At 39.5% G+C, this 57,671-nt stretch carries 50 protein-coding genes, 7 tRNA genes and 1 rRNA gene (1 of these 58 running past the window's edge); 5 read left to right on the top strand and 53 right to left on the bottom strand.

Going from position 1 to position 57,671, the window contains the following annotated elements; genetic code table 11:
* The 7 genes from EFT72_RS15880 to EFT72_RS15850 all read right to left on the bottom strand — a co-directional run.
* Window positions 1-1,628, bottom strand: partial view of an ABC transporter ATP-binding protein gene (locus tag EFT72_RS15880; protein WP_124067898.1) — the 5' portion only. Its footprint begins 199 nt before the window's first position; only the first 1,628 of its 1,827 coding nucleotides appear in the window; it begins with the start codon at window positions 1,626-1,628; its stop codon lies off the left edge, out of view.
* Window positions 1,621-4,704: a lantibiotic dehydratase gene (locus EFT72_RS15875; RefSeq protein ID WP_124067897.1), complete on the bottom strand. Its 3,084-nt coding sequence runs from the start codon at window positions 4,702-4,704 to the stop codon at window positions 1,621-1,623. Before EFT72_RS15875 ends, EFT72_RS15880 begins: the two co-directional genes overlap by 8 nt.
* A gap of 167 nt (window positions 4,705-4,871) precedes the next feature.
* Window positions 4,872-5,045: a gallidermin/nisin family lantibiotic gene (locus tag EFT72_RS15870; RefSeq protein ID WP_124067896.1), complete on the bottom strand. Its 174-nt coding sequence runs from the start codon at window positions 5,043-5,045 to the stop codon at window positions 4,872-4,874.
* 173 nt (window positions 5,046-5,218) lie between these two features.
* Window positions 5,219-6,574, bottom strand: coding sequence for a HAMP domain-containing sensor histidine kinase (locus EFT72_RS15865; protein WP_124067895.1), 1,356 nt, complete (start codon window positions 6,572-6,574; stop codon window positions 5,219-5,221).
* Window positions 6,553-7,233, bottom strand: coding sequence for a response regulator transcription factor (locus EFT72_RS15860; protein WP_124067894.1), 681 nt, complete (start codon window positions 7,231-7,233; stop codon window positions 6,553-6,555). The genes EFT72_RS15865 and EFT72_RS15860 overlap by 22 nt, the downstream gene beginning before the upstream one ends.
* A gap of 180 nt (window positions 7,234-7,413) precedes the next feature.
* A complete protein-coding gene (locus EFT72_RS15855) occupies window positions 7,414-9,282 on the bottom strand; it encodes a hypothetical protein (RefSeq protein ID WP_124067893.1) in 1,869 nt (622 codons plus the stop codon).
* A 2-nt stretch (window positions 9,283-9,284) separates the two neighbouring features.
* Window positions 9,285-11,273 carry a glycosyltransferase gene (locus EFT72_RS15850; RefSeq protein WP_124067892.1) on the bottom strand — a complete coding sequence of 663 codons (1,989 nt, stop codon included), beginning with the start codon at window positions 11,271-11,273 and terminating at the stop codon, window positions 9,285-9,287.
* Window positions 11,274-11,677: 404 nt separating this feature from the next.
* Here EFT72_RS15850 and EFT72_RS15845 point away from each other — a divergent pair, with 404 nt between their 5' ends.
* Entirely contained in the window at window positions 11,678-13,357 is a 1,680-nt protein-coding gene (locus EFT72_RS15845) for a methyl-accepting chemotaxis protein (protein WP_164473189.1), read from the top strand.
* Between the two features lie 61 nt (window positions 13,358-13,418).
* Here the strand turns inward: EFT72_RS15845 and EFT72_RS15840 are convergent, their stop codons facing one another.
* The 9 genes from EFT72_RS15840 to EFT72_RS15800 all read right to left on the bottom strand — a co-directional run bounded on the left by EFT72_RS15840 (window position 13,419) and on the right by EFT72_RS15800 (window position 24,017).
* The gene (locus tag EFT72_RS15840) at window positions 13,419-13,943 is read right to left on the bottom strand and encodes a shikimate kinase (protein ID WP_124067890.1); all 525 of its coding nucleotides are present in this window, start codon (window positions 13,941-13,943) and stop codon (window positions 13,419-13,421) included.
* Window positions 13,940-14,581, bottom strand: a complete 642-nt coding sequence (locus EFT72_RS15835) for a flavin reductase family protein (protein ID WP_124067889.1) — start codon at window positions 14,579-14,581, stop codon at window positions 13,940-13,942. The genes EFT72_RS15840 and EFT72_RS15835 overlap by 4 nt, the downstream gene beginning before the upstream one ends.
* 14 nt (window positions 14,582-14,595) lie before the next feature.
* Window positions 14,596-16,266: a putative manganese-dependent inorganic diphosphatase gene (locus EFT72_RS15830; protein WP_124067888.1), complete on the bottom strand. Its 1,671-nt coding sequence runs from the start codon at window positions 16,264-16,266 to the stop codon at window positions 14,596-14,598.
* A 312-nt stretch (window positions 16,267-16,578) separates the two neighbouring features.
* Window positions 16,579-17,523, bottom strand: coding sequence for an ROK family glucokinase (locus EFT72_RS15825; RefSeq protein ID WP_124067887.1), 945 nt, complete (start codon window positions 17,521-17,523; stop codon window positions 16,579-16,581).
* A gap of 45 nt (window positions 17,524-17,568) precedes the next feature.
* Entirely contained in the window at window positions 17,569-19,548 is a 1,980-nt protein-coding gene (tkt, locus tag EFT72_RS15820; RefSeq protein WP_124067886.1) for a transketolase, read from the bottom strand.
* Window positions 19,545-20,819 (bottom strand): DUF5711 family protein, encoded by a 1,275-nt coding sequence (locus tag EFT72_RS15815; protein WP_124067885.1) that lies wholly within the window; start codon window positions 20,817-20,819, stop codon window positions 19,545-19,547. Before EFT72_RS15815 ends, tkt begins: the two co-directional genes overlap by 4 nt.
* Window positions 20,820-20,890: 71 nt before the next feature.
* The gene (locus EFT72_RS15810) at window positions 20,891-22,114 is read right to left on the bottom strand and encodes a LysM domain-containing protein (RefSeq protein WP_124067884.1); all 1,224 of its coding nucleotides are present in this window, start codon (window positions 22,112-22,114) and stop codon (window positions 20,891-20,893) included.
* A 62-nt stretch (window positions 22,115-22,176) separates the two neighbouring features.
* Complete coding sequence (yyaC, locus tag EFT72_RS15805) at window positions 22,177-22,776, bottom strand: spore protease YyaC (protein ID WP_124067883.1); 600 nt, start codon at window positions 22,774-22,776, stop codon at window positions 22,177-22,179.
* 149 nt (window positions 22,777-22,925) lie between these two features.
* The gene (locus tag EFT72_RS15800; RefSeq protein ID WP_124067882.1) at window positions 22,926-24,017 is read right to left on the bottom strand and encodes a hypothetical protein; all 1,092 of its coding nucleotides are present in this window, start codon (window positions 24,015-24,017) and stop codon (window positions 22,926-22,928) included.
* A gap of 165 nt (window positions 24,018-24,182) precedes the next feature.
* On the opposite strand from EFT72_RS15800, the gene EFT72_RS15795 reads away from it, so the two are divergent.
* Window positions 24,183-24,449 carry a hypothetical protein gene (locus EFT72_RS15795; RefSeq protein ID WP_124067881.1) on the top strand — a complete coding sequence of 89 codons (267 nt, stop codon included), beginning with the start codon at window positions 24,183-24,185 and terminating at the stop codon, window positions 24,447-24,449.
* Between the two features lie 69 nt (window positions 24,450-24,518).
* Here the strand turns inward: EFT72_RS15795 and EFT72_RS15790 are convergent, their stop codons facing one another.
* The 6 genes from EFT72_RS15790 to EFT72_RS15765 form a co-directional block, all read right to left on the bottom strand.
* Window positions 24,519-25,286, bottom strand: coding sequence for a DUF6612 family protein (locus EFT72_RS15790; RefSeq protein ID WP_124067880.1), 768 nt, complete (start codon window positions 25,284-25,286; stop codon window positions 24,519-24,521).
* A 184-nt stretch (window positions 25,287-25,470) separates the two neighbouring features.
* A complete protein-coding gene (locus tag EFT72_RS15785; RefSeq protein WP_124067879.1) occupies window positions 25,471-26,820 on the bottom strand; it encodes a glucose-6-phosphate isomerase in 1,350 nt (449 codons plus the stop codon).
* Window positions 26,821-26,928: 108 nt separating this feature from the next.
* Window positions 26,929-27,849 carry a hypothetical protein gene (locus tag EFT72_RS15780; protein WP_124067878.1) on the bottom strand — a complete coding sequence of 307 codons (921 nt, stop codon included), beginning with the start codon at window positions 27,847-27,849 and terminating at the stop codon, window positions 26,929-26,931.
* 127 nt (window positions 27,850-27,976) lie between these two features.
* A complete protein-coding gene (locus tag EFT72_RS15775) occupies window positions 27,977-28,675 on the bottom strand; it encodes a 5'-methylthioadenosine/adenosylhomocysteine nucleosidase (protein ID WP_124067877.1) in 699 nt (232 codons plus the stop codon).
* Between the two features lie 114 nt (window positions 28,676-28,789).
* On the bottom strand, window positions 28,790-29,407 hold the full coding sequence (locus tag EFT72_RS15770) for an ABC-2 transporter permease (protein ID WP_164473188.1): 618 nt from the start codon (window positions 29,405-29,407) through the stop codon (window positions 28,790-28,792).
* Window positions 29,404-30,261 carry an ABC transporter ATP-binding protein gene (locus EFT72_RS15765; RefSeq protein ID WP_124067875.1) on the bottom strand — a complete coding sequence of 286 codons (858 nt, stop codon included), beginning with the start codon at window positions 30,259-30,261 and terminating at the stop codon, window positions 29,404-29,406. Before EFT72_RS15765 ends, EFT72_RS15770 begins: the two co-directional genes overlap by 4 nt.
* A gap of 242 nt (window positions 30,262-30,503) precedes the next feature.
* On the opposite strand from EFT72_RS15765, the gene EFT72_RS15760 reads away from it, so the two are divergent.
* Together EFT72_RS15760 and EFT72_RS15755 are read left to right on the top strand one after the other, a co-directional pair.
* On the top strand, window positions 30,504-30,752 hold the full coding sequence (locus tag EFT72_RS15760) for a TIGR03905 family TSCPD domain-containing protein (RefSeq protein WP_124067874.1): 249 nt from the start codon (window positions 30,504-30,506) through the stop codon (window positions 30,750-30,752).
* 297 nt (window positions 30,753-31,049) lie between these two features.
* Complete coding sequence (locus EFT72_RS15755; protein WP_124067873.1) at window positions 31,050-32,078, top strand: right-handed parallel beta-helix repeat-containing protein; 1,029 nt, start codon at window positions 31,050-31,052, stop codon at window positions 32,076-32,078.
* Window positions 32,079-32,173: 95 nt separating this feature from the next.
* On the opposite strand, the gene EFT72_RS15750 is transcribed toward EFT72_RS15755, so the two are convergent.
* The 23 genes from EFT72_RS15750 to EFT72_RS15640 form a co-directional block, all read right to left on the bottom strand.
* On the bottom strand, window positions 32,174-32,791 hold the full coding sequence (locus tag EFT72_RS15750; protein ID WP_124067872.1) for a nucleoside recognition protein: 618 nt from the start codon (window positions 32,789-32,791) through the stop codon (window positions 32,174-32,176).
* 161 nt (window positions 32,792-32,952) lie between these two features.
* On the bottom strand, window positions 32,953-34,068 hold the full coding sequence (locus EFT72_RS15745; RefSeq protein WP_124067871.1) for a nitronate monooxygenase family protein: 1,116 nt from the start codon (window positions 34,066-34,068) through the stop codon (window positions 32,953-32,955).
* Complete coding sequence (locus EFT72_RS15740) at window positions 34,068-35,792, bottom strand: acetyl-CoA carboxylase carboxyltransferase subunit alpha (protein ID WP_124067870.1); 1,725 nt, start codon at window positions 35,790-35,792, stop codon at window positions 34,068-34,070. Before EFT72_RS15740 ends, EFT72_RS15745 begins: the two co-directional genes overlap by 1 nt.
* Window positions 35,793-35,813: 21 nt before the next feature.
* Window positions 35,814-37,166: an acetyl-CoA carboxylase biotin carboxylase subunit gene (locus tag EFT72_RS15735; RefSeq protein WP_124067869.1), complete on the bottom strand. Its 1,353-nt coding sequence runs from the start codon at window positions 37,164-37,166 to the stop codon at window positions 35,814-35,816.
* A 10-nt stretch (window positions 37,167-37,176) separates the two neighbouring features.
* The gene (gene fabZ, locus EFT72_RS15730) at window positions 37,177-37,602 is read right to left on the bottom strand and encodes a 3-hydroxyacyl-ACP dehydratase FabZ (protein ID WP_206426666.1); all 426 of its coding nucleotides are present in this window, start codon (window positions 37,600-37,602) and stop codon (window positions 37,177-37,179) included.
* A gap of 60 nt (window positions 37,603-37,662) precedes the next feature.
* A complete protein-coding gene (gene accB, locus EFT72_RS15725) occupies window positions 37,663-38,118 on the bottom strand; it encodes an acetyl-CoA carboxylase biotin carboxyl carrier protein (RefSeq protein WP_124067868.1) in 456 nt (151 codons plus the stop codon).
* Window positions 38,119-38,127: 9 nt separating this feature from the next.
* On the bottom strand, window positions 38,128-39,366 hold the full coding sequence (gene fabF, locus EFT72_RS15720) for a beta-ketoacyl-ACP synthase II (RefSeq protein WP_124067867.1): 1,239 nt from the start codon (window positions 39,364-39,366) through the stop codon (window positions 38,128-38,130).
* A 30-nt stretch (window positions 39,367-39,396) separates the two neighbouring features.
* Window positions 39,397-40,137 (bottom strand): 3-oxoacyl-[acyl-carrier-protein] reductase, encoded by a 741-nt coding sequence (gene fabG, locus EFT72_RS15715; RefSeq protein ID WP_124067866.1) that lies wholly within the window; start codon window positions 40,135-40,137, stop codon window positions 39,397-39,399.
* A 17-nt stretch (window positions 40,138-40,154) separates the two neighbouring features.
* Entirely contained in the window at window positions 40,155-41,072 is a 918-nt protein-coding gene (gene fabD, locus EFT72_RS15710) for an ACP S-malonyltransferase (RefSeq protein ID WP_124067865.1), read from the bottom strand.
* Window positions 41,073-41,087: 15 nt separating this feature from the next.
* Entirely contained in the window at window positions 41,088-42,011 is a 924-nt protein-coding gene (gene fabK / locus EFT72_RS15705) for an enoyl-[acyl-carrier-protein] reductase FabK (RefSeq protein ID WP_124067864.1), read from the bottom strand.
* A complete protein-coding gene (acpP, locus tag EFT72_RS15700) occupies window positions 42,011-42,244 on the bottom strand; it encodes an acyl carrier protein (RefSeq protein ID WP_124067863.1) in 234 nt (77 codons plus the stop codon). Before acpP ends, fabK begins: the two co-directional genes overlap by 1 nt.
* Before the next feature lie 77 nt (window positions 42,245-42,321).
* On the bottom strand, window positions 42,322-43,287 hold the full coding sequence (locus EFT72_RS15695; RefSeq protein ID WP_124067862.1) for a beta-ketoacyl-ACP synthase III: 966 nt from the start codon (window positions 43,285-43,287) through the stop codon (window positions 42,322-42,324).
* Between the two features lie 137 nt (window positions 43,288-43,424).
* On the bottom strand, window positions 43,425-44,273 hold the full coding sequence (gene rsmI, locus EFT72_RS15690; protein ID WP_206426669.1) for a 16S rRNA (cytidine(1402)-2'-O)-methyltransferase: 849 nt from the start codon (window positions 44,271-44,273) through the stop codon (window positions 43,425-43,427).
* Window positions 44,274-44,327: 54 nt separating this feature from the next.
* On the bottom strand, window positions 44,328-45,065 hold the full coding sequence (locus EFT72_RS15685) for a tRNA1(Val) (adenine(37)-N6)-methyltransferase (protein ID WP_124067861.1): 738 nt from the start codon (window positions 45,063-45,065) through the stop codon (window positions 44,328-44,330).
* Entirely contained in the window at window positions 45,055-45,963 is a 909-nt protein-coding gene (locus EFT72_RS15680; protein ID WP_124067860.1) for a stage 0 sporulation family protein, read from the bottom strand. Before EFT72_RS15680 ends, EFT72_RS15685 begins: the two co-directional genes overlap by 11 nt.
* A 3-nt stretch (window positions 45,964-45,966) precedes the next feature.
* Window positions 45,967-46,956: a DNA polymerase III subunit delta' gene (gene holB, locus EFT72_RS15675; protein ID WP_124067859.1), complete on the bottom strand. Its 990-nt coding sequence runs from the start codon at window positions 46,954-46,956 to the stop codon at window positions 45,967-45,969.
* 93 nt (window positions 46,957-47,049) lie between these two features.
* A complete protein-coding gene (locus tag EFT72_RS15670; protein WP_243110037.1) occupies window positions 47,050-48,153 on the bottom strand; it encodes an alpha/beta hydrolase family protein in 1,104 nt (367 codons plus the stop codon).
* 93 nt (window positions 48,154-48,246) lie between these two features.
* On the bottom strand, window positions 48,247-49,842 hold the full coding sequence (locus EFT72_RS15665; protein ID WP_164473187.1) for an extracellular solute-binding protein: 1,596 nt from the start codon (window positions 49,840-49,842) through the stop codon (window positions 48,247-48,249).
* Between the two features lie 37 nt (window positions 49,843-49,879).
* Window positions 49,880-50,791 carry a carbohydrate ABC transporter permease gene (locus EFT72_RS15660; RefSeq protein ID WP_124067858.1) on the bottom strand — a complete coding sequence of 304 codons (912 nt, stop codon included), beginning with the start codon at window positions 50,789-50,791 and terminating at the stop codon, window positions 49,880-49,882.
* Between the two features lie 11 nt (window positions 50,792-50,802).
* Window positions 50,803-51,780 carry an ABC transporter permease subunit gene (locus EFT72_RS15655; protein WP_124067857.1) on the bottom strand — a complete coding sequence of 326 codons (978 nt, stop codon included), beginning with the start codon at window positions 51,778-51,780 and terminating at the stop codon, window positions 50,803-50,805.
* Window positions 51,781-51,964: 184 nt separating this feature from the next.
* Window positions 51,965-54,163, bottom strand: a complete 2,199-nt coding sequence (locus EFT72_RS15650) for an AraC family transcriptional regulator (protein ID WP_124067856.1) — start codon at window positions 54,161-54,163, stop codon at window positions 51,965-51,967.
* Window positions 54,164-54,210: 47 nt separating this feature from the next.
* Window positions 54,211-54,795, bottom strand: a complete 585-nt coding sequence (locus EFT72_RS15645) for a guanylate kinase (RefSeq protein ID WP_124067855.1) — start codon at window positions 54,793-54,795, stop codon at window positions 54,211-54,213.
* Window positions 54,796-54,886: 91 nt separating this feature from the next.
* The gene (locus tag EFT72_RS15640) at window positions 54,887-56,344 is read right to left on the bottom strand and encodes an aminotransferase class I/II-fold pyridoxal phosphate-dependent enzyme (protein WP_124067854.1); all 1,458 of its coding nucleotides are present in this window, start codon (window positions 56,342-56,344) and stop codon (window positions 54,887-54,889) included.
* Window positions 56,345-56,508: 164 nt separating this feature from the next.
* On the opposite strand from EFT72_RS15640, the gene EFT72_RS15635 reads away from it, so the two are divergent.
* Window positions 56,509-56,739, top strand: coding sequence for a hypothetical protein (locus EFT72_RS15635; RefSeq protein ID WP_124067853.1), 231 nt, complete (start codon window positions 56,509-56,511; stop codon window positions 56,737-56,739).
* Between the two features lie 53 nt (window positions 56,740-56,792).
* On the opposite strand, the gene EFT72_RS15630 is transcribed toward EFT72_RS15635, so the two are convergent.
* The 8 genes from EFT72_RS15630 to EFT72_RS15595 form a co-directional block, all read right to left on the bottom strand.
* A tRNA-Lys gene (locus EFT72_RS15630) sits at window positions 56,793-56,865 on the bottom strand.
* A 3-nt stretch (window positions 56,866-56,868) separates the two neighbouring features.
* Window positions 56,869-56,941 (bottom strand) — tRNA-Phe (locus tag EFT72_RS15625).
* Between the two features lie 45 nt (window positions 56,942-56,986).
* Window positions 56,987-57,060, bottom strand: a tRNA-Met gene (locus EFT72_RS15620).
* A 41-nt stretch (window positions 57,061-57,101) separates the two neighbouring features.
* A tRNA-Tyr gene (locus EFT72_RS15615) sits at window positions 57,102-57,183 on the bottom strand.
* 18 nt (window positions 57,184-57,201) lie between these two features.
* Window positions 57,202-57,274, bottom strand: a tRNA-Thr gene (locus tag EFT72_RS15610).
* Between the two features lie 35 nt (window positions 57,275-57,309).
* A tRNA-Val gene (locus EFT72_RS15605) sits at window positions 57,310-57,382 on the bottom strand.
* 22 nt (window positions 57,383-57,404) lie between these two features.
* Window positions 57,405-57,478, bottom strand: a tRNA-Asp gene (locus EFT72_RS15600).
* Window positions 57,479-57,562: 84 nt separating this feature from the next.
* A 23S ribosomal RNA gene (locus EFT72_RS15595) occupies window positions 57,563-57,671 on the bottom strand; the annotation flags it as partial.

The raw sequence follows: 57,671 nt of genomic DNA, 5'->3' as shown, positions 1-57,671 counted from the left end.
AAAAAGAAGAGATCCAGTATAATCTTTTCCGAAACCGGATCAAGAGCGGAGTTCGGTTCATCTAGAATGTATACAGACGCATCACGGAAAAAGGTTCTGCAAAGAGCAACCTTCTGCCATTGTCCCTGCGATAACTGCCTGCCTTCGTCAAACCAACTGCCTAGCTGCATCGAAAGGTTAAGGGTTCCATCTGTTTCCAAGAAATCAAGCCCCACCTGACTGGCAATCTGGCGCATTTTATCTAGATTTTCCAAGTCTTCTACTTTACTCAATCCTATGTTTTCCCTTACAGGCATTTCGTATTTTACAAAATCCTGAAACAGTACCGATATCTTTTGTTTGTACTGATCAATGTCAAGATCTGTAATATCTATTTGATTGATAAAAAACTGACCTTTCGATACTGGATAAAGACCTGCTATCATTTTTGCTATGGTACTTTTTCCAGAACCATTCTTTCCTACAATTGCGATGTGATCTCCTTTTTTAATCTGTAAACTAACCCCTTTTAATGCGTCGTCCGTTTTGCTGCTCTTATACCGGAATGTAAGATTCTCAAGGCGAATCTCTTTTACCTCTCCCTTAAGACTGGTAAGTAATTCCTCTCTTTTCATCGGCTTCTTTTCCTCTAAAAAAGCATAGAGCTGTTCCATGTAAAGAGTGCAATTATAAGCAATATAAATACATTCCATGATAGATTGGGAATTATTCTGTATCAAGGAAACACCTCGAATATAACTAAGCACATTACCAACCTGTATTTTTTTATAAAAAGCTTCCATCACCGATACCCCGATGATAAAGACGCTGATCCCCTGCAATACAATCTCATATATAACATTAAAAACTGTCTTTCTTTTCAAAATCTGTTTATTTTGAAGAATAAACTTCTCACTGATTTTCCAGTACTGTTCCATAAAATACGGTTTCGTACCAAATAGATTCATTTCCTTAAAAGAAAAATCATGGGTTGTCAAATAACTGAGATACCAAGATTTTCGTTCGTCCTTCGCTCTGTCCCACATCATAATAAACTCGGACTGACCAATTCTTAGAAAGTATAGAATGGAGGCCAGGGGGGTAAACAAAAGAAACACAGCAAAAATGGGATGCCAGGAAAAGATCAAAATGATAGACGATACCATCGTAATGGATGAACTAATGATTCCAATGATTGCCGTAAACATCTGATAAGGCTTATAAGTAACTTCTCCCATCAATTTTTCCACCGAATCATAGGTTTGTGGATCTTCAAAGTCTTCTAAGCTTAAGAGGGCACATTGTTCCATCATCTTATATTTTAGCTTATACTGAATATCAAACTGAAACAAATTTTGAAAGTATCCCGAAAATTGAGCAAATAGCTCAGATAAAAGCGTAGCCACCATATAAGTCAAAAAAACAGCTAATACTATATTTAAACTCGCCCCTTCTTTCACCAGATTATTAATAAGAGCCTGAGATAAAAGAACCGTTAGGATTGGAAAAATACCTATGATTACATGAAATCCCACTATGATTACCGTGTCTTTAGGGTCTATCGACCATAACAATCTTAGGGTCTTTGGAATCTTTTTTAATGTTATAATAATTCCTTGAAATGTAAGGGTCTTATTCTCTTTATCCATGTGAATCCACCAATCCTTTTTGCTTCATCCGGTAGCTTTTTGCATACATTATTTTTTCACAATAAGCCATTATCTTTTCTTCCTGCATCTGGTCCGTCGATAGCATTCGGTTGCAATGCATATGCAATAGACTGCTTAATATACCTGGCAACGTGTTGGTAGTGTCTTCTGACTTATGGTAACATGATATCAGTTCGCGAATCGGTTTTCTATACTGATTCAGAAGATTTAACATGCTGCTGTTTTTTTCCGTTTTAAGACTGGCAAAGTCCTGTTCCATATCACAGATTTTTAAGTATTTATCTTTCTCTTTTTTAAAATCATGGTTCCATTCTTTGGATTCATACCGGTCTGTCATAAATTCCATCGCATCCGTATAGTTCTCATACCAATCAATCACAAGAAACAAAAGAGAGAGGACACAAAGCTCCTCCAATGAAGATTCCGTCGTTCCCATTCGAATTGATTGAAGAAATGAGGACACCACAAAACTATCCACGATAAAAAAGTCTTCCGCCCTGCCAATTAAGGAGCAACCACCATACCGTTCTACCTCTCTTTCATAAGGTAACATAGAAAACCGGGAAATTAGCTGATTTTCTAGAAGCTTATCAATCCAGAAAAACAAATCTGGAGACAGTCTGTTTAGGCAGTCTCTTTTCCCACGAATCCGTAGGCGGATATGAGCATCCGGATCCTGATAACGTATGAAAAAGTAAGCTACCTCTTCCGCCAATGCCTTTGTTTCAAAAAATTCCGGGATTTCTATGGCTATCATTTCTTCTTCCCTGTTTCTTGTGGTATAAAGATTTATATAGAGCCAGCCATCATAGGGGAGAATCAATCGATCTGAATCCTCTATCTTTCTATAGGGAGAAACTCGGTCTACCTCTGGATATTCGAAGGTTTGATTTACAAACGGCACGACCACCTCGCAGCAGTGGGAATGTCCCTCCCCATCCACAAGTAAGTTTTCCCCCTCCTCCACCTCTTCCAATATTAAATATCCCGTTTTACTTTTCTTCATTTCCATGTAGAGAACCTGCAGATCTTCGGATTGATTCAGATGGATTTTAAGTCGATTGTCCTCATAACTTATGTATATTTCATCTGGTAAATTACAGGTTTTTCGAACGCTTTGAAAGGCCTGAGTAAACGCGGAGAGAGACGCTTCCTTTTTCAGTTTCAATCGTTCCATGGTCAGTTTCCATCTGGCACCAGATAGAACAAAGTTTTCGTAAGAAATTCTTGGCACATCATCAAACTTCTGATACACTTCCAACCATGGAAAGCAGCCAAAAGAAACGGTATGATCGTTTGAAATATCCATTATAAGTCTTAATACATTGGGTTGAAGCAATGGGTTAAACATATGAAAGGAATATGCTTTCAAAAACTTTTGACTGCTCAAATCAACCAGATAAAAATTATTCTTTAAATCAATACCAACCACCACCTGATCTAGGTCAAGCTGTTGATTTGGCATAGATGGCGTTGTGTAAAACGAGATCTCTGTATCTGTATCGTTTATTTCCCGGGTTACATTGCCGTAACGTTTCTTGGAAGGCAGATATTGAAAGGAGCAGGTTAAAATGGAATCTTTTTTTCGTTTCGCTATGTCCTTACAAATCCCTCGAATTACAGTCTCACATTCATTGCCTTCACCTGCAAATCGTCCAAACGTCTTCCCTGCCTGATCCGATCCAACCAGTGGACTGACATACCAACACAACTTATGATTTCGCTTTTTGGGAAATAAATATAGTTCCAGAGAATAAGGATCCAGACTGCTTAAAGATTCTTTGCTTAGAAACGGAGCCAGTTCCTCCTTTGTTAATTGGATGCCACTGTTGTTTTTTTGTGCTTCTAAGAACTTTTGAAGGAAATAAGCAGAAAGCTCTCCTTGGGTGTTTGTTCGTGTACTGGATATTTGTTTTCTGGCATTGGGTGGTTGTTCATAGCTATCTGGCGCACCAATCCCTTTGATGGGATCCAGTAACTCTAAGATAGGAATCTCCCGTTCATACCCATATCGTTCTAAGAATCGGTCGCGATATTCATCCAGATACGTTTTTTGTGAAGATTCTTTTCTGCATAATGCCACAAATAGACCCACTGCTTCTTCCAACTGATGAACCGCCTCCTGATCAAACAAGGAAATCTCTTTTTTTAGATGAAGATCTACCTGCAAATAAGACTTCGCTGGCAGTAACCCTTTCATCGTTTGCTCTATTTGTTTATAAATTTTAATTCCTTCCCCTATTGGCACCATACTATATTGTTTGATCTTTGTTCGAACCAGAGCAAGGCTTGAAACAAGGGAATCTGTATTATTATACTCCCATAGTTTACCAATCAGATAATCCAAAGAATTGAACTGATTGCGAACTGGAGGCCGTAAATCAGATATGAGATACCCTTTTTTCATCAATTTCGTTAAATAAGTAACCATCTTCTCCTCTGGTGCATCCGGATGGGCGTTACGTATCTGATTTATAATCTCTTTGAATGAAAGGTATGTATCACACGTTTTTTGAACAAGAAGAAACAAGGGGGATATTCGTACGCTGATTTCTTCCTCTTTTCCATCTGTGGTATACAGAAGAAACGCTCTATTTCCCCTTGCCACGCAGGCAGGATTGATCACAAATCGAATCTGATCCTGATAAGTATTCTCTAACTCTTCTATGAGCGTAAAAATCCATTCCGTATCCAGTCGAACCGATTTTATCACTTGACCCAACTTCTGATTAAAAGTAACTTCCTCTAAAACCTTCCCAACCCCTACAGCAGAAAAAAGTCCAAATGGAGTAGTTCTGGTAACGCTGCGAATCATATATTTGCGAATGGAATATAGGAAATCACGGGATTGTTTTGCAGAAAGTGCGTCTGGATGCGTAAGAAATGTCATCATTGTTTCATATAGATTCTGGCTGGCGATCAGTATTTGCTCTTGAAAAACAGGATCCTTGCAGAATTTAAGAACCGATTCTTCTCCTAAGTCAACCTGCTCTTCCTGTTTATAAGGGACCCGTATCATATAGGTACCGATCGTCTCAAATGTATTGTTTTTCATCGCAATTGCCCCTTTTTAATTATCGTAACTATCAATCTGTAAGACGCATCCTTTTATTTTTTCCATGAAATAATAAAATAGATGGTATTGGGTTAAAACTCAATACCATCCATCCCCAGATTGAGCGTATCGTCTGGTCATTTGGAATTTGTGAAAGCAATCTGTAATTACTTTCCAGCGACGTGGCAGCCGCAAGTAGCCGTCTTGATCGTACAGGTCATTATGACTCCAGTAATGCAGCCTGGCGTACAAAGACTTACACTTGTAACCATTGGTGATATTCCACCACTCTTTGTGCTTGTAGCTTTTAAGTCCAAATCGAAATCATCAAACTTTGCCATAATTCACACCCCCTTCTTGAAAATTATGGATCAGAAAAGCCAGCTGGTTGGATAAAAAAACCGGTTCGCTAATCGCTATATTTAGTGTACAAGCTATTTGTCAGCGAACTATCAATGAATTGTTAATTGTTTCTATAATTTTCCATTTATTTCATCTTATTATACGTTTTTATTTATCCTATACTGATAGGTAGTCTTACTGTCACACACCCATGAGAGTCCCTGGTATTGAAAATTGTCAAAGTTCCCCTGTGAGCGGCAATGATCTGATTTGCCATTGTCATACCAATTCCATAGTGATTCCAGTTCCCTCTGCTTTTATCCTCCATATAAAACAAGGTTGTCGCATTTTTTCTAGCTTCCTCGGAAAACCCAGGTCCACTGTCTCTTATTTTTAACACAAATTCCCCATCCACTTTTCCATCTAGAAAAACAGAGCTTTTTTCTGGAGAATGCTCGCAAGCATTCATAATAATATTTAACATAGCGCTTGTAAGAAAGGCCGGATCCATATATAAATTAAACTCTGTTTCTGGAGATGAATATTCTATGTTCAAATCATAGACTTTTGCAAGTCCTTTTGCATCTCGGACAAGGGAACAGAACCATCCACCCGCACTGACTTCTTTTTTATTAAATTTAGATAATTGGTCCAGACGGCTGAGTTTTAAAATATGTTCTATATAGTGTTCAATCCGGCTCTCTCCCATCAATATACTTTGGGTATATTCCTGTCTTTCCTTTTCCGTATCTGCAAGTTTTAATAGCTCTGCATTCCCTTTGATAATGGTCAATGGAATTTTCACATCATGGGCAAGAGATGCAATCTGTTGATTTCTGGTCTGCTCCATAGTCCATTGATTCTGGAGGGAATCCTTTAGGCATCTTGACATGTCTTGCATGGAATGAATCACCTGATCGAACTCTTTGATATTTGTTTTGGCACACGTAAGTTCTAGTTCTTTATTGCGAATCGTTTCAGTCAGATTCTCAATAGAATGAAAACAATAAAACCATTGTTTTGTCATTCGGTTTAATTCATATAGATAAGAAATGGTACAAAAGGATAAAATAAATCCCATGGAAAGCAGGTTATAATGGAAAAACTCAAACTTTCCGAAGAGTAAGATCGGTTTATATCCATATTTAATGACGCACATATCTTGCTCCCGATTGATCAGATAGTACATATTGTCACCCATTAGATTGGAATACCGTTTTGTAACCACTGTGGAAGCTAGTTCTCTCTCTTCTTTCTCCATATTCCCATACAGATACCGATTCTCATACGAATACACACCAAAGGATACCCCAGGGGGAAGAATGGATTCCGAGATCTCATTGACATTCATTAAATTTTTGGTATTATACTTAATATAAGTTTCCGCATAATTGGGAGGTATTAAAACTCCAATGGCAGCAAGAATCTGTGTTACGATAAACCAAAACACTATTACTGCTGCCATACTGAGCCCAGTGCGAACCAAGAATACCGTAATCTGACGTTTTATGGTTGTTGGTTTACCCATTTGTAACCTACCCCCCAGATTGTCTTGATTGGTTCTATCTTATGTATTGAAAATTTCTTTCGCACTTGATAAATGAACTCTGTAATGGTTCGAATCTGCGCATCCGACTCACTGTTCTCTTCATAAATCCGGTTGTATAACTCTTCCTTGGTAAATACACGATTTCTGTTTTGCGCCAGAAGTTCACAGATTCTATATTCGTAGTTGGTTAAAGGAATGTTTTTCCCATTCACATATATTTCTCTAGATTCTAAGTAAAAGGTCACCCCATCCACGTCCAATGTTTTCGGTGCGGCAGCCCTTTTCTCTCTTCGCAGATGAGCCTTTACCCTTGCTGTTAATTCATCTAAACTAAATGGTTTTGCAATATAATCATCGGCACCCGCTAGAAGCCCTTTGATTTTTTCATGTTCTTTTGAGAGTGCAGATAAAAAGATAATGGGGCAGGAAACCTTCTCTCTGATCTCTGATAACACCTCATACCCATCCTTTTCAGGCATCATAATATCAAGTAAAATCATATCATAACCCTTAAAATCTTCTACGCAATGGTGATAGGCTTTATCCATAGTATAAACCAAGTACCCCTGTTTGTTCAAACAAGCTTTCATAAGCTTTAAAATCTCATCATCATCGTCAATTACAAGTATCTTTTCCATATTCACCACCCTATACGCATACAAAGCCTCCCCTTGTACTTATATCTCCTTTCAAATAATTTGTCTTTATTGTTATTATTATATCAAAGTTGGCGGTAATTTTCTATATTATTTTATATATACTTCCTCAAATATGGATAAAATCTTGACTATTAACGTTTATAATGGACTAGATATTGGTTATAAATCTATTTTTTCTAAGGCGACTTTATCCCCTGATATGTGAATCTGGTAGACACCAGTTTCCCCTGTTACAGAGAAATGTTTCTTAAGAAGATATTTTTCCTGTACATCGCTTTCTACAATCACGAGATACTCATACCTGTGTAACAGATGAATCAAATTATCCTCATAAAATGCACAGATTCCGTCTACCTGGGAGGCATAAAGCATATATTTTCCAATGTATTGCAGGTAATAATTGGTCACCTGGCTATTTTCATCAGAGGCATAAAATAGATACCGGTTCTTATCTACCAACCCATTTCGATACCACCGATCCCCTGTTATCTTGCAAACCTTGTAAGGCAATGTGTTCTGGGTTCCTTTCCGAATAATATCCATTCCATTGTATTCGGACAAAAGTAAGATAACTGCAACCGCAAGGCATACAATTACCCCCTTTTGATACCAACCTTTACTTTCGACCGATTTAAATGCACGGTAAGCCGGCATCTGATTCTCTTGATAGTAAAAAGAATGTTCAATATCTACTGTTCCACAAAGGATAAGTCCTCCCGCAAACAAAATCACAATACTAGAAGCATAACGATCAAACCCAGCCAGCCTTATGGCTTCGTCTAGTGGCATAGAATAAAGATAAAGAGCTAAAATTCCAAGATAATAAATCACCAAAACCCCATCTAGAGCAATCAACACTTTCCATATATTCCACTTTTTCTTTAAAACGACCCCTCCAATTAAAGTGGCGGCTAAGACTGCCAAGTGAAATCCCAGTATCCCCATAAATGGACGACTATGAATATCAAACACAGACTGAAAAAACAAGGTTGAGATCTGCCTGATCTCATCTGAATTCTTCCCACCGCCGCTTAAAGCAATCTGGTTTAATGAAGTTTCAAATTTATTTTCTACTCCCCGGAATTTAACCGTTGTGTGGTGACTCCATAAGAGAAAAGGCACGAGGGAAGCGGCTATGGTGAGACCAACGGCAAGACCCCTTTTCAAGAAATTTTTATCTCTGTTTTTGATCCATTGAAACACCAGATACATAAGCCCCATTCCAGCATAAATCACTCCTGTATTCTTAATTATCATTAAAAATCCAGCAATGGGAACCACAACCACACAAGCCTGATTTAATTTATTTTTACAACGATAGATGATTGCAAATAGAACTAACGTAACAATAGGAAGTAGAAAATCAACCAAAAGATTATTAATCCGAATGGTAATATTAAAAATGGAAAGTACCAAAAGACCTGCGGCAAGAAAACCATAAAGTAAAAAACGCTGTTTTTGCCTGATGATACCAAACAATGCATAAAAACACGAAAAAATCATGATCCCTTGTCCAGCCAGCATAATCCCTTGATCCTCCCCGGCAAAACGGCAGACATAATATAGGAAAGAAGTCGTTCCAAGAGGATAATTTTTAAAGTCAATGAGTTCAGAGGCTGCATCTGGAAATGCATTGGTGCTTAAGATCTGTTTTAATACGATCGCCCAATGGGAGAAATTATCGTAATGAATCAGAGTGCTGTGTAAAAGTTGATAAAAAAAAGGCAGACTCCCTACTACAAATAAAGTCAGAAACAAGGGAGCCTGAATGAAAAAAACAAGTTTTCTTTTAAATAGAAGGACTACCCAAAGGAAGAAGAAGACCAGTCCCAGCAAAAATACGATCAAAGATCCAATCCATAAAATATCAGCCAGACCAAAAAAATACACAACACAGGCAATTGTCGTAAAAACAAAAACGGGCACAAATTCAGTTTGAATCTTACCTTTTTTCCATACGACTCCCAAATATCCGGATAACGAGCAAATAAGCAATAGTATTCGGGCTGCCTGTATCATCGTGTGCATTGTTACCCCCCTTGTTTTTGAAACTTCATAATAACCTGACTGCGTTGAATCCGTTTCTTTATGTTTCTAAGTAAATCATCATAAGCCGTAATCCATAAATCCATCTGCTTTGGAAGTGTATGCGTTCTGTCATAAATAATCTGCATATATTGACGCTTGTCTTTTACTCCCTCAACCTCTGCAGAATACTGCCAGCCCCCAGACTGCTCCCGTTTATGAATAATTTTCCCTTGCAGTTCTGCCTCATAATTCGGGGTTGTGATTGTAAAATGAATGGGATGATCTTTCGGAAAACATATCGACTCATCCATAAAAAAAGCGATTCCTGTTTCTGACAAATCCACTGTCTCTGCAACATAAGAGCCTTCTTCCCACTTCATTTGAATCCTTTCCCTTGCTCGTATCCTTTCGCTTCTGCGAAAAGCAGGGCGGCCAAGCATAAAAAAGACTGCATAGCACAAAGCGACCATGTTATAGGCCAGCCAAAAGAATATAATGCTGCTATAGAATAAGGCCCATCCATATTTATTATCCACAAATCGGATCATTGCTATAACAGAAAGTAACAATAAGGCAAGATGAGGAATTGCATAGAGCAAATCTTTGAATTTATGTCCATTTCCTTCTTTTTTCTTATTCGTAACCCGAAACGTTCTCTGGTGAATGTGAAATGTCTCAAGCAATACAGGTACAATCATATAAGGCATAAAAATTGTATCAATAACCTGACTCCATCTTTGGTTCCGTATGTTGCTAGATAAATACCGCATCGATATGCTGTATAAAAAATATGCTGGCAGCCAGAACACAATCACATCCCAGAAATCACTGTTTACAATTTTAAAATCAAACAATGCAAACAGTATAGGAGCAAGAACAAAAATCAGCCGATTAAAAAAGGACCACCAGTATAAAAAGCTATTTAAATACGTGATTCTTGCAAGTATGGAAAGTTTTTTAGAAAAAATAGCATTGGTATTTTGAAGACTCTGAATCACCCCACTTGCCCAACGAACCCGTTGCTTAAGCATACTTTTCACAGTCGTAGTTGTTAAACCCGCCGACAAGATTTCATCTGTTGCATAGGTAATGTAACCAGCTTTCTGTATCCTTATACTTGTCTCAAAATCTTCCGTAATGGTCTTTAAAGGAAACCCTCCAATGTCTGTTAACGCTTTTCTTAAAATCACAGTATTACTTCCGGTATACGCAACCGCATTGGAAGCATTTCTCATAATATTAACTTCCTTGGAAAAAAAATCCTGTTCATTGGGAATATTGTTTTCTGCATACAAATTAAACTGAAACAAATCTGGATTGTAGAAACTCTGAGGGGTCTGCACCAGTCCAAGGCGGAATTGCTCTTGTTGTTCCTCTTCCTTCTTAAGCCTCCATACACCACTTTCTTTTTTAAATTCAGATAAAAGAAAATAAGGAACTGTTTTCATAAGAAATGATCGCTGAGGTATCATATCCGCATCAAATGTCGCAATAAGCGGCGAATTCGTCTTTTCTAACGCATTGTTTAGATTGCCAGACTTCGCATGTTTATTCTCCAATAATCCAAGATAACCCACTTCAAAATCTTTGGCAAGTTTTGCAATTTCTTCTCTGTTTCCATCATCGCATAGATAGATATGAACCTTACTTTTATCTGGATAATCTAGAAACGTACAGGCATTTACTGTTTTATATAAAAGCTCTGCTGACTCATTATGTGTCGCAATCAAGACATCCACATCGGGATAAGCTTCATTTGGAATCGCAGGACACTCTAAATGAAATCGATTCATCCTCATTTTCTGAAAAAACAATTCAAACGTTGTAAATACAGTCACAATCTCTGCCGTTATCAAAAGGATTCCAAATAGCAAATTCCATCCGCCCTCATGAATCGGCAGGGTGAAAAAGATCCGCCATCCCAAATAAGCGGTCATCAAAATAGTTGTCAAGATAAAAATTATATTTCTTTTTTTCTCTTCCCAGCTCATGATAACTCCTCCTGATTTTCAATTTACATAACCGATTGATATTGCGTCATATGTTTCATTTTAAACATTATGTCAACTTTTGTCGATCCCGTAATCTATGGATGGGAACAGTAAGACAAGGTTGGGAAAGAATAACTTTATTCCCAATACGCAAAACCCCCTCCCTGTGGGGGGAGGGGGTACATTGATCTCAATTATTTTTTTGTTCTTGACTAATGTCAAAAATAAAATTATAATGAGCATTATCCATAATTTGGATAGTTATTTTATGATGAGATATATTATAATATTTTACATATATACCATTATTTACAGAAAGATAAAGAGTGTACTAAGAATAACGCAAAGAGAAGGCTTAAACTGTAACTAAATTAATTACATCTATGCTCAGAAAGGGGAACAATATGCTAAAAAAATTAAAGGTAAAAAACAGGTTACTAATTACCTTCCTTATTGTTGTATTATTTGCAGGCCTGTCTGGAACCATTGGCATCCTACTAATTGGAACCGTGAATAAGGAATACCAGAGAGAACTGAATGATTACGGATTTGCCCAAGGCGATATTGGCAGTCTGGGACAGGCATTTCAAGCACACAGGGCTACAGTTCTATACATAATATTTGCAGAAAATTCTGAAGAAACAAAACATCAGAAAGAAGTTCTTAACACCCAGATCAATGTGATTCATCAAAAGATGGAACAGGTTAAAACCCGAATGGTGACTCCAGAAGAACAGGATCTTTATCAACAGCTTTCCAAGAAAATGACCACTTACGATGGCATCCGGGATCAAACCCTTAATCTGACGAGTCAGTCCTCGGAAAAATCCATGGCATTCTTTCGAAGCGAAGCGGCTCCATTGGCTGCCGACATTTCCGATACGATAAACACCATACTGACTGATAAATCCAATAATGGAACATTAAAATCAAGCAAGCTTGCCATACAGACTAATATCTTTATCGGAATCATGATCCTCATTATATTATCTTCTATTGTTATTTCTGTCTTAATTGCTCTTGCAATTACCATTGGAATCACCAAACCACTTGATGAAATAAGACTCGTAGCGGATCGAATGGCAGAAGGAGATTTAAACTGCAAACTGACTTACCGTTCATCCGATGAACTGGGACTGCTTGCGGACAGTATGAGAACGATGATGCAACGAGTTTCGTATTATATGGAACACATTTCATCTACCACCAAGGAACTTTCCCAGGGCAACTTTAACATTCCACTGGATCAGGACGAGTTCAAAGGAGAATTCCGACCTGTACAAGTTTCCATACAAAATCTTACAAGCTCCTTAAACCAGGTAATGACCCAGATTACCCAAGCTTCAGACCAGGTCGCCTCTGGATCCGATCAGGTCGCAGACAGTGCCCAGGCTTTGAGTCAGGGAGCAACCGAGCAGGCATCCGCTATTCAGGAACTAGCTGCCACCATCAATGATATCTCTAGCAATGTTAATCAAAATGCAGACAATGCAAAAGAAACAAACGACCAGGTAGAAACCACGACCAGGGAATTGAATTTTGGGAAAGAACAGATGGAGAATTTAACAGATGCTATGACAAACATTAAAGATGCATCTGCTGAGATCAGCAAAGTAATTAAGACCATTGAAGATATTGCATTCCAAACTAACATCTTGGCTTTGAATGCAGCCGTAGAGGCTGCAAGAGCCGGAGAAGCCGGAAAAGGATTTGCAGTGGTTGCGGATGAAGTCAGAAATCTTGCAAATAAAAGTTCAGAAGCTTCTAAAAACACAGCCGAACTCATCGAATGCGCACTCACTTCCATTGAATCTGGAAACCAGATTGCCAACGAGACAGCCCAATCCATGGACCGTATAGTCGCGTCCGCTAATACCGTTGCTGAACTCGTTTATCAGATTTCCATTGCGTCGGAGAAACAAGCTTATTCCGTATCAGAAGTCACTCAGGGAATTGATCAGATTGCCAGTGTGGTTCAGACCAATTCTGCTACTTCTGAAGAAAGCGCAGCTGCAAGTGAGGAAATGGCAGGACAGGCACAGATGTTAAAAGCACTTATGACACGATTTCAATTAAAAATATAAGAATTTTACAAATTTAGTCATTAGAAAGGGCAGGAAACCAAAGTTTTCTGCCCTTTCTCTCTTAAGTCGTTAGTCCAAATTGTTCTTCCAATATGGATCTTAACTCATCCACGATGACGCCTGCCTCTACGTCAGTCTCATCTATGGTGATATCTGCATATTTCTCATAATATGGAATCCGTTCTTCATAAAGATCCATTAGCGTCATCCCATCTTTTAATGCAACACCACGGTCCGTTAAATTTTCTAGTCGCTCTTTCAAGTTTTCATAGCTGATTTTTAAATACACCAAGGTGCTAATGAACTTTAAATGTTCCATCGCTTCCTCCCCATAAATCACGCTTCCCCCAGGAGCAATGACACTTTTTACAACATCAAGGTCTGCATTTACTCTATTTTCTAAGTCTAGAAATCCAGCCAAGCCTTCGTCTTTTATAATATCCTTTAAAAGTCTCTGCTCTTTTTCCTGAATGAGAATGTCCACATCTACAAAAGAAAATCCCAGGCGTTTTGCTAACAGCACTCCAATGGTACTTTTCCCAGAAGCGGGCATCCCAATCAGTGTAATGTTGTCAAGTTTTTTCATCCTCTTTTTTTCCTCCTGGCCGATGATTTTTTATCCGTTTTTCTTACCGAGTAACCAAAACTCCCAAGTCTTTTCCCAAGTTCAAAATATTCTCCATGGGAATAAGTGACAAGACCAGCCTGATTAAGATGAAACTTGTTTTTTTCATCCATATAGCTTCCGTCAACTGTAACCCCAACCACCTCTGCCAGAAACAGATCATGGCTTCCTAAGTGCTTTATCTCAGTGACTTTACATGCAATATTCACTGGACATTCTTTAATTCCAGGGACATTGCTATTTTTCAAAGGGAATGGTGTCAGCTTCATCTGTTGGAATTTATCCACATCCCTACCTGATTTTACGCCGCAATAATCAGTGGCACGAACCTGATCCCGGGTCACCAAATTTACAACGAATTCCCCTGTTTCCTTTATCATATCATAGGAATACCGTTCTGGACGAATGGAGATTGAGAGCATAGCGGGCGTTGAGCAGATGGTTCCTGCCCAGGCAACGGTGATTATATTGGGTTTTTCCCCATCCCGTTTGCAGCTTACCATAACCACCGGTACCGGATAAAGCATGTTTCCAGGTTTCCAATCTATTTTTTCTGCCCCATCTGACTTCTTTTTTTCACTATATTTCGGTTGTTTCATGGAACGGTATCCTCCTATTCCTGCACCGCCAGCATAACACTGGGGATTAACTGTTTTTTACGCGATACCACACCCGGTAATTTCACACTGTGTTCATCCTCTTTGGAGATATCCTCATCCTGACGGAACGCTCCACCAATCAGTTGCTTTGCCCCTTGCCCTTCGCACAAAAGTTCTGTGGATTCAGTCAGTATATTGGTAAGCATAAAAAACATCATATCCACGCCATGCTGTTCTCTTGCCCTTTTGATATAAGGAAGAAGACGCTCTTTTAAATCATCAAGTTCGCTTGGATTTAAGGAACTAATTTGTCCCACTCCAATGGAAACCTTTCCAAAGTTAAATTTTTTAAAATCCTGATAGAATATTTCTTCAACCGTCTTTCCTTTTAAATTACTACCCGCAGCAAACATCGATGATGCGTAATCGTGGATCTGAATTCCTGCAATTTCCGCCAGCTTTAATGCCGCCTTCTGATCCGAATCCGTACAAGTCGGGGAACGGAACAGCAGAGTATCCGATATAATGGCACTGCATAATAATCCTGCTATCTTTGGCTTTATCTCAATCCCGTTCTCTTGATACATTTGAAATATAATGGTAGCGGTACAGCCCACCGGCTGATTCCGGAAAAATACAGGAGCGATGGTTTCAACCGTCCCCAGTCTGTGGTGGTCTATGATTTCTAAAACCTCAGCACTTTCCATGCCTTCCACTGCCTGGGTTCTTTCGTTGTGATCCACCAATATTAAGCGTTTCCCCTTTGCACCGAGCAGATTACGGCGGGAAATCATCCCTTTATACTTTCCATTTTTATCCAGTATAGGGAAATCTCGGTGGCGCTTACTTGCCATTACATCTTTTATTTCATCGATATAATCTTCAACCTCAAAGGTAATTAGCCCTTCCGTCTTCATAAAATAACTAATGGGCATGCTCTGGTTCACCAGTCTTGCCGCCGTATAGGTATCATAAGGCGTTGTTATCACTGCACACCCTCGTTCCTGTGCCAGTTTTTTAATGGTCATGGAGACTGCTGCACCCTCACAAACGACGATACAGGCAGCTTCCATCTCAATCGCACAAAGCTGTGACTCATAACGATTTCCTAAGATCACCAGATCTCCCTTTGCGATATAATATTCCATCATATCCGGGTTTGCTGCTGCGATTAGAACTTTTCCATGATTGAAATAATCGGTCGATTCCCCAATCACCAATTCTCCCTCTACGGTTTCCATAATATTACTGTACTGGGTATTGGCTTTTGAAAGAATACTGCTGTCATATACATTCATATAAGACTTTGCAATGTCACCTACCGTAATTAAGCCTTCCAGCATACCGTCTTCTGTGATTGCCGGTATGGTCACTACATTGGCTTCCTGCATCAAATTCCAAGCCTTTTTTAATGAGAGATTTTTTTGAACCCCTTTGATCTCTCGGATCTCAATATCAAGAACCTGAGTTCTAACATTCTGAATCAGTTCCGGTGCTTCCACATCAAAATATTTGAGAACAAATTGGGTTTCTTCATTGACTTGACCCGCTCTCCCTGGTAGATATTCCTCACCAGTCACGAGATTTTTTAGATTCGCATAACAGATTGCGGAACATATGGAATCTGTATCCGGATTTTTATGACCAATCACAATTGTCTTTCTGTTTTTTCTGCTGCTTCCCATGTCTTCCTCCCTCTTTTCATAATCTATTTACACAGGGTTCACATTCTGTTCATATGTGTTTTTTATACTAAATGTATAGAAATTATTATTATTAATTTGTTTTAATCATCAATTTGCACATAGATTTTTCATAATTGCCTCGGTTGTCTGTCAACCGAGGTCTCCTCATCCCCAAAGATCCATTCCACGTGAAGTATTCCCATTATATCATAATTTAGTAAATTGTAAATAAGTGGTTCTATATATCACCATTCGGAAAAGGGAGCGTCTTTTGAAAGTTATACCTTTCAGACGCTCCCTTTTTATTTAGAATCAATCAAGAATCATTCTAGCTGCCCCATAGATTCCTGCATCATTGCCCAGAGTCGCAAGCACAATCTGGCTTTTACTTTTTGAAATAGGCGTAAATTTATCATAGTGTCGGTAAATTTCATCAATTAGATATGTACCGGCTCTTGAAACACCTCCACCGATCACAAAGACCTCTGGGTCCATGATCATTGAGGTCTGAGCCAGTGCAATCCCCATATAGTGACCAAAACGTTCCACCACTTTACGTGCCAGTTCATCTCCTGCTTTCGCTGCATCAAAGACCTCTTTTGCTGTGATCTGATCTCCGAACGCTCTTAAAGAAGATGGGGTCTCTACCATAGACATCTGTCTCCTGGCTTCCCTGGCAATTCCGGTAGCACTTGCAATCTGTTCTAAACAACCAACGCCTCCACAGTTACATCGTTCCGTCTCGTCTTCCCGAACATGCATATGACCGATCTCTCCTGCCAGTCCATGCTTTCCGGATACGATCTTCTGATCTCTGATTACGCCACCTCCCACACCCGTTCCAAGAGTTACCATAACCAGATCATCAAATCCTTTGCCACCGCCTTGCCACATCTCACCAAGAGCCGCCACATTGGCATCGTTTTCACATATTACTGGAATTCCCTGTAGCATTGCACTCAAATCTCTGCCTGGATACTGGTCTTTCCAGCCTAGATTAACGCAGACCTCCACATATCCATCCGGCATAACAGGACCTGGAACACCCAAACCCACTCCCTTAACTTCGTCAAGAGGAATGCTAAGATCCTCCAGATTCTTTAAGATAGAGGAGGAGACATCCGTTAGGATATGGCTTCCAGAATTCTCTTTTCTAGTGACCACTTCCCACTTTTTCAGCAATTCACCACTATGTTCAAATATACCGATCTTTACGGTTGTTCCCCCAACATCAATCCCAATACATTTCGTTCCCATTGCCCTAAACTCCTTTATGCTTTCGTATTCAGTCAGTCAAAGAGATTATAAAGATTTAGCTGTCTCTGCCACACATTCTGGAGTAAATCCAAAGTGCTCAAATAACTGATTGGCAGGACCACTGGCTCCAAAACCCTTCATGGTTACATAGGCTCCGTCAAGGCCCACATATTTGCCCCAACCGAAATCACTCAGTGCTTCCACTGCTACCCGCTTTCTGACTGCCTTAGGCAGTACGGATTCCTTATAATCGTCTGACTGTTCTTCAAATAGATCCATACAAGGCATAGAAACCACACGAACCTTTTTATCGGTAAGAAGCTTCTTTGCATTCACTGACAGCTCTACTTCTGATCCACTGGCAATTAAAATAATCTCAGGCGTTCCTTCACAGTCATCAATGACATAAGCGCCCTTTAATGCCTCTTTGCTGCTCCCTGGCATTGGTGTTAAATTCTGCCTGGTAAGAACGAGAGCTGTTGGAGTTCTTTTCGATGTCAATGCATGATACCAAGCTGCTTCTGTCTCCATCTCGTCACAAGGGCGGAACACATGGAAGTTTGGAAGTGACCGCAACATAGCAAGCTGTTCAATGGGTTCATGGGTTGGACCATCTTCTCCGACTCCAATGCTGTCATGAGTAAATACGAACGTTAACGGTACCCCCATCAGTGCAGACAAACGTGCCATTGGCTTTGTATAATCACTAAATACAAAGAAAGTAGCGATGTAAGTACGAAGACCACCATGAAGCATCATACCATTCCCAATGGCTGTCATACTAAGTTCCCGAACTCCAAAGTGCATATTTCTTCCACTTCGGTTATTCTTACTGTAATCGCCTACTTCAGACATGTTTGTCTTATTTGAAGGAGCAAGATCCGCAGATCCACCAATTAAGTTTGGCATACAGTTCTTAATCCTGTTTAATACCTGACCAGATAAGTTTCTGGTTGCATCCGCTTTTTCCGGCTTTTTCCAGAAATCTTCACATGCTTTGATTGCATTCTCTCCTGCATCCGGATCATAATAAGCTGCCCAGAGTGTTTCCATCTCCGGATATTCCTGGCAGTATGCAGCAAACATAACCTTCCATGCCGCTTCGATCTCTGCTTTTTCTTCTGCAAGCTTTTTATAGTGGCTGTAAACTTCATCTGGAACATAGAATGGTTCCATGGATGGCCAGCCTAAATTCTCTTTTAAAGCAGTAATATTATCGGCTCCCAACGGTTCTCCATGGGCACTGGCTTTGCCCTGTTTTGCAGGACAGCCATAACCGATCTGTGTTTTAATCGTAATGAAGGAAGGATGCTCTGTATCTGCTTTCGCTTCCTCAATAGCACGTCCTATGGCTGTGATGTCATTTCCATCCTCCACCGTTATGGTCTGGAAATGGAAGGCTTCCATACGTTTTTGTACATCCTCAGTAAATGCAATCTCTGTGCTTCCTTCAATGGAGATCTGATTGGAATCATAAAATACAATTAATTTTCCAAGTCCAAGCGTACCGGCCAAAGAAAAGGACTCGGAAGAAATCCCCTCCATCATACAGCCATCTCCGCCCAGAACATAAGTATAATGATCCACCACTGGGTAATCTTCCTTGTTAAAAACAGCAGCAAGATGGCTCTCTGCGATTGCCATACCAACAGCCATACCCATACCGGCACCAAGAGGGCCTGTGGTTGCTTCCACTCCGACGGTATGTCTATATTCCGGATGACCTGGTGTCATAGAGTCCTTTTGACGGAAGTTCATAATATCCTCTTTGGATAAATCTCCATAACCAAATAAGTGAAGCAGAGAATACAAGAGCATAGATCCATGACCACCGGATAACACAAAACGATCCCGGTTTGCCCAATCTGGATCTGCAGGATTATGGTTCATATGGTTCGCCCATAACTCATATGCGGCTGAAGCGCAGCCTAAGGGAAGTCCCGGATGACCGGAGTTGGCTTTCTGGATTGCATCTGCGGAAAGGATGCGAATTGCATTGATTGACAAAGTATCGACATTGCTCATTGGTACTGTCCTCCTAATTGTAATTTTATTTCTTTCATATTTTGAGGACCCGTAACGATCAAAGTATTTGGAAACCTGCCGTTTCGGATCTTAGAAATCGGAAAATCAAATGTTCCGGAAAATTTTAGTCTGCCGGACATGTTATAGACTCTGCAAGAATCTTCATTATACAAAATTACATGGTCACCGTCAATATCACCTTGCTTATACGGATATTTAAATGCCTTTGTAAAAGCCAAACTTCCATTGGATTTGTAAACATCAAGACGGTATGGATTCTCACCTTCTGGGTGATTGACTATAATACCTGCATATTGACTGGAACAGAACACACTTTTCATCTCATCTTCAACTTTTATCTGCTTTAGAAGCTCCGGAGAGAGTGCATTCTTGGTGGAATAAAATGAGATTCCGTTATCCCCAAACGCACAGGAATGCGTATCATCAAAGAAATGAACCTGTGCAACTAAAGATGCCTCATAAGGTTCATCAAATCCCCCCACAAGCCTGTCTGGTATGCTCTTTCCAATCTCTGCGAAATTATGAAATGCAACTCTTCCATTCAAAGCACCATTTTTTAAATAGGCATAAGCTCCCATCAGCTGAGTTCCATCCGGAGATAAACTGACATCCACTGGATAACCAGAACTCCCACCAAGCAATGCCTTGATCTGTACATCAATGCCACTCCCATCCCGCTTAAAAAAATAAATATAATTAGAGGTGGAATCTTCTAGTATGGCAGCAACGACCCCATGGGCAGATACCGTGACTTTTACAACCGGCAGTACGGTTGAGGCAACTCCAGTATTCCCATGTTTATCAAAGATATAGATCTGATTCCCTTCCTGATCTGCAATGGCTGCATAATCCCCATTCACAGAAGCAATTGGAGTTTTCATCTCATAACTCTGAATCCAGACTTCCTTTCCCTGAGAATCCAGATAGGAGGCCCCGTCTTTGCTGTATTTTAATACATTGGTGCCAAAATCTAGATAACCGACGTAACTGCCTTGGTCTAGCTTCTTGTCCCATACTACGCCATAACGGATATAAGTATAATATGTAAAATAGGTATACACTCCAATCCCACCGGCAGCAAGTATTAAAAACAACACCAGAAAAATCTTTATTCTTTTTTTTCTTACCTTTACGCGGGCTCTTTTTATGATTTCTTCGCTGTCTTGCTGATTTGATTCGGAAGATGGAACAATCTGTCGCCGCAGCTGGTTCTTTTTTATCTCTCTATTCATAGAGTTCATATCACTCATGCAGTTTTCTCCCAAAATTGCCCATATATTGATAGTATACCTCAAAATGAGAAAAAACGCATTCTTTTTTTCTATGGAAGAATTAATTTTTGACCTGCAACAATTTTATTTTCATCTTCCAAATCATTAAGTTCACATATTTCCTTTAACATATTTGCATTCTGATATTCTTTTATACAAATACCAAACAACGTCTCACCTTCCTCAACAACATAAACCTTCTGATTGCCCACTGCCGCGGCTTCCGTTTCTTTAACCGTCTCTTGCGGGGATTCAGTTGCCGGATCCTCAGACTTTGCTGCCTCGGTGATATCGGAGGCGTTCGCATTCACATCCGGTACCTCTGTTTCCGATTGAATTGTATTATCTCCTTGTGAAATGGTTTCAGACATTGTCTCTTTATTTACCGCAGTGGTAGGAGAAACCTCACCCTCTGCTTCCTCAATTAGCACCCCTGTTTTTTCCTTGCTATCTTGTTTTTCTTTCTTTTGTCCGATCAGGATTTTTTCTGCTTTTGCCGGAATGGCTGAAACAATCACACTCTCCATATCCCTCATTTTTTCATAATTGTTAAACATAACAATTCCGCCAGCTAATATGACGATTGACATGGCCATACACATGCCACGGAGAAGCCCGGTGGTCTGATGCCTGTCCGTCGCTTCTTCCTTATGATCGTCCATCCGCTTGCGGAATTCTTCAATTACCTTATCATTTGTATCGGTTTCGATACGTTTTATATCTTTTCTCTGAACCATGTAGTCCTGCATCATCTGATTTCGTTCATAATAAATGCTATAGCCCAAGAGCTTATAAAATCCATCCTCTGAGGTTACGTAAATCGCCTCATCCCCATCAGTCCCATTGCTTAAATACATCAGCTTGTTGGGTCCTCCAAAATACTGAATATGCTGTTTCCAGTAATTAAGAGGACTTAGATCCTCCCCAGGACGGCCACATAAAAACCAACCCTGGATAGAACGCTTCGGAAAATTATGGTCCATATTCTGAGAGGCTCTCTTCCAAGAGACTTCAGTAAATGTCACTCGTTTTCCTGGTTCTGTTACCTCCTCCATCTCCAAAGCTCCGTCAATGAAAATATATGGCGTTCCATCGTTTATCTCGATATTACCTAACAAAAGACCAACACGAAGCTGTTGTCCACCCGAAGGATACAGATGTTTTAGATACGTATTTACATAATCTTCCACGTACAGTTTTACAATCTGATCCCGTTCCCCAATCTGTCGAATATTTTTCGGCAGTTTCGGATAGGGATCGTATAATTCACCCATTGGCTCACCCCGCTATTCTTATTAATCCAATGAATCATAGCATACCAAAATTGCAAATCGTGTCAAAGAAAGTACGAGTTATCCCATAACTTTTCGACAAGACAAATACTGCGGCTAATGCAGTCTGCCATTCTCATAACAATTGACAGCCGAATGCTCTGAAGCATAAGCGGATCATAATTACTCAAACTACCAACAATTCCGGTAATAAAAATATCCCCTACCGCACGCAATTCTTTGCTTACACCAAGTCCTGGTTTTAATGCCCCCCTTCCTAATGTCACGTATCCGATGTGCTCCATATTCCCCACAGAAGCATCCACAGCGACTACCACATAATTCGGGTATCTGATTTTTAATATCGTTTGATAAGTCTCTAAATTCATTGCATGGACCGGACGTTCCAAGGTTCCAATCACCTCCAAATGTTCCAATCCTTCCTCATTTAATTTGTACCCAATCAAGGGGCCAAGGCTGTCTCCTGTGGAACGGTCCGTTCCAATGCATAAAAAAAGTACGCCTGCTGTTTTTCCATTTCTTCCCTCTAACCCAATCATTTCGTATAATCTTGTAGCAAACTCTTCTTCCTGAAAGGATTGCTTGGTATCATAATAAAAAACGTCCCGGTTTCCCCGGATCGAAATTTTTTCCCATAATTTCATAATATCCTGCCCTTGCTGTCCTTATTTTCTCTGTTCTATTATAAGCCGGCATTTATGGAATTATTCACCACATCGTCCTTAAAATTCTATCACTCAAACAAGAAAATGCAGGAAGTGGGCATTGCATGCCCGCTTCCTGCACTTTCTAATTATTCGCTCAGATTATTATAAAAATTTTTGGCTTGACTAATTGTTTCCGCTTTTCCCATTCGTATAATATCCGCCAGCTTATCTAAAATTTCCGGAGTCATAAATTCTTTCCCAATATAGGATGCGTAGTTATCATTGATAAAAAGAGTCTGTTCCTTTACCCTGATTTGTGCTTCCTTATTATTCTCCACTGCAGTCTCATACTCGTTCTCAAGCTGCATAATCTTTTCCTTCTTTGCATCTGCAATCTCATCTGAGATGATGGTGCGGGTTACCTTGTCAAATGTATTTAATGCTTCCATCTTATGATCCCCTATATCAGCAAGGTCATGTTCAACCTGAGCAATCTCATCATCATACTTTTCCAAATTATAAAAAGTTTCGTTCCGATCCTTTCGAATGGACCGAACAATCAAGCGAATCATTCGCTTATTATCCTTCACCTGATTTTTTATCATACGCCCTTTTGTCAATGCCCTTTGATGTTTCACCTTTGTTTTATTGTTAATCAAAATATAAATACCACCAAAAAATAAGATAGCAGCAAAATAAATCATGACCAGGTGCAAAACCGTAGGTTTCGGAATCAGATAATAGACCCCATAAGGAATTACTAAAAAGCAAAGCATTAAAGTCACAAATAAGGTCGTAAATTCTCCAAACCCTTTTGGTAAATAAAGCGAATAAAACCAATTAGAGCGGCAGAAAACAGGCACTTGTTCCTGTTTAAAAAAATTCTTCATCTCCAAAAGCAGGTCCTTATTTTTACTTTTCAGTTCTGATGTTTCCTCCTGAATTCGCTCTTTTATTCCTTGATTTTTTGCTTTTTCCCGCTGAGCCCTTACCCTCTTTAGGTGTTCTTGTTCCTTGGCAATCTCCCTGTCATACGTTTCACTGATCTCTTCCATTCGTTTCTTTACCGTAAGGCTAATGGCATCGGTCACAGCCTTTCTTTCTGTTTCTAGTTCTTTTGAAAGACTCTTTTCTTCCAGACGAAACTTTTCCAACAAACTCCTGCTAACCGATAATTCCTGAACTGCCCTGCAGGCCTCTCCAAGAAAACCAACCTGATCCGTTATAGGCTGTGTCATCTTTTGTCTTCCTCCTTCGGTTTTTCCTAGGATAATTTTACCATAACTTTTTCTGTTTTACAATCTCATCGCATTTTCATCCTTGCCAATTTCCTAAAGATAATGCTATAATCGTTCCATTAGGCAACTATATGATATCCGATTACTTCAGAAGGGAAATCAATTATGTTTCGTATGTGGGCAAAAATAATAAAAGACAACCGAATCCTTAAAGATACTGTAATTTGTATCTCCGATTACAGTCTTTCAAGAACCAGTATGGTTTTTCAATCCTTAGAGGATATCTGCTATCAGTTTGATCTTGGCAAGCCTATCTGGCTTGATGCCACAATCAAAGAATTTAAAAGACATGACAAAGCACGCTTTTACCAGGATAATTTTATTGAGTCAATGGAATTTGATTTTCTTGAGATTCAGGTAATTGAAGAATAGATTGAAAGAAAGACCAGCCTTTAACAGAACGTTAAGACCGGTCTTTCTTATAATGAAAAACGTCTCTCCTTACTGGCCTACAGCATTCATATCAATCTCGGTATACCCATCAAGGTTCGGAGCGGTAATTTCCAGAGATTGACCTGGATTTACATAATTAATATCGGAATCAATTATCATGGAAATTGTTTCTCCCTGCACCGTCATATCCATGGTCATTTTCATCTTCTGCTTAGAAAAATACCCCTCCTTATTAATGGTCGCTTCCCCGCTGGCATCTTTAATATCATAAGAAATACCCTCAACTTCAGTTCCAAGTTGTGAAATAAGGTTGTTCACATATGTGCTTAATTTATCTCCATCTAACGTATAGGTAAATACGTAATTATCCCCATCTTTTTTATTACTTAAGTCCGACATGTAGGAAGAATCCATATTCCCACCATCTACGGATTGTCTGACCTTTTTCATCAACTCCTCAATATCCATAGCATACTTTATCTTCTGTCCCATGGTATCCGTATAATAATAACCATTCTCATAATACATGCTAATGGCTAAATCCTGTCCCATGACGGAAGTTGTTCCCTCTGCTAAATACTTCATCGCATCCGAATTTACATCTGTCATCTTCAACTTCAAATCCATCTTAATCTCTGATTTTTCCTCTCCCTGAGACATGGTAAGATTTGTAAGAGAATCTGCTTCAATATCAGAAAGTTCCGATGTTTTTTTCAAGGCATCGTCATAAATCAACTTTGGATCTTTTGGTCCTTTGCATGCCGTGACAGACAAAGCCGTAACCACTGCCATTAAAATCATAATATACTTTTTCATAATATCCTCCTTCACACATTTACAGTTACACATTAGAGTATACTATAGATAGTAAATTATAAAAAATTACAATTTTCTTAACATTAATGATATAAACAAGCACCATCACCATTCCATTAAAAAACGGCATCCCAGTACAGACTATTCACTAGTTTGTACCAGAACACCGGTATCATGCATGATTTTACTTTAATCGTTCTAAAAGCACTTCTCTTTCCTTCTCATATCCAGGTTTTCCAAGAAGAGCAAACATATTCTTCTTATAACTTTCTACCCCCGGCTGATTAAAGGGGTTTACTCCCAGAATATAACCGCTGATTCCACATGCGTATTCAAAGAAATAAAACAGCTGACCTAAGCTGAACTCGTCTTGCTTTGGAATCTTAACCATAAGATTGGGGACATTCCCATCTGTATGGGCTAGAATGGTTCCGTTCATGGCATTCTTGTTTACGAAATCAACACTTTTGCCAGCCAGATAATTCATTCCATCCGTATCCTCTTTCTCTTCTTTTAAAAGAATCTCTGCAGAAGACTCTTCTAAATTCAATACGGTTTCAAACATAATTCTTGCACCATCCTGAATATACTGTCCCATGGAGTGGAGATCTGTAGTCAAATCTACGGCAGCCGGTAAGATTCCTCTCTGATCTTTTCCTTCACTCTCTCCAAAGAGCTGCTTCCACCACTCTGAGACATAGTGAAGGCTCGGCTCATAATTTGCCACCATCTCAACTGTCTTGCCTTTTCTTAAAAGGATATTGCGAACCGCCGCGTAACGCAGTGCACCGTTTGTCTCATAAGGTGCGTTCTGTGCTTCCTCTCTGGCCGCTGCTGCACCAGACATCAATTGATCAATATCAGCACCGGATACTGCAATTGGAAGTAAACCAACGGCTGTAAGCACGGAAAAACGTCCGCCTACGTCATCTGGAACCACAAAGGACTCGTATCCTTCCTGATCCGCCAGGTTTTTAAGCGCTCCTTTGGCCCGATCCGTAGTGGCATAAATTCTTTTATTTGCTTCATCCCGACCATACTTTTCTACCAGCATGTCCTTAAATACACGGAAAGCAATTGCCGGTTCTGTGGTGGTACCGGATTTGGATATAATATTAACGGAGAAATCTTTCCCAGCCAGCACATCTTTTAGATCACTGATGTATTTGCTGCTAATGCTGTTTCCAACAAAGTAAATCTCCGGAGTTTTGCGTTTCCCTTTTGGTAATTCATTATAAAAGCTGTGGGTTAAAAATTCGATCGCTGCTCTTGCACCAAGATAAGAACCTCCAATTCCCACAACGAGCAATACCTCTGAATCTTTTTGAATCTTCTCTGCTGCCAGCTTGATTCTCCGGAACTCTTCTTTCTCATAATCCACCGGAAGATCAATCCATCCAAGGAACTCATTCCCTGCGCCAGATTTATTCTCCAACACTTCTTTGGCGCACATCACAGTGGATTTCATATGATCCATCTCTTCTGCTGATACAAAGTCTGTTACCCTGGAATCATCAAAAACTAAATTACCCATTGCCCATATTCTCCTTTTCCTTTTTCAGGTTCTTCTCTGCCTGTTTAGGAAAATTATATCATAGAACGCATTGAAATGCGACTTTATTTTCTGATTCTATCCAAACGCTTACGTCAAATATTCTTGTAGAATTTCTCCAATAAGCTTTAATTCATCCGGATTTAATTCCTTAAGCCAATCTTCTCCCTGACGGTTTTCCCTCCCTTTTTCACGACTTACTGCAATTTGTTCTAGACTATGTTTTAGATAATCAGTATCCCGAATGGAACGTTTCTTTTCTGGGATTTCCTCCACTTCATTGTGGATAGGTACTTGCTCTGGTTCTTCCTTATACTCCTCCATCACAGATTGTTGTGACCGATTTTTGGCTCTCAGTCTTCCATTTCTACGTTCCGCCTTTTTATCGGCATTTGTTTCATGCTCCGTATCATTTCTGGAATTCGAAGAATAAAGGGTCCGGATATTTTCCCGAGGCTCCAAACGAGGACCTCGTATCAAATGAGAATCTTTTCTCTCCTGATCAAGCCGGTAAATCAACGTATTTTCCAAATAGTTGTCAAGTGCGGCAAACAACTGCTGCCTTTTTTCTGCTACACCTGTCCCATGTTCTACCAATATGGTGAAAAGTCCTGCCATTATACCTACGGAACCATATAATACGATATAATAAGGATCCGTCCGGTACCAATATGCCCCAAAGGCCGCCGCACCTCCTCCTAAAAAACACCACAGTGTCATTTGACTGGAGAATAAATTCCAGCCGTGAAGCGTAACTCCCATATATTTAAAATCATACATCTGCCTTTCCAAATAAGGCTTTACCTTGGGAATCCCCTGATTGATCTGATAAGTATTCTCCGTCTTCTGTTTAAACGACCGAAGGTTTTTGTTTTTGGTAAGTGTTAAGTTGTCCGATTCTTTTATCAATCTTTTGTAGAGGTTACGTGTCAGCCATCTGGTTATAACACCAATGCCGCAAAAAGCTGCCAGCACGTATAATGCTTTGCCTGTCTGTAAAAATTCCAGCATAATAATAGCTCCCCTTTCTTCCCGGCATCTCCGGGTGATAGGTCTATTATAAACACCCGGACCGTCTTTGGGAAGATGAGAGAGCCTAGAATCGTTCGTCAAATGGTTACACAATTCGATTCTTAACTTAATATGAATCCCCTTCTGCCATTGCTAGAATTAGCTTCACCGAATGCTTTACTGCCAGCTTCTCAAACTCGCTATAGTCCATACCAGCACTGTTATCCGCCTTATCTGAAATAGCTCGAATAATAAGGAACGGAATGTGGTTTAAGTATGCGGTTTGTGCAATCGCTGCGCCTTCCATCTCCGTACAAGCGCCCTGAAAAGTTTTAAAAATCCAGTCTTTCTTAACCTGATCGGAAATAAACTGATCCCCTGATACCACTCTTCCTGTAAATACTTCAATCTCAGGATTCACTTTTTTACAGCATTCATATGCCAGATTACGGAGCGATTCATCTGCCGGGAAGGAGAATTCTTTCATCTGTGGAATCTGTCCTACCGGATATCCAAATCCAGTGGCATCCATATCGTGGTGTACCACATCGGTGGACAGAACCACGTCCGCAATATTGATTTCATTTTTTAGAGAACCTGCAATTCCTGTATTGATCACAGCATTCACATGATAATGGTCCACCAAAATCTGTGTGCAAATGGCTGCATTCACTTTTCCGATACCGGAACGAACCACGACTGCTTCCTTTCCTCTTAACAATCCTTTATAAAACTCCATTGCTGCTATGGTTTCTACATTGACGTCTGTCATTGTTTTTTTTATTTCAGCAACTTCAACGTCCATTGCTCCTATGATTCCTAACATATCGTTCCTCCTTGTTGATTCTTTCTATTTAAATAACTATTTTTAATTATAACGGAAAGTGTACCTTGAGGGAAGAACTTTTTCAGCTTGCTAATTTAACCATGCACTTTTATATTATTCTTTCTTATTTAATGCCTTTATGGACACCGCAATTGATACACAAACAAATACGATTAATACACAAAAAGAAAAAATGTAAATTCTCCCGGTTTTGAAACTCATTAAATATTTACTTATATTGATATTTAATTTTTTAAATAGATATGCAAGGAAAGTGGGGATTGTAACAAAGATGATTAAAAAATATTTGCTTTTGTTTGTACCAAATGCAAAAGATACGGGAATGATTAAAGCATTGTAAATTATAATGACAACAAAGGCCATTACAATATAAAAAGCACTTAATTTTTTTAGAATAATTATGGACACGATCCCATGAACGACTCCAGCAAAGGATGCCAATACAAAGGCTAAAAGATATTTACTGAATGCTGCAGCTTCCGCACGAATCGGCATAGACATTAATGTGTTTTTCCAGTGAGTTCTTTCATCCCATTCCATGGTGGTCTGAATTTGCATCGCAACTAAAAAATCGAATACTGTTAAAATTATAAAGATAGAATAATTAGGATTATTTAAGGATACCATTAGAGGGGGCATAATTGCAATAAAATAAATGGGAGATAAACTTTTTACGATTAATAACATATCTTTTTTTAATAATCCAATCATAAACATGCCTCACCTTCAATATAAAAATGCATAATATCATCAATCAATGGAACTCTCTTCTCTCTAAAAAATTCTTTTTTTTCATAATCGCTCTTTACCAATAAAACACACTTGTGATCAAACTTTAAAATTCTTTCCATTCCTTTTTTAGGTAAACTGTTATAATTCTGTAGATCACACTCATAGATAACATAGTTCCTGTGTAAATCATCTACTGATTTACGAAAAGCTATTTTCCCTTCATGTAAAACAAGAAACTCATCTGCTATATCCTCTAAGTCACTCGTTATATGGGTCGAGAAAAAAACAGTAGCACAATTTGACTTTACATAATCTTTTAAGATTTGAAGAATTGTATTCCGAACAATAGGATCTAAACCAGAAGTTATTTCATCAAATATTAATAAAGAAGGAGAATAGGATAATGAAATTGCAATCATTAATTTGCTCTTCGTCCCTTTCGACATGTCTTTTATTTTTTTATTCAATGGAACTTTAAATTGTTTTAAATAGTCTAAATATTTTGTTTTATTCCATTTTTTATAAATTGATTTCATAATACTATTTATATTCTTAGCCGTAAAGCAAGAATGAAAAAAAGATTCGTCATTATAAAATCCAATATTTTGTTTTATATCATTCTCATACTCAATGTTGTCTTTTCCGAATATTTCTATTTGTCCATCCTCTCTTCGTCTTTGATTTAGGATCAGACTTAGCAAGGTTGTTTTACCTGCACCATTTTCTCCTACCAAACCAACAATGCTCCCCTGACGGATTTCAAAATTAATATTTGACAAACTAAAATCATTATACCTTTTTAGCAGATTCGTGATTTTTAATACTGGCTCCATACTTCATTCTCCTATCCTGATAAGATCAGAACAAATCATCCATTGTTACTTAATGATGTTATTTTAAATTTTGATTGTTTTTATTATTAATGCTTTGTCATTAATAATATATAAAGATTAAAGCACAAACAAAATATATTGTCAATGCCACTCTCCCCCTATTGACACTGCCTTTTATTTTCGTTATAATTTCTTCTAGTTTCTAACCTAACTAGAAGTCTTGACAAACGGAGGGATCTTGCATGAATTTTAAAACAAATGGAGTATGTTCCAAAGAAATTAAATTTGAAGTAGATGGTAATAAAGTAACTAACGTTCAGTTTGTAGGCGGATGCTCCGGAAACACACAGGGAGTATCCCGTCTGGTTGAAGGAATGGATGTGAATGAGGCAATCACACGTCTGGAAGGAATCAAATGTGGATTTCGTCCATCTTCATGCCCCGATCAGCTTTCCCAGGCCTTAAGAGAATATCAAAAAAATGTAGATTAACGCAATTACTTACTAATATTATGAAAAACACGAAAACAGACTGATCCTAGTTTGTTCTCGTGTTTTTTATTTGTAATCCCCTTTCTTCATTCATTTTAGTTACATGTTTTTAACTTATTTCAAATAACCTTGAAAAACATTGACAAGTTGTATTAATTATTTTACTATGTATTTACAAATAGTGCAGTCAATATGGAATGTACCAAAATTCTAGCGTTCTGTAAATTTGTTTTTTCTTTGCTGGTAAACCTAGACCAATCACGGTTTGGGTATCTAGATAGAAAGAAAGGGGTTAATATGAGAAAAGAAAGAGTAAGAAGTATCAATTGGATCATTGCCACATGCTTTATGATTGCAGCCTTTTGCTGTTTTCATCCGATACCTGCCGATGCGGCAACTACCTATTATTACGTATCGACAAACGGAAATGATTCCAATCACGGACAATCAAAAGACAGACCATTTAAAACTCTAGACAAGGCACTTAGCAAAGCCAATGCAGGAACTACAATCTTTTTAATGAATGGTACCTATTCATCTTCTTCCACTTATAAGTTGAAGAAAAACGGTACCAGTAACTCTCCGATTAAAATCTTAAATTACAGCGGACATAAGCCTGTTGTGGATTTTTCCAAGCAGCCATACGCAGACAGTTCGAGAGGGTTCCAAATTACAGGTAACTACTGGATCATCTCCGGTCTAACAATTCAAAACGCAGGAGATAACGGAATCCATATCAGCGGTAATTATAACCGGATACAGGATTGCTTTATTACCAAATGTGGTGATACTGGGTTACAGATGAGCAACGGTGCCTCTTACAACCGGGTCATACGAGTAACTTCAACCTATAATTTTGATAAAAAAACCAACGGTGAAAATGCCGACGGGTTTGCCGCCAAATTGAAAATCGGACCTGGAAACCAATTTGAGAATTGTAACGCATATCATAACTCTGATGATGGGTTTGATTTTTATGACGCAGGCAACGCAGTAAGAATTTATAACAGTGAAGCCTCATATAACGGCAAAGGGGACGGCAATGGACAGGGCTTTAAAGTCGGTGGAAACTTTACCAGTGACAACCATTATTTAGAAGGCTGTGTTTCGACTGGGAACCGGAAAAGAGGATACGATCAGAATAATAACAGAGGTAGCATCACACTGAAAAACTGTACTGGTACCAACAACGGAGTAAACTTCTATTTTCCCAAAGCACCAGCCTCCGGAAAACATACGTTCACGGGCTGTATCTCCAAAGGGGGAAAGAATAAGGATGTCATTGTAGGAGCTAACATATCTGGCTGTTCCTTTCAGACAAGATAACATCTGAAGATTTATTAAAAAAGCATGCTGCAAACGATTATAACAGTTTACAGCATGCCTTTTTTTTACCTTACAGCCACAATTACCCCACCCAATTACCGATCCATCATCTTAGCAAATGCCACTCCCACCAGGGTGGAAATCAACGTCGCTATGAGTGCAGGTCCAACCACTGCCGCAGGATTTGGGCTTCCGTACTGGCTTCTATAAGCAATTATATTGACAGGAATTAGCTGCAGAGAAGATATATTAATGATTAGAAACGTACACATTTCATTATTGGCACTTCCTTTTGGTACCGGCTTTCTTTTTTTTAAGGAAGCAGACGAAGTCTTTCTCCGCTCTTCCTCTAACTCCTTTAATGATTCCATTGCTTTTAATCCGGCAGGAGTAGCCGCCCAGCCCAGCCCTAAAATGTTGGCGATAATATTCGTGGAGATATACTCTAATGATTTGTGCTCTCTGGGTATCTTGGGAAATAAAAAGTGTAACAAAGGTCCCATTTTTGCTGACATTCGCTCAATCAGGCCTGATTTTTGTCCGATTTCCATAATTCCTGTCCAGAAAGACATAATGCCAAGCATGGTGATACAAAGCATTACCGATTCTTTCGCAGAAGTCAGAACTCCATCGGTAACCGCATTTAAGTTCCCGTGAAGTGCACCCCATAAGACTCCAGCCAAAATCATAAAAGCCCAAAGATAATTTAACATCTTCCTTTGCCTTTCAAGCTCTTTTCATTATCTTATTCCCATCTTTTCAAGGTTATGTAACAATCTTTAAATGGAGCGTTTGTACGCTTCGTTGAGGATATAAATATCCCACATCAGCAAGTTTTCTCTCGCAGCTGTGGGATTTCATTTATAATTCCGTTTTATCCTACCAAATCTTTTATTACATCCGCTACCGTCTCCATCTGTTCTGCCCGGTAAGCGTTACTCCCACAAAAGACAAGACCTTCTTCCGTCTTTCCCTGTGCCGACGAAATCAGTGCTTTGGTAATACAATAGGGGATGGTTTTTTTGTCGCATTTATCCAGACAATCATAGCAATGCTCCAGTTGAAACGGTGTATTCGCAACGTTTTGCAAAAAAGAGTTTTTAATCGCTCTCCCTGGCATTCCAACCGGACTTTTAGTTATGACTACATCTTCTTTTTCCGCCTGAATATAGGCCTGTTTAAATTCTTTTGGTGCATCGCATTCGACTGTAGTCACAAACCGGGTTCCAACCTGAACCCCATCCGCACCAAGGTCTAGCTGGTGCATCACGTCCTCATGGGTATAGATTCCCCCTGCCGTTACAACCGGAATTACCTTATTATATTTCTCTCCATACTCCTTTACCAGCCGGATGATGCCTTTTATTTCCTCATCATAATCTACCTGATTATAAGTTTTATCTACATTCTCCGTATCCGCACCTAGCTGAGTAAGATGGTCTCTGCTAAACCCAAGATGCCCTCCAGCAAGCGGTCCTTCGATGACAACAAGATCTGGCGCTTGATGATATTTACGATCCCACATCTTGCAGATTACCATGGCAGATTTAACCGTTGAAACGATGGGCGCAATCTTTGTTTTTAGTTTGATCCCTGCTTCTTCCGCAGCTTCTGCTACATATTCTGGAAGACCTATGGGAAGACCGGCACCGGATATAATTAAATCCGCTCCCGCTTTAACTGCTTTTTTTACATAACTAGCATAATTTTTAGTCGCAACCATAATGTTAAATCCAATGATCCCATCGGGGGCCAGCTCTCTGGCCTTTTTCATTTCTTCCCCAATTGCCCGCAGATTGGCTTCTAAAGGATTCTTTTTAAAATCAGGTTCCCGAAATCCAATTTGGGCGGTGGAAATAATACCAATGCCACCTTCCTTTGCTACCGAACCGGCTAAAGAGGATAGGCTAATTCCTACCCCCATACCGCCCTGGATGATCGGATGATTTGACACAAGATCGCCTATTACCAAAGGTTTTAATATTCCCATTACATTCTCCTAAATCTATCATATCTTTGATTTTTAAGTTCCTCTTCCGTCATGGGAAGATAAGCTGCCAGAAATTCTTTTATGGCTCCAGACATTTCTTTGGAAATCTCAGGAAGATTCTCTGCGCAGGCAGGCTCTTCTTCTCCAATAATTCGCTCAATCAGTCCCAAATCCATTAAGTCTTTCGCTGTTATTTTCATAACTTTCGCTGCATCGTTTGCTTTTTTGCTGTCTTTATACAAAATAGAGGCAAAGCCTTCTGGAGAAAGAATGGAATAAATGGAATGTTCCATCATCCAAACTTCATTCCCCACAGCCATCGCAAGTGCGCCACCGCTTCCGCCTTCTCCAATTACAATCGAAAGGACTGGAACGGTTAAATCAATCATTTCAAACAAATTGCGTGCAATGGCTTCTCCCTGTCCTCTCTCTTCCGCTTCCAGACCGCAAAATGCTCCCGGCGTATCCACAAAACAGATAATTGGACGTTTAAAGCATTCTGCCTGTTTCATTAACCGAAGTGCCTTCCGATAACCTTCCGGAGAGGGCATCCCGAAATTCCGTTTGATATTATCCTTGGTATTCTTTCCTTTTTCCTGACCGATTACCGTAACAGGAAAACCATGAAAAGATGCGATTCCACCAATAATGGCACCATCCTCTTTATAATACCGATCTCCAGAAAATTCCATAAAATCATCAAATAATGCTTGAATATAATCCGAAGCCACAGGACGGTTTGCATTTCTAGATAATAAGACCGTATCCCAAGGACTTCTTTTGTTTTTCCTCTGCCAAAAACTCTTCTTTTTTCCACCTTCTTCTTTGGATTTCTCCAAGTTATCCACACAATCATTGAAAGAAGGGTGGGAAGTATGGAGCATTAAGATAGAAGAGAGGACTTCTTTCATCTCTTGTCTTGGAACTATTTTGTCAATAAACCCGTGTTCCAAAAGAAATTCCGCTCTTTGAAATCCCTCTGGGAGTTTTTGTCCAATGGTCTGTTCTATAACACGGGGGCCTGCAAACCCAATCAATGCCCCAGGTTCTGCTAAAATTATATCTCCAAGCATTGCGAAGCTAGCCGTAACACCGCCCGTGGTTGGATCTGTGAGTACACTGACATAAAGCTGCCCAGCTTTATGGTGACGTTTTAAAGCTGCAGACGTTTTGGCCATCTGCATCAAAGATACAATTCCCTCCTGCATTCTGGCACCGCCAGAACAGGCATATAAAACCACTGGAAGTTTTTCTTCCGTAGCCCGTTCCACTGCCCTGGCAATCTTTTCTCCGACTGCATATCCCATGCTGCTCATAATAAACCTGGCATCACAAACACCAATCACAGCCTTTTGTCCATTGATTTCGCAAATGCCTGTGACAATGGCTTCGGACAGTCCCGTCTTTTCTCGAATGGCAGTTAGTTTCTTTTCATATCCAGGAAAATCCAGGGGATTTTTAAATTCTATTTCTTTATCCCATTCTAAGAACGTACCTGCGTCCGCAATCATCTCAATTCTACGATATGCATGAACCCGGAAATACCCCTTACATTTGGGACATATATAATAATTACATCTTACATCTTCCGCATAAATGGGCTGACCACATTTGTTACATTTCTTCCATAGACCTGCCGGTATATTTGGTTCGTCTATTTTATCTGGATTGTTGTATTTGCTGTCAATCAGGGTGTAGGTTTTCTTGAACATACTTTTTAACATGTGATTTACTCCTTTCCCTGTTTACCGAACATAATCCGGAAAATATTTTGGTATAAAATCTGTATCCACATCTCCATTTTGATAACTCTCATGGCTTAGTATATCAAACTGAAAATCTACATTGGTTTCTATTCCCTCTATAATCAATTCCCCAAGTGCACTTCTCATTTTAGAAATGGCTTCCTTACGATCTTTGCCATGAACAATTAGTTTCATTAACATGGAATCATAGTTTGCCGGTACCTGATAGGAACTGTAAATATGGGTGTCAATTCGTATTCCATTTCCACCAGGTACGTGAACGTTTTTTATCACTCCCGGGCAGGGCATAAAATTCTTTGCCGGATTTTCTGCATTAATCCGACACTCGATGGCATGACCACGAATGATGATATCCTTTTGGGAAACTCCCAAAGGTTCTCCAGCTGCAATTCGGATCTGTTCTTTGATTAAATCCAACCCAGTTACCATCTCTGTTACCGGATGTTCTACTTGGATGCGAGTGTTCATCTCCATAAAATAAAAGTTTTTATCTTTATCCAGTAAAAATTCAATCGTACCTGCATTTACATATCCCACTGCTTTTGCCGCACAAACAGCCACTTCTCCCATTCGAGAACGAAGTTCTTCGGAGATTGCCGCTGAGGGGGATTCTTCTAGAACCTTCTGGTGACGTCTTTGAATGGAACAGTCTCTTTCGCCTAGATGAATCACGTTTCCATACTGATCCCCTAGGATCTGTATCTCAATGTGTCTTGGTTTTTCAATGCACTTTTCAATGTACATTGTATCATCGGAAAACCCTTTCACCGATTCCATTTGAGCATTCTTAAAGTTTCCTTCAAAATCCTCCACGCCTCTTGAGATTCTCATCCCTTTGCCACCGCCGCCAGAGGAAGCCTTAATCATCACTGGAAATCCGATTTTTTCTGCCATGGCTTTTGCTTCACCTACCTGGTGTACGGCTTCTTTTCCACCCGGCACCACAGGAACTCCTGCTTCTATCATGGTTTTTCTAGCTTCTGACTTATTCCCCATCTTGGTTATAATATCAGCATCTGGTCCGATGAATGTGATGTTACATTTTTTGCAAAGGTCTGCAAATCTGGCATTCTCCGAAAGAAATCCAAAACCAGGATGTATGGCATCTGCTTTCATGGCAACTGTTGCGGTAAGAATCCGCTCCATATTTAAATAGCTTTGAGTGGAAGAGGCTGGACCGATGCAAACCGCTTCGTCTGCTAACAGTGTATGGAGACTGTCTTTATCTGCTTCTGAGTATACCGCAACAGTCTTAATCCCCATTTCCCTGCAGGCTCTTATGATTCTCACGGCTATTTCACCGCGGTTGGCTATTAAAATCTTATCAAACATAGACATCCACCTATCCAATCATAAACGTCAGTTGTGCACTGGCCGCTACTTTTCCGTCAACCGTCGCAACCGCAGTTCCTACCCCAACGGGACCTTTTCTTTTAATGATTTCACATTCCAATTTTAATCGATTCCCAGGAATTACTTTCTTCCTGAATTTAGCCTTATCAATTCCACCAAAATAAGCAATTTTTCCCTTGTTTTCTTCTAGGCTTAATATAGCAATTGCGCCAACCTGAGCCAATGCCTCAAGGATTAAAACACCAGGCATAACCGGTTCCTCTGGAAAATGTCCCCGAAAAAAAGGTTCATCAAATGTAACACATTTGTAGCCCATCGCCTTAACCCCAGGCTCTAATTCTTCTATGCAGTCCACCAGTAAAAATGGGTGTCTATGTGGAATAATTTCTTGAATTTCTTTAATTCCTAACATCATTTCACTCTCCTTATGTTCAAAAGAGAGGTCCCATCCTGGACCCCTCTTTATTTTTTTCGTCTAATGGATACGGAACAGAGGCTGACCGTACTCTACCACGTCTTCATTTCCAACCAGAACCGCTTCAATTATGCCATCGTATTCAGATTCAATCTCATTCATCAGCTTCATCGCTTCGATGATTCCAAGTGTTTGACCCTTTTTAACCGAATCTCCTACCTTAACAAAGGCTTCACTTTCAGGTGACGAAGAGTGATAAAATGTCCCAACCAAGGGGGAAGAGATTACTTTATCTGAATCGATTTCATTCGTTTGCTCTGTTTTATATGTTTCTTGTAATTGTTCTACTGATTCAAGTTTTACTGTTGGATAGGAGTGTTCCTCGCTTGCCATAACTGCAGTTACCTGCTTTTCTTTTTTAATGGAAAGTCTTAGATCACCATCTTCTAGTTTAAAGCTAGTGAGGTCATGCTCTGTAACCGCCTGCATCAGCCTGATCATATCATTTATTTCCATAAAAACCTCCTACTGTTCAAACTTTTTTACCACAATACTGGCATTGTGACCGCCAAATCCAAGAGAATTGCTTATGGCATAATTAACATTACAGTTGATTCCTTCGCCCTTAGTGTAATTTAAATCACAACCTTCCCCTTCTTCTAAAAGTCCGGCTGTGGCATGAACAAATCCATCTTTTATGGATTTGACGCAAGTAATAAATTCCACACCACCAGCCGCACCGAGTAGATGACCGATCATGGATTTGGTAGAATTTATTTTTACATTTGATGCATGATCGCCCAAGGCAGCTTTAATTGCAATGGTTTCAAACAAATCATTGTGATGGGTACTGGTTCCATGTGCATTCACGTAATCAATGTCATTGGGTGTAATTCCAGCATCTTTTATCGCTTCTACCATGGCCCTCGCCGCACCACTTCCGTCCTCTGCCGGTGACGTAATGTGAAACGCATCACAGGTTGATCCATAACCAACCATTTCCCCGTAAATAACTGCATTTCTCAAGCGAGCATGCTCTAGCTCTTCTAGAACCACGATACCTGCTCCTTCCCCCATTACAAAACCACTTCTATCCTTATCGAATGGAATGGACGCACGCATTGGGTCATCGGAAGTAGTCAGTGCCGTAAGTGCCGTAAACCCAGCCACGCCGATTGGCGTTATACTAGCTTCTGCACCTCCTGCTACCATCGCATCCGCTTCCCCATACTGGATGGAACGGAACGCTTCTCCTATGGAGTGAGTTCCGGTGGCACAGGCGGTTACCACATTGATCGATTTTCCTTTTAAGCCGAACTGTATCGCCACATTGCCTGCTGCCATATTCGATATCATCATAGGAACCAAAAGGGGATTTACTCTGCCTGGTCCACGTTCCAGAAGTTTTTTATGTTCCCGCTCTAAGGCCTGCAGACTTCCGATTCCGGAACCCACACTGACCCCCACACGAAAAGGATCTTCCTTTTCCATGTCAATGCCTGACATTAAAAGTGCTTCTTTGGACGCTGCAACTGCAAAATGAACGAAGCGTTCCATACGCTTAGCTGACTTCGGATCCATATATTCCTTTGGATCAAACTCCTTTACCTCTGCCGCTAATTTTGCTTTATATTCTGTTGGATCAAATTGTGTGATCGGTCCAATTCCAACCTTCTTTTCTTTTAATCCATTCCAAAAGCTTTCCACATTATTTCCAATGGGGGTAATTGCCCCCATACCGGTAACTACAACTCTTCTCTTCATACCATTTTCTCCTTTCCGCAAGGGGGGTTCTTACATTGCCATACCACCGTCTACACTGATCACCTGGCCTGTGATGTAACCAGCTTCTTCCGAAGCCAGAAACGCTACTGTTTCCGCTACCTCATCTGCAGAACCAAACCGTTTTAATGGAATTTGATCCAAAGAAGCAGCTTTTACAGCGTCAGAAAGTACTTCTGTCATATCTGTCTGAATAAATCCAGGAGCCACTGCATTTACTGTAATTTGGCGACTTGCGGCTTCTCTTGCAAAGGATTTGGTTAAACCGATCACACCTGCTTTCGCCGCACAGTAGTTGGCCTGACCTGCATTCCCAAGGATTCCTGATACAGAAGAAATGTTTATAATCCTTCCGCCTCTTTGCTTGATCATCTGTCTTGACACATGTTTCATACAATTGAAAACACCTTTTAAGTTGGTTTGAATTACCGCATCAAACTCATCTTCTGACATCTTCATAAGTAGATTATCTCTTGTAATTCCTGCATTGTTTACAAGAATATCCAGTTTTCCGTAACTTTTCACAATATCGCTAATAAAGGTACCGGCCCTTTCATAATCTGTCACATTACACTGAACGGCTTTCGCATTCCCACCCTTATCGATGATTTCATCTACTACTTCCAGCGCCTGTTTCTCAGAGCCGTTATAATTAACGATAACCATAGCTCCAAGAGAAGCCAGCTTCTTTGCAATGGCACGCCCGATTCCTCTGCTTGCCCCGGTTACCACAGCAATTTTACCATCTAACATATTGGTCTCCTTCTCTGTCATAAACTGAATAGCTTTTCTATATCTGATAATTTCTCTATATTAAAGACTCTTACATCTCTTTTCATCTTCTTTATGAATCCAGCCAAAGTCTTCCCAGGACCGATTTCTATAAATGTATCCACTCCATCCGCCAGCATAGCTTCCACACTCTGCTGCCAACGCACGGAAGAGGATACCTGTTTTTTTAGAAGAGGCTTTACCTCATTTTCATCGGATACATACGTTGCGGTTACATTGGAAACATAAGGAATGATTGGTGGATTTAACTTAACCCCTTCCAAAACTACGCCCAGTTTTTCCCCTGCTCCAGTCAGAAGTTTTGAGTGAAATGGTCCACTGACATTTAGTAAGATGGCCCGTTTGGCTCCAGCTTCTAAAAGCCTTATATTTGCTTCTTCCACCGCCTCTTTTTTTCCTGAAATAACGATCTGTCCTGGACAATTATAATTAGAGATTGAAACATCTTCAATCTCGTCAAGAATTTCTTCAATCTTAGATGCATCCAATGCAAGGATGGCAGACATGGCACCCTCGCCAGCTGGTACTGCTTCCTGCATAAAAATACCTCTTTGTCTTACGGTTAAAATAGCATCCTTCTCATCCATAACACCGGAGGCAGCGAGTGCACAATATTCTCCCAGACTTAATCCTGCCGTTACATCCGGTTTTATTCCAGTTTTTTCTTCCACTACCCGCATCATGGCAATCCCCGTTGTCACCATGGCCGCCTGCGTATATTCCGTAATATCCAACTGATCGTTTTTTACAAAACAAAGGTCGGGTACGGAAAATCCAAGCAAATCGGATGCCATATCATAAATTTCTTTTCCAATGGTTGTTTGTTCATAAAAATCCTGGCCCATTCCACATGTTTGTGCACCCTGTCCTGGGAAAATAAATGCAATCTTGCTCATACTCTTTACTCCTCTTTAACGGCCAAGAAGTTTCTCAGCCTGTTCCATCATCTCTTCTATCATTTCCTTACAGGTTTGTTCTTTACTCACCATACCTGCAATCTGTCCGGCCATTACCGTGCCGTTTATTACATCACCTTCTAAAACCGCTTTCCGAAGCGTGCCAAGGGTCAAATACTCCAGCTCTTCAAAGGACTTCCCTTCTTGTTCCAGCTTTACATAGCCCCTGGTCATCTGGTTTCGTAAACTTCTCACTGGATGTCCATGGTTTCTTCCTGTGACTGCAGAATCTATATCTTTTGCCTTCATAATCCTCTGTTTGTAATTATCATGTACAATCGATTCCTTGGAGACAACAAATCTAGTTCCGATCTGAACCGCTTCCGCCCCCAGCATGAAGGTGGCTGCAATTCCTCTTCCATCGCCAATACCACCAGCTGCAATGACTGGAATACTTACTGCATCTACAACTTGAGGAACCAGTGTCATGGTTGTCTGTTCTCCAATATGTCCCCCCGATTCACACCCTTCTGCCACAATGGCATCTGCACCATATCGCTCCATTCTCTTAGCAAGCGCAACTGAGGCCACAACAGGAATTACCTTGATCCCTGCTGCTTTCCACATTTCCATATATTTCTCCGGATTTCCGGCACCAGTGGTAACCACTTTAATGCCCTCTTCCACAATCACCTTTGCTACTTCTTCTGCATGGGGACTTAACAGCATTACATTGACACCAATGGGTTGATTGGTCAACGCTTTTGCCTTGCGAATCTCATCTCTAACCACTTCACCGGGTGCATTGGCACCACCAATCAGTCCAAGACCTCCGGCCTCGGAAACGGCTGCCGCCAAATTATGTTCCGCTACCCAAGCCATTCCACCCTGGATAATCGGATGTTTCACTCCCAAAAGATCCGTAATTCTGGTTTTCATTACGCTTCCACGCCCTTTGCTTTTAAATAGTCCATAACTGCTTTTACTGTTGTTATTTTTTCAAGATCCTCAGATGGAATTTCAACTGAATACTCATCTTCCAACGCCATAACAAGTTCAAATAAATCAAGAGAATCAGCTCCAAGATCCTCTTTAAAAGATGATTCTGCGGTGATAGTCTCAGCTCCTACATTTAACTGCTCTGCGATAATTTCTTTCATTTTTTCTAACATTTTCTAATCTCCTTATCATCTTCTTTAATTTAATATTATATGCTATTACTTTGATTTTCAAAGTATTAGTCCGATCATTACCACTCCAAAAGAGTGGCGCCCCAGGTCAGTCCTGCGCCAAAACCGGCTAGAACAATCTTATCGCCCCGGATTAGTTTTCCATCCTGGTTCATCTCGTCTAGCAACAAAGGAATGGAAGCTCCCGATGTATTTCCATACCATTCTAAATTGGTAGGAAATTTCTCCATGGGTACTTTTAACCGCTTTGCAATGGATTCAAAAATCCGGTAATTTGCTTGATGCAGAACAAAATATTTTATTTCACTGATATCGGTTTGGCTTTCCTTAAGAACCTTATTGATTGCTTCCGGTACCTTTTTTACTGCAAATCGAAAGACTTCCTGCCCATCCATAGACATAAATCCAAGTGTAGGCTTTTGTTGTGTCAGAAAGTTATCTGTCGTTCTACAAGGACATTTTAATACGTTCCCTCTACTTCCGTCCGATCCCAAGGTCATATGAAATACGCCGGTTTCTTCCGCACGAACAACGACTGCTCCTGCTCCATCTCCAAACAAAACACATGTATTTCTATCATCCCAGTCAATCAATTTACTTAAAGTATCCGCCCCAATGACAAGACCTGTCTTATAGATTCCAGATTGAAAGAAACTATATACTGTATTTAGCGCATAAATAAATCCAGAACAGGCTGCACTGATATCAAAAGCAATTGCTTTTGTAGCTCCAATCGCCTCCTGAACTTCACAGGCCCCACTTGGAAAGCAGTGATCCGGAGAAGAAGTCGCCAGAACAATCACATCTAGTTCCTGTGGAGATATCCCTGCACTCTCTAGCGCTTTTTTTGCTGCCTGGATTGAAAGATAGGAGGTTCCTGTATCCGAATCCGCAATCCGTCTTTCCTGAATACCAGTTCTCGTTCGGATCCATTCATCATTGGTATCCACGATCTTTGCAAGGTCATCATTGGTTATCACCTGTTTAGGAACCGCTGAACCTGTTCCGATTATTTTTGTAGTCATAAATTCCCCCATTCATGCCGCAATCCGTCAAAAATGCAAAACGATCGCTGCATGCTGCGTTGAATTGTTATATCAATCAAATATTTTGAATATCAAAGTAATTTTATAAAATTTCATACAAAATGTCAAGACAATTTTTATTTTTCACTGTTTAGCAACGTCTGATAGACCTCTCTTTTGCTGATGCCCCGGTCCTTTGCAACCATACGCATAGCATCTTTTCGAACAATCCCCTGGCTTTCATACTGCTTCATATGTTCCTCCATAGGTATTTCATCAAATGACTTATTTTTTTCTTCCTGTATTTCTTTAATGGATTTACCTTCCACCACAATAACACACTCTCCTCTTGGAGCCTCTTGCTCATACCGTTTCATCGCTTCTATGAATGTCGTCTGATAGACCGTCTCGTAGCGTTTGGTCAATTCCCGGCAGATAGTGATGTTACGATCTCCCAATGCATCGTGAAGTTCTTTCAACGTCCTTAACAGACGGTGAGGTGCCTCATATAGGATGATTGTCCTGGTTTCTGATTTTAATTCCTCTAAAACCCATTTCTTTTCCTTTTTATCCGTTGGTAAAAATGCTTCAAAACAAAAACGTCTCGTTGCCATCCCAGATAGAGTTAACGCCGTAATACAAGCCGCTGGGCCAGGCAGGGAAGTCACTGAAATATTTGCTTTGTAACACTGTAAAACCAGCTCTTCTCCCGGATCAGAAATCCCAGGTGTTCCTGCATCCGTTATCAAAGCCACCGTGACACCCTGTTTCATCTGTTCTACCAGATATTTTGCTTTATCAATTTTATTATACTCATGATAACTGGTCATAGGCGTCTTGATTTCATAATGATTTAATAGCTTAATGCTGTGTCTGGTATCTTCTGCTGCGATCAAATCAACCTGCTTTAAAGTCTCAAGTACCCGTAATGTAATATCCTCAAGGTTTCCTATGGGAGTCGCACATAAATATAATTTTCCAAAAATTTCTTCCACTTTATCTTCTCCCGATCCGATCTGTCTCATTCTTCTCTTTTCCATCTAGTATCCATAAATCTGATAAATCTCATCAGTATATACACCTGGTTCCTTGTATACCACTACTGGTGCTTGTACTTTTATCATGGATTTTCCACCCCGCACCGCCTCAATTAAAACCATATTGGCTTCTTTCTCTATATAAGGATGAACCATCTTCATACGCTTGGGTTCCAAACAGTAGGTCTTTAATGCAGTAATAATTTCTATCAGCCTATGGGGTCTGTGAACCATATAGAAACGTCCACCTGGTCGAAGCAGCTTCGCTCCTTCTCTTGCCACATCATCAAGGGTACATAACACTTCATGACGTGAAATAGCCTTGGGTAAATCGGGATTTTTAAGCCCATGTGCATCATTCATATAAGGTGGATTGGTCGTTACTACGTCAAAGGAAGCCGCACCAAATAAACGGCTAGCTTCCTTAATATCACCCTCAACAATTGATATTTTATCTTCCAAATGATTTAGTAATACACTTCTTTTGGCCATATCTGCCACTTCTTTTTGAATCTCAAGCCCTGTATAATGACTTCCCTGATTCTTTGCCTCTAACAACATCGGAATGATCCCAGTTCCGGTTCCCAAATCAATCGCCTTTTCCCCAGGCTTTACTGCTGCAAATCCAGAAAGAAGAACTGCATCCATACCAAAACAAAAACCTTCCTGATTCTGTATAATCTGATATCCGTTTCTTTGAAGATCATCAATCCGCTCATTGTCCTTTAATTTAATTGTCATCTATCTTTGATTTTCCCTCTTTTTTCTCAAGAGCTTCCAGTTCCTTTAACTCCGCATCTGCGACGTGATTCTTTTCTTTCCGACGTCTGGGGCGGAATTTAAGCTGTTCCACCTTATATTCCCGAATCTCTTTTTCATCCTTTATGTTAACTACCACTTTCACTAACTGTCTTAAAACACTAACGGAGTGTACCTCACCCTTTAAGCCTTCATCTGTAGTAACATAATCCCCTACATTCGGCAGCTTGCTATTAAGTTCTTCATACGTTTCTTCTTCGTTCTTCAGACAGCACATCAATCTGCCGCAGACACCTGATATTTTCGTAGGGTTTAAGGAAAGATTCTGTTCTTTTGCCATCTTAATCGATACTGGAATAAACTCTGATAGATAGGAGTGACAGCATAACGTCCGCCCGCAGATCCCAACGCCTCCAACTATCTTCGTCTCATCCCGCACACCAACCTGGCGAAGTTCAATTCTAGTTTTAAAAACAGATGCCAGATCTTTTACCAATTCTCTAAAATCAATCCGTCCATCCGCCGTAAAATAAAACAATACTTTATTATTATCAAAGGTATATTCCGCATCAATTAACTTCATCAAAAGACCGTGCTTTTTGATCTTTTCTTTGCAGATTACAAATGCATCTTTTTCTTTCTCATGGTTCTTATTCTCCACTTCACTGTCTGACGGTGTGGCCATCCGGATTACAGGTTTTAAAGGCTGAACGACCTTCTCATCCTCTACTTCCCGACTTCCTAAAACCACGTAACCATATTCAATTCCTCTGGCAGTCTCAACGATCACATGATCTCCGGCTTTTACTTCCAGATTCGTGGGATCAAAGTAATAGATCTTTCCAGCGTTACGGAATCTGACACCAATTACATTTATCATCGATTAGTTCTCCTTCATTACAAGCAGCATGAGTTCCATTGCCAGTTCCATATTTACATTGGCATTCAGACGGATTCTTGCCTTATCGATTGCCTGTAAGATCAGCTCAACACCTTCATAAGCACTGGCAGCACTCATCTCTTTTATTGTATTAAATTCTTCCTTAAAGACCAGAAGATTAATATCCTGAGTTACCTTATACATTAAGACATCCCGGTACCAAAGCTGCATAAAATCAAGACAGTCATAAAGATCCTGGTTGTCATCCTTTATCTTCTTAATGTAGTACAAAAGTTCCATAATATCCATCTCCTTTAGATGCTTTAACATCTGGAGAAGATCCCCATGCATTGTCTGAAATGCTTCAGATGATGCAAGATGAATGGCACGTCCCAAATTTCCTCTGGCAAATGCACCATATATTTCCGCCCGACTCTCCGCGATTCCAAGAGTTTTTGACAAATAGGTACTCACCACCGAATCTTTTAATGGCTTTAATTTTAACTGTACGCATCGGGATAATATGGTTGGTAGAAAAGCTTCCTGATTGGTAGTAAGCAGAATAATAATCGCATATGAGGGTGGTTCCTCAATTGTCTTTAGAAGAGCATTCTGCGCCTGAACTGTCATCTTTTCCGCTTCATCCACAATATATATTTTATAATAACTGCTGTAGGGACGTATCATAATAGTGTCATGCATCTGTTGCCTGATATCATCCACCCCTATGCTATTTGGTTTCTCATGATTGACAAACAAAAGATCTGGATTGTTCCCACTCATTACCTGTTTGCAGGCATGGCACTGCATACACGGTTCACTCATTCCTTTTTCACAAAGCAAAGTCATGGCAAATGCGTGAGCCAGAGATTTTCTTCCCATCCCCGCTTCACCAGTCAGAATGTATGCGTGAGAAACACGTTTGAACTTAATTGCTTTTTGTAAATGTTCCTTGATTCTCTCATGACCGATAATATCTTGAAATCCTGGCATAGAGACACCCCCTATCGCTGTTGTCTAACCTACTTTCTAAACTTTTTAATTAAGAGAATAAGCTACCCCAATTATAACATAGAAGTTTTCCCATCACAAGAAAGAAGTATTGGCAAATACATTATGAAGAAAAACCTCCAAATGTTCCCCATGAAAGCAATGTCCTCCCTCCCATACATCATGGAATATATGATCTTCTTTCTCGAACAAACGATAGGCTCTTTTTATTATATCCAGTTGTTCGTACACGTTTTCCATTCCCCGTTTTCCATTTAGATGATCAGATTTTGCAGATTGAACCATCAAATGCCTGGGCGCCAACAACGCACCGATATCCCCCATATCTACGTGTTCCCATAGATGTGGAACGTAATTACAACTACAATTTCCATTTAACCGTAATAGAGAATCCTGGTACCCATAGAGATATCCACTGATAATTACCGTTTTAATCCGGTCGTCTAGTGCGGCCAGCCAGAGTGTCTGCATCCCTCCACCAGAAAAACCAATACAGCCAATGTTTTTTTCATCCCATTCACCCCGTTGTTCTACATAATCAATTAGTCTCATCAAATCCCAAGTACACATCCCGATGACCGTCATACCCAGAGGCTCAGCCATATGTGCCAATTCAAAACAAGTGGAATTTAAAAAATCATGTTCATCCTCCCCTTGTAAAGACGCCTCTCTTCGCTCCCCAAAACCACGACAATCTGGGCACAGTGCTACATACCCTAGTTTCGCCATCTTAAGACCATAATCATAATGAAAAAACTCGATTTTTTCTTCGACTGCAGGAATTTCTCTTACCCCAGCTACCGAGTATTTTCCGCCTCCCTGGTGTCCCGGAGGAGCCAGAAAACAGATTTGTTTTTCTGTTCCTTTTTTTGGTGGAATCAGGATATAAACCGGCATATAGACACCTGGTTCCACTGTAATTAATACCTTTTCCCGTATAATTCCATCTTCGATTTCTATCCGTTCCAAACACTGCGGATGTAAGGGGCTGTGTTCCATCTGATGAAGTCCGATCAGATCGGTTAATCTTTCTCTTACAAATTGTTTCCAATTTTCAAAGTCTTTTAACGTTTCTGCACAAAATCTATCCTTTCTTCCCCTCTCCTTCATACGTTTGATCAAAGATTCCTCACATGTATAGAACTTAGAAATAGCAATTGTCCTTTTTATCTGATTCATTTTATTCCATGCCTCCATTTTCTAAAAAGTTGGATACGTTTTAATATGAAAAACCGGCACAGGTTCCTATCCCCTGTGCCAATCTTTTTTTATCTATTGATTTGATTTTAAAAACCGACTATGCTGGTCTTGTCTTACTTTTAAAAGATCTTGCAGTCCCATATTATTAAGAGTGGACAGATAAGAATCAAAGCTGTCTAGATCGGTGGTACCTGTAATAAATGCCACATTCATCTCTTCTACATAAGTCGTTATGTCTACCAAATACTGAGAAATCACATTCTGTTCCTCTGTCGTAGAATAGATAAATGGCCAAGGTGCACGTGAATACTCCATAAGTTCTTTGTCTATTGCTACATGCCAATTTGGTAATAACACATCGGTCGCCTCCACAGACTGCTGAGACGGGAGACACCCTGCGTTAATTCCCAATTGCTGGAGCCAGTTGTTATCCGATGCCTTTTTTGTATACTCTTTTTTCCCGTCAGAGGAAATGGTATAACTTTCTCCTTCAATTCCCCATACATAACTGTCCTGAGATTCTTCTCCCATTGCATAATCCAAAAACTTAATTGCTAACAAAGGATTTTTGTCAGCTGTACTGATCCCAAAGATTTTAGAAATTGGATTTCTGCTAAGATAATACCCTTCCTCTTCTCCGGACAGAGGTGGAATGCCTGCCATAATTCCCTTTTCTCCCGTATATTCCGGATACTGCTTGCTATACAGCTGTGACATCTGCCAACTAAAATCAAAGGTAACTCCGGTCATGTTTTTGGCACAACGTTCTGTTATCTGATCTCGGGTAAGGGAAGTATATTCTACTTCCAATAATCCTTCTGAGTAAAGCTTATTTAAAAAAGTAAGATACTTTTTGTACTTGTCTTTTTCTGCTGCGGAATAGTGAACCGTTCCATCCTTATCTGCATAAAATCCATCCACCAGATTAAGACCAAACGCTGACCCAAACATATATGGGAGCTTTTCTGCTTCAATACTAAGTGGAATTTCATCTGTGGCATCTCCATTCCCATTCATATCATGATCCCGGAAAGCTCGGAGGACCTCCACAAATTCATCTAGTGTTTTCGGAACGGATAATCCAAGTTGATCCAGCCATTCCATATTCATAATAATACATGGCTGATAATTATCCGTAACCGCTGTTTGAGGAACATAATAAATATGACCGTCATCTGCCGTTAAACTGGCTTTTATCGTTGGGTTTTTGTCAAGAAACTTCTTATAATTTGGCATATAATCCATGTATTCGTCAAGTGGATAAAATAAGCCGGCATTAATATAATTCATATTTTCATCAAAATCTGGAAGTTCAACAATATCCGGTAAATCAGAACCAGACGCCAGCATTGGTCTTACACTGTCTTCATAGTTCGTTGGAGATACTAAAGTCCAGTCAATAGACACCCCTGCACGAGATTCAATATTCTTGATGATTTCTGCATTTGCATAATCCACGGTTGAATACCAGGAATTTAGTGCCAGGATGCTTACTTTCGCATCTTTCGTATTGGTAACTGGTCCTTCCCCTGTGTAATTGTATTGCGCTTCCTCTCCTTCTAACGGATCTTTTGCTGTTTCTTTTCCAGTTCCTACGCATCCCACCATACTAGATAACACCATAAGTGCCGACAGTACTACACCACCAAACCGTAACATTTTTTTCATTTTAAACCCTCCTTATTTTATATATAATCAAGCATGATTATCCTTTCACTGCCCCAAGCATTGTACCTTTAACCAGGTATTTCTGAATAAATGGGGTAATACAAACAATTGGTATCATGGAAAGTACGATGCAGACATATCGGATCTGAATCGTGGACTGCGCGGCTGCACTTGCCGCCATGGCATCGCCCGAAGACTGCATGATTTCTGAAGATGCCATCAAAAGAATTCTACGCAAGAATAACTGAAGTGGCTGTAAATTTTGTTTTCCTATGTAAAGAAGTGCACTAAAGAAATCGTTGTAACGGGCCACTGCATAATACAGGGTTAACACCGCAAGGGTTGGCTTAATCAGCGGAACTGCTATTTTTGTTAATATCTGTAGATCATTGGCTCCTTCTAAATAAGCACTTTCAAACAATTCTTCAGAAATCCCTTCAAACGCAGAGCGGCATATCATTACATTATAAGCACTGACTAAAACCGGCAAAATCATCGAAAGGCGGCTGTTATATAAACCAAGCCCTGTAACCACAAGATACATGGGGATCAGTCCCCCGGAAAAATACATCGTAAATGCAAGTAAAAAATTTAGTTTTCTTCTCAAAAAAAATTGTTTTCTTGATAACGGATAAGCGGCTAAACAAGTAAATATAAGATTTAAGACGGTTCCAGTGATGGTATAATATAAGGTATTTCCATACGATACCCATAAATCCTTATAGCCCATAACCATTTTATAAGTCTCTAGATTGATATCCACGGGGAGAAAGGTTACCAGTCCTCGATTCACCGATTCCCCAGAACTCAATGAAATACTCACTACATAAATAAATGGATAAAGGGTGATACACACTGCTACGATAATAAGAATCCAGATGCCAATATCAAACAATTTATCCGTCAGACACTCATTCTTAAACTCCACCCAGGTACTTTTTTGCTCCATAATCCTTCTCCTTACCATATTGACGTTTCTGTTAGTTTCTTACTGAACCGGTTAGCCAAAAATACAATTGAAAATCCAATCAAAGAATTAAAAAGTCCTACGGCTGTTGCATAACTGTAATTTTGGTTTCCAATTCCTTGCCGGTACACATAGGTGGAAATTACATCTGCGGTTTCATAGATCCCAGAATTATAAAGGAGATATACTTTTTCAAACCCTACATTCAAAAGATTTCCCATGGACATAATTAGTAGCAGCATAATTGTTGGTTTAATGCTTGGTAGCACCAGATATCGAATGGTCTGAACTTTACTGGCTCCATCAACTTTCATTGCCTCATAAAGTTCTGGGCCTATTCCCATTATCGCCGCCACAAAAATAATGGAATTAAACCCAAACGTCTGCCATGACCCAGAAATTACATAAAGAGAACGAAACCATTTGGGCTCACCTAAAAAATTAATAGCCGTCCCTCCTACCCGTTCAATCAGCTGATTGATAATTCCATTGGATGGAGATAAAAAGTTGGTAATCATCCCACAGATTACAACGGTGGAAATAAAAAATGGTAAGTAAGTAATTACCTGTGTCCCCTTTTGCAGAATTTTATTTTTAACCTGTGTAATACAAAGTGCAAAAATAATTGGAATTGGAAAACCAAAGATTAAAGAATAAAACGATAGTAAAAATGTATTTCGAATCAGTCGAAATGCATAGGGCGACTGAAAAAATTGAATAAACCATTTTAAACCTACATACTTCCCCGTAAAAATCCCCATCATTCCATTCCCTGGTTTGAATTGAGTAAAAGCCATAAAAAGTCCCGTCATGGGCAAATAGGAAAAAATAAGAAAATAGAAAAATACAGGGATAAACATCAAGATTAAATATTTATCCCGTTTTACATTCTTAATAAAAAGTTGCTTTTTCTCATCCTTACTCCAATTTCGATTGAAAGTCCCTGCTCCCTTACCAGCATTTTGTTTCATTTTGTCTTTCCCTTCTCTCTACTGTGTTTATATTAAAATTGTACACTTTGTATTAAAATAATAATAGATTCATATTTTTTTGTATATTTTACCATCAAAAAATGAATGGATCAAAAAAAGAGTTGTATTTATCGTCTTTTTTTGATCCATTCATTGTTTTTAACCATACTTTTTGTTTATATTTTTATTCGTCTATACATACATTCTCTATGCGATAATCACTGGGGTTCGTTTCCATAATAGACTTAAAATTTCTACGAAAGGTTAAAATATTGGTATAGCCGCATTCTTCGGCAATTTTTTCTAGAGATAACTTGGTTGTCTTAAGTAAGTATACTGCATGATGAATTCTACGTTCCTGCACATATTTTAAATAGGTCACCCCAAACCTATTTTTCACCAAGGTGGTAACGTATTTACTACTTACAGAAAAATGATCCGAAATATGGGTTAGAGACAGGTCTGGATTTTTATAGTTTTGATTCATGTAGTCAATTAATTCCACTTCAAGGTTTAATAGTTCTTCCCTTCCTTCTCCCAGTGTTTCTACTTCATCTAGAAGTTCCTTTACCAACTCTTCGTAATAGGAAATAACTTCCTCCATTGGGCGATAGGACGGACATTTGTCTAGTTTCCTTCCTGTCAACCCGTATTGATCTCCTACCGACTGGATTGCCTTTACCACCGTGATATACAGTTCACTTAGAAGAAGCTGCCCTGCAAATACAGAATGATCAAAATCATTTCCATTCTTACTTTGTATTTCTTTTAAGAAATGATTTACCCCTTCCCTATTCCTATCCTTAATTTCTTTATTCAGCTGCTTCCCGCCATCCTTAGGAAAATAATAATTCATAGAAAATTCCAAGCTAGACTCATAAAAATAGATGAAACCTCTTCCCTCCCATAAGATTTTCTCCAATGCCAACAATGCGTTTTCACAAGATCTACTTAATTCGCTTAGCTCATCCCGTACTTCGTCGGCTCCAATGGTAATCACAAAATCCTGGCCCAACTGCGTTTGCAGGATTTCAAAAAATTCATACAGGCGATCTTCCAACCGTTCCCCATTATCACTATTAAAAATCAGATATATGTGATGTATATCCTTTTCATAGTATAGAATCTTTAAGTCATCCCCAGACTCTTTTCCCGCCAGTTCAATGACCTCTTTGATGATTCGTTTCGTATTTTCCTTAGAATCTCGTGATTTGTAAGTATAAAAGAGATCCACCACAGCAGTTAAAAAAAACATTTTTTTAAGTTCAATATAATTCTTTACATATTCCATCTTTTTGATCTCATCATCATTATACATAATAAGACTATGTAATAACCCCTGACTTGCATAAGGAGAAATGGAATGGACCTGTTCCATATAGCCATTTCGTTCGCCTACAAGAGCTCGTACATCCGAAACAATTCCCTCCTGTTCATTTTTGCCATCTTTTCTCCCTTTTCCAACTAACTGCTGTATCTTTACATATGGAGAGGAATACCGATACGCAAAAAAATAAGCAAGTAAGAGATAACAAATACAAATAAGAATCCCCAAAAGCAGCGCCAAGGAGCCTAAATCTTGAAAATCAAATCCAAACATCTGATTATCTGCTGTTATTTCATATGTAATCGATGGATTAAATCTAGAGACTTGTTTAAATGTGTGTCCACCCCTCTTTCCACTTTCAATTACGGGATTCCCCTGATCGTATACAACGTAACCAGATACCTCACCGGCGGCAGATGCTAATAATTTATCTATCTTCTCACTCTCAAACAGTACGCAGATCCCCCCTCGTTCAGAACCAGCTCCATACTGATATTTACTACTATAGATAAAATAGTTTTTATAAAATATAAGCTGGTTATTATCCAAACTTAATAATTGATTCAAATTAGTAACTGCCATTGGCTTTATCTCATTCGATGAGAAGTTCATAAAATCAGAAAGTAAGATGACCTCGTTACTCGTATAAATCTTATCATAATCATTTAATATTATAACGATATCATAAATATTAAGATTATCTCCTGCCGCCTTCTGCGAACTAATATCATTTAACACTTGATAAAGAAGATAAGAGTCTATGGAACGGTCCATCCGTACCGTAAGATAAAGCTTATTAATCAAAGAAGATGTATTAATATTGGAAACAATTTTCTGTGCACTATAAATCTGCTGATCCATTGCATTGGCAAATGCCTGAACTTTTGTATTATAATACTGTGTTGCTTGTTGTTTTTTTACGTTCAATGACTCGAAAGTAACCATTGCTGAATATGCAAAAAAGCTTAAAAGTATAATCAAGCAATAAGAAAAAAACATATTTTTAAAAAATCTGCTCTTTCGAGCTACATAAGAATTAATACTTGTCTCCACCACACGCAACCCTCTTTATTTCAGTTTCTTTTTACCCCAAATATAACCTTCTAATTTGCATTAATTACCGATATAATTTCATTGAGACATTGTTCCAATTCTTGATTTTCAAATCTCCTGTCAATTTCACATCGTTTTAGTATCTCTTCCTTAAAATCCACTTCATCTGCTAGAAACCTTCGACACAACTCTTTATATTTTGGTACTTTCTGGTTGTTTTCTCGTTTTAATGCTCGTAGCAGTCTTTCCCCATCTTCTACTTCGATATATAACGGCACCAGGTTCTCTTTACCTAAATATTCTCGCGTCATCTCATAAGATTCCAGTGTTCCAATCATTAAATATTTAATTTTACCTTCCAGATTAAACTGTCCGTCATCGACTGTAAAATACGTCCATGGTCCATATACGGTTTCATATGTTCTTTCCTCAATAATCTTATTCTCCTTGCGGAATTCATCTCTCTTCCTATCGGTAGTAAAATGGTACTCCATTCCTTCTTTTTCCCCATCCCGTATGGGTCTTGTTGTATATAGAATTATTTTTTTTAATTCTGGAAGTCGTTCCAATAATTTTTTGTATATGGTATCCTTCCCCGTTGCACTTTTTCCCATCACATAATAAATTTTACTCATATAATCTACTCCACACCGTTTTTAATTTTATAAAACTACTATTTTTATAATGTTCCTAATTGCTGCCTGTCTTTGATAACTTCTCACTTGACTACTTTTCTACAACGTAAAGAAAATCAGCCGTTTCATCTTCCATCCCTTGTATCATAAGATTCTGCTTTTTATAGAATTTTATCTGTTCTACTATTTCTTTGCTTAGAATTTCACCTGGTGTTACAATTGGGATTCCAGGGGGATAAACATACACAAATTCCGTTGATATTCGATCAACGGTTTGCTCTAATAAAACCCTTGTTCTGGTCTGGTCCATGGCTTCTGCAATCGTCAGAGGACACTCCGATTTACTGATTGATAATATTTTTCGATTTGAATTGATTCGATCTTTATCTGCTTTCTTGGTTTTTTCATCAATCTGGCTCATTGCTTGTACTAATCTGTCAAACCCTTCCTTTGTATCCATCAGAGTCGTAATTGCAGTTATAGAATCAGAACTGCACATTTCCATCTCCAGATGATACTCACTTCTTAATATGTCCATTAACTCTTTTCCTGATAAGCTAGTATTCCTTGTGGATATAATAATTTTAGATGGATCTAGATCAAATATTCCGTTCCTAAGATCTACGCTTCGTCTCAAAAGTTTAAAATGATCTAATCTAGATAACTGGTCTCTTAACCTAGCAAGATTTATGGAAAAATCCTTCATCTTCTGCATTCCTTCTCCAGTCATAAAACGAATGCAGTTTTCTATTCCAGCAAGTAGAACATAGGAAGGACTACTGGTCTGATACATCTGTGTGTAGCGATTTAATTTTCCTATATCAACATAACCTTCTTTCACGTGCATGATCGCCGTCTGAGTAAAGGATGGCAATGTTTTATGAAGACTTTGAATGACCACATCAGCTCCACATTCAATTGCGGATACTGGAAATCCATCGTTTTTTCCAAAAGGAAAATGAGCTCCATGTGCTTCATCCACGATCAAAGGGATTTGAAAATTATGAACAATTTTTGCAATTTTCTCTATGTCCGATACTACGCCATCATAGGTTGGAGATACAATTAGTACGGCCTTTATTTCCGGATGGTTTATCAACATTTTCTCAACAGTTTCTGGAATTAATCCACTTTGTACCCCGAATTCTTCTATCATATGTGGATAAACATACTCCACCTGCAACTGATTGAGGAAAACACCATGAAATACGGATTTATGGCAATTCCTACTAACTAAAATCGTTCCTCCATGAGGTACTGTGGCACTGATAGCACTTAAAATACCACAGCTGCTTCCATTCACCAAATAATAAGAACGATCACTTCCATATATGCTAGAAGCCCAGTCCATAGATTCTTTCAAAATCCCCACCGGATTATGAAGATTATCAAACCCTTCTATTTCTGTTAAATCAATGGAATATGGATTTGGAAATTCTCTCCCAAAACTGCACCCATATTGTCGCTTATGTCCAGGCATATGAAACGGGTAAAAATCTGTTTTTCCATACACTTCTAATTTCTTAAGCAGGTTCGGTGGTTGATTCATTTTCCTTTCCCTTCCTCTTTTATCTTACCATTTAATCATTTAGATTAATGTCGAATTATAACTAATTTTAGCTCTTACAGTATAGCATTTTTATCCTGGCTTTACAATTTTTTAACTCAGGGTTATAATTATATTTTGGTGATTTAAAAGGAAGGGATAAGAGCATGAGAAAAATAGAATTTAAAATGGAACGCCCAGGTCTGGTGAAAGCTGGAGATGAAGTTAGAATCATAGAACGAGAGGGAACCAGCAGCTACAGTTATATCATTGATCCGGCTGTCGCCATGTCTGGCTGTTATGTGGGTCGTGATCGCTTAATCTCTGATCATGGCTTCGTAATTGAAGTCAAACACAATGACCGGGGATATTACGTCATCGTTGAATTCGATGAATAATTAATAAAACAATTAAAAAAAGCCTTGAAACATCACTGTTTCAAAGCTTGTCCTGAGACACCGGGGATTCGAACCCCGGACAACTTGATTAAAAGTCAAGTGCTCTACCACCTGAGCTAGTATCCCATATGCCCAGAGCCGGAATCGAACCAGCGACACGAGGATTTTCAGTCCTCTGCTCTACCAACTGAGCTATCTGGGCGTATGTACCTACATGTACACCATTCGCTAAAAATACCAACAAAAATTGCGGGGGCAGGATTTGAACCTGCGACCTTCGGGTTATGAGCCCGACGAGCTTCCAGACTGCTCCACCCCGCGCTATTTAATTGTATGCGGCAATCAATGATTTGATTACCAAATGGATGGAGATGGATTCGAACCATCGAAATCGTCGATAACAGATTTACAGTCTGCCCCCTTTGGCCACTCGGGAACCCATCCATATTTAATTCTGATACAAGCCGATGATCGGACTCGAACCGATAACCTGCTGATTACAAATCAGCTGCTCTGCCAATTGAGCCACATCGGCACAAATCTCTTCATGTATAGCATTTGCATATAGAATGGGACCTATAGGGCTCGAACCTATGACCCTCTGCTTGTAAGGCAGATGCTCTCCCAGCTGAGCTAAGATCCCATAAGCAAATTTTGTTACTAAACGACCCGGATGGGATTCGAACCCACGACCTCCGCCGTGACAGGGCGGCGCTCTAACCAGCTGAGCCACCAGGCCAAAACTATTAGAAGGTGTTACACATACCCTCAAAACCACACATTGTTATATATCTATTCATCCGTAATCTCTACCTAAACCAACTTGGTTAAGCCCTCGACCTATTAGTGACAGTCAGCTACACATGTTGCCATGCTTCCACCTCTGCCCTATCTACCTCGTCGTCTTCAAGGGGTCTTACTCTTGCGATGGG

The sequence above is a fragment of the Clostridium sp. E02 genome, from assembly GCF_003833015.1.
In the GTDB taxonomy this organism is placed as follows: Bacteria; Bacillota; Clostridia; order Lachnospirales; family Lachnospiraceae; genus Lacrimispora.
This window is presented reverse-complemented; position numbering and strand designations above follow the sequence as displayed.

Bases quoted from the DNA above. Each gene is read 5' to 3' on its own strand.
- EFT72_RS15875 (WP_124067897.1), bottom strand. From the start codon at position 4,704: ATGAAAAACAATACATTTGAGACGATCGGTACCTATATGATACGGGTC.
- EFT72_RS15870 (WP_124067896.1), bottom strand. From the start codon at position 5,045: ATGGCAAAGTTTGATGATTTCGATTTGGACTTAAAAGCTACAAGCACA.
- EFT72_RS15865 (WP_124067895.1), bottom strand. From the start codon at position 6,574: ATGGGTAAACCAACAACCATAAAACGTCAGATTACGGTATTCTTGGTT.
- EFT72_RS15860 (WP_124067894.1), bottom strand. From the start codon at position 7,233: ATGGAAAAGATACTTGTAATTGACGATGATGATGAGATTTTAAAGCTT.
- EFT72_RS15855 (WP_124067893.1), bottom strand. From the start codon at position 9,282: ATGCACACGATGATACAGGCAGCCCGAATACTATTGCTTATTTGCTCG.
- EFT72_RS15850 (WP_124067892.1), bottom strand. From the start codon at position 11,273: ATGAGCTGGGAAGAGAAAAAAAGAAATATAATTTTTATCTTGACAACT.
- EFT72_RS15845 (WP_164473189.1), top strand. From the start codon at position 11,678: ATGCTAAAAAAATTAAAGGTAAAAAACAGGTTACTAATTACCTTCCTT.
- EFT72_RS15840 (WP_124067890.1), bottom strand. From the start codon at position 13,943: ATGAAAAAACTTGACAACATTACACTGATTGGGATGCCCGCTTCTGGG.
- EFT72_RS15835 (WP_124067889.1), bottom strand. From the start codon at position 14,581: ATGAAACAACCGAAATATAGTGAAAAAAAGAAGTCAGATGGGGCAGAA.
- EFT72_RS15830 (WP_124067888.1), bottom strand. From the start codon at position 16,266: ATGGGAAGCAGCAGAAAAAACAGAAAGACAATTGTGATTGGTCATAAA.
- EFT72_RS15825 (WP_124067887.1), bottom strand. From the start codon at position 17,523: ATGGGAACGAAATGTATTGGGATTGATGTTGGGGGAACAACCGTAAAG.
- tkt (WP_124067886.1), bottom strand. From the start codon at position 19,548: ATGAGCAATGTCGATACTTTGTCAATCAATGCAATTCGCATCCTTTCC.
- EFT72_RS15815 (WP_124067885.1), bottom strand. From the start codon at position 20,819: ATGAGTGATATGAACTCTATGAATAGAGAGATAAAAAAGAACCAGCTG.
- EFT72_RS15810 (WP_124067884.1), bottom strand. From the start codon at position 22,114: ATGGGTGAATTATACGATCCCTATCCGAAACTGCCGAAAAATATTCGA.
- yyaC (WP_124067883.1), bottom strand. From the start codon at position 22,776: ATGAAATTATGGGAAAAAATTTCGATCCGGGGAAACCGGGACGTTTTT.
- EFT72_RS15800 (WP_124067882.1), bottom strand. From the start codon at position 24,017: ATGACACAGCCTATAACGGATCAGGTTGGTTTTCTTGGAGAGGCCTGC.
- EFT72_RS15795 (WP_124067881.1), top strand. From the start codon at position 24,183: ATGTTTCGTATGTGGGCAAAAATAATAAAAGACAACCGAATCCTTAAA.
- EFT72_RS15790 (WP_124067880.1), bottom strand. From the start codon at position 25,286: ATGAAAAAGTATATTATGATTTTAATGGCAGTGGTTACGGCTTTGTCT.
- EFT72_RS15785 (WP_124067879.1), bottom strand. From the start codon at position 26,820: ATGGGTAATTTAGTTTTTGATGATTCCAGGGTAACAGACTTTGTATCA.
- EFT72_RS15780 (WP_124067878.1), bottom strand. From the start codon at position 27,849: ATGCTGGAATTTTTACAGACAGGCAAAGCATTATACGTGCTGGCAGCT.
- EFT72_RS15775 (WP_124067877.1), bottom strand. From the start codon at position 28,675: ATGTTAGGAATCATAGGAGCAATGGACGTTGAAGTTGCTGAAATAAAA.
- EFT72_RS15770 (WP_164473188.1), bottom strand. From the start codon at position 29,407: ATGATTGGATTATTAAAAAAAGATATGTTATTAATCGTAAAAAGTTTA.
- EFT72_RS15765 (WP_124067875.1), bottom strand. From the start codon at position 30,261: ATGGAGCCAGTATTAAAAATCACGAATCTGCTAAAAAGGTATAATGAT.
- EFT72_RS15760 (WP_124067874.1), top strand. From the start codon at position 30,504: ATGAATTTTAAAACAAATGGAGTATGTTCCAAAGAAATTAAATTTGAA.
- EFT72_RS15755 (WP_124067873.1), top strand. From the start codon at position 31,050: ATGAGAAAAGAAAGAGTAAGAAGTATCAATTGGATCATTGCCACATGC.
- EFT72_RS15750 (WP_124067872.1), bottom strand. From the start codon at position 32,791: ATGTTAAATTATCTTTGGGCTTTTATGATTTTGGCTGGAGTCTTATGG.
- EFT72_RS15745 (WP_124067871.1), bottom strand. From the start codon at position 34,068: ATGGGAATATTAAAACCTTTGGTAATAGGCGATCTTGTGTCAAATCAT.
- EFT72_RS15740 (WP_124067870.1), bottom strand. From the start codon at position 35,792: ATGTTAAAAAGTATGTTCAAGAAAACCTACACCCTGATTGACAGCAAA.
- EFT72_RS15735 (WP_124067869.1), bottom strand. From the start codon at position 37,166: ATGTTTGATAAGATTTTAATAGCCAACCGCGGTGAAATAGCCGTGAGA.
- fabZ (WP_206426666.1), bottom strand. From the start codon at position 37,602: ATGATGTTAGGAATTAAAGAAATTCAAGAAATTATTCCACATAGACAC.
- accB (WP_124067868.1), bottom strand. From the start codon at position 38,118: ATGGAAATAAATGATATGATCAGGCTGATGCAGGCGGTTACAGAGCAT.
- fabF (WP_124067867.1), bottom strand. From the start codon at position 39,366: ATGAAGAGAAGAGTTGTAGTTACCGGTATGGGGGCAATTACCCCCATT.
- fabG (WP_124067866.1), bottom strand. From the start codon at position 40,137: ATGTTAGATGGTAAAATTGCTGTGGTAACCGGGGCAAGCAGAGGAATC.
- fabD (WP_124067865.1), bottom strand. From the start codon at position 41,072: ATGAGCAAGATTGCATTTATTTTCCCAGGACAGGGTGCACAAACATGT.
- fabK (WP_124067864.1), bottom strand. From the start codon at position 42,011: ATGAAAACCAGAATTACGGATCTTTTGGGAGTGAAACATCCGATTATC.
- acpP (WP_124067863.1), bottom strand. From the start codon at position 42,244: ATGTTAGAAAAAATGAAAGAAATTATCGCAGAGCAGTTAAATGTAGGA.
- EFT72_RS15695 (WP_124067862.1), bottom strand. From the start codon at position 43,287: ATGACTACAAAAATAATCGGAACAGGTTCAGCGGTTCCTAAACAGGTG.
- EFT72_RS15685 (WP_124067861.1), bottom strand. From the start codon at position 45,065: ATGACAATTAAATTAAAGGACAATGAGCGGATTGATGATCTTCAAAGA.
- EFT72_RS15680 (WP_124067860.1), bottom strand. From the start codon at position 45,963: ATGATAAATGTAATTGGTGTCAGATTCCGTAACGCTGGAAAGATCTAT.
- holB (WP_124067859.1), bottom strand. From the start codon at position 46,956: ATGCCAGGATTTCAAGATATTATCGGTCATGAGAGAATCAAGGAACAT.
- EFT72_RS15670 (WP_243110037.1), bottom strand. From the start codon at position 48,153: ATGAATCAGATAAAAAGGACAATTGCTATTTCTAAGTTCTATACATGT.
- EFT72_RS15665 (WP_164473187.1), bottom strand. From the start codon at position 49,842: ATGAAAAAAATGTTACGGTTTGGTGGTGTAGTACTGTCGGCACTTATG.
- EFT72_RS15660 (WP_124067858.1), bottom strand. From the start codon at position 50,791: ATGGAGCAAAAAAGTACCTGGGTGGAGTTTAAGAATGAGTGTCTGACG.
- EFT72_RS15655 (WP_124067857.1), bottom strand. From the start codon at position 51,780: ATGAAACAAAATGCTGGTAAGGGAGCAGGGACTTTCAATCGAAATTGG.
- EFT72_RS15645 (WP_124067855.1), bottom strand. From the start codon at position 54,795: ATGAGTAAAATTTATTATGTGATGGGAAAAAGTGCAACGGGGAAGGAT.
- EFT72_RS15640 (WP_124067854.1), bottom strand. From the start codon at position 56,344: ATGAATCAACCACCGAACCTGCTTAAGAAATTAGAAGTGTATGGAAAA.
- EFT72_RS15635 (WP_124067853.1), top strand. From the start codon at position 56,509: ATGAGAAAAATAGAATTTAAAATGGAACGCCCAGGTCTGGTGAAAGCT.